The organism is Campylobacter sp. 19-13652, from assembly GCF_019702925.1.
GTDB lineage: Bacteria > Campylobacterota > Campylobacteria > Campylobacterales > Campylobacteraceae > Campylobacter_A.
On sequence record NZ_AP024713.1, the window covers coordinates 1090755 to 1148425 of the forward strand.

Below are 57671 nucleotides of genomic sequence, written 5' to 3' on the forward strand. Positions count from 1 at the left end.
CTATCTTTTGGCTTAGTATTTTTAGAGCTATCATCGGGTCTTAAATTTAAAGCCTTTTTTGGTTTTAAAGCTTGAGTTTTGTTTTGGATTTTTTGCGATTTTATTGGTGCTTTTTCGTGATTATTTATTCTAGCTAATATCTCCATGGCACTTTTGTCTAAATTTGGCTTTTTAATGCCACTTTTAGCCACTTTTTGCACATTGTTCATTTACTTTACCTTATTTTAAATACACGTAATTTTGCGCTCTTGCTTCGTGAGTTTAATCTAATCTCATCTTGGCTAGCAGTGAGCGGCTTTTTGGTTATTATCTCACCTAGACTGTGGTTTTTACCGCATTCGCACCGCATTAGCTCGCTAGGACATACGCAATCTCTAGCCCAGCTTTTAAAAGCCTCTTTTACCATTCTATCCTCAAGCGAGTGAAAGCTAATAATAGCCACCAAGCAATTGCTTAAAAGCCCATCTTTCGCGCGTTCTTGTATGGCTTTAAGGAGCCTTCTTAGCTCTCCTAGCTCGTCATTTACCTCTATTCTAAGCGCTTGAAACACTAAAGTAGGCACACTTACAGACCTGCCAAACACCCTAAACTCACTTAAAATATCCCTAAGCTGTTTTGCGCTTGTTATAGGGGATTTTAGCCGTTCTTGCACTATCTTTTGGGCGATTTTTGAAGCATTTGTAAGCTCGCCGTAATCCCTAAAAATTCGCTCAAGCTCCTCTTTTGAGTAATCCGCTACAATATCTGCTGCACTCACGCCATTACAAGCATCCATTCGCATATCCAAACTATCAGAATTTAGCGAAAATCCGCGCTCATTTTTATCAAGCTGAAGCGAACTCACCCCAATATCTGCCAAAATCCCCCTTATTTTGCGAGTTTCACCATCCAAAATATGCGAAAAAACCTCAGAAAATGGACTTTTTACAATCCTAGCTCTATCTTTAAATTTCAAAAGCCTCTGCGAACTAAAGCAAATAGCCTCATCATCTCTATCACAAGCAATTAAATCTACACTATCATTTTGCTCAAGCAAGGCAGACGAATGCCCAGCATAGCCCAAAGTACAATCAAGCAAAAGTCCTGTACTTTGTTCAAACACCGATAAAACTTCTTTGAGTAAGACTGGAATATGTGGCGAGTTCAACTACTATCCTGTAAATTTTTAAACCAATAGTATTATAAATTTGATAAAAGCTTAATAAAATACTTTTAAACCACGCTAACAAACTCACTAACAAAAATACATAAAATTTTTAGTAATTTTAAAAAATTCGCCATAAATTCGGCTATTTTTAACCTTGATTAAGCGTTATTAAGGTAAAATCGCAATACTGTTTTAAAATCTTTAAGGAAAAAGTATGATAACTTGGATGCAAAAGCATAAAAAATACCTTGTGGTTACGATATGGATAAGCACTATAGCCTTTGTTGGAGCTGGATTTGTCGGCTGGGGTGCGTATGATTTTAACAAAGGCAGAGCTACCTCGCTAGCAAGCGTAGGCAAGACAAACATAAGCATTCAAGATGTGCAAGAAAAATACTCACAAATTTATAGCTACTACAACGGCATTATGGGCGGTAAACTCGATAAAGAAACCGCTGATAAGATGAATTTGGAAAGCATAGCAATAAATGCAGCAATTGAAGATGCACTACTTATTAATTTTGCAAGCGATTTGGGCTTAGTGGCGAGTGATGAGGATGTGTTAAACCAGATTATAAATGATCAAAATTTTTCACAGAATGGAAAATTTAATAAAGAAATTTATCTAAACGCCCTAAAAAATGCCCACATAGAACCAAAAGAGTACGAAAATAGCCTAAAAAAGGCCATCCTAATAAACAAGCTAAGAAATGCCATATCACTTGGAACCAACGCTAAAGATTTGGAATTATTTAATGGTGCATTTTTCAGCAAAGATAAAGTGGCTCTAAAAATAATAAGTCTAAATAAAGACATGATAAAAATCGATGAAGCCGAATTAAAAGAGCTATGGCAAAAAAATAAAGACCTATACAAATCCCAAACATCATACACTTTAAATTTCATAGAAGTACCTGTGGTACAAGACAGTAGCGACGAAGCTGGCTTGAGACTATACTATGACGAACATATGTCAAATTATAAGTCATCTGATGATAAATTGCTCGATTTTGAAGCCGCAAAAGAAGCTGTAATAAAGGACTATAGCATAGACAAAACCCGCCAAGAGGCGCTAAAAAAATATCTCTCCATAAAAAAAGGGGAGATAACACCTGAAAAAACAATGACACTAACACAACAAAACGCTCCTTTTGAAATAAGTGAAATCACAAAAGCAAAGGTAGGAGAAAGTATAAAACCGATACTAAACGGCGATAAATTCATGGTTGCAAAAATAACAAAAATAACTCCGCCACAACCACTAAGCTATCAAGAAGCAAAGCCTGAGGTAGAAAAAATATACATAAAAGAAAAACTAGCAAGCGAGCTAAAAAAACAAGCAGAACAGGCGATAAATTCGATACCTAAAGACAATGCTATCTGGCTTAGCAGGGATTATGAAGCAAATATAAATGGACTAAGCAAGATAGAAATATCAAATTTTATAACAGAGCTTTTTAACTCAACTAACAAAAAAGGCTATGTAATATTAGGCGAAAAAGCTGTAGTTTATGATATTTTGGAACAAAAATTGCTTACTAACGTTAGCGAAAAGTACAAAACGTTAGTGGAGCAAAATGCCAAAACTCTTAAAAATAACGAGCTTTTCAAAGATCTTATAGCGCAGTTAAGAAAGCGTTATAAAGTAGAAGAATATTTACAAAGGTAACTCTCTTGAACGGTAGAATTTTAGGCATAGATATAGGCTCTTTTAAGATAACCGCCATAATAGCAGAGCGCACAGACTCAGGGCTAAATGTCATAGGCGTTGGCACACAAAAAGCACAGGGTGTAAAAAAGGGCGTAATTAACAACATAGAACTAGCTGCAAAATCTATAAAAGAGGCTCTAACAAGTGCGCAGAGAGTAGCTGGGACGGAATTTGAACAGGTTATAGTTTCGATATCTGGGGCATACACAAAAAGCATAGAAAGCAGTGGATATGTCAACATACCAGAGCATGATATAAATTTATCCGAGATTAGGCGTGCTATGCAAATGGCAGATGAAGCAGCAAATATCCCTGCAGGATATGAAAAAATCCACATATTGCCATATAGCTTTAAAGTCGACAATCAAGCAGACATAGAAGACCCACTTGGCATGAACGGAGCTAGACTTGAGGTGCTAACGCATATCATAATAGCTGAAAAATCCCCTATATTAAATTTAAGAAAAGCCGTAAGTCTAGCAGGCGTGGAGATAGATAATCTAGTGCTCTCAGGATACGCTTCAGCAATAGCCACACTAACAGACGATGAAAAAGAGCTAGGGGCTGCGGTAGTTGACATGGGTGGAGAGACTTGTAATGTGGTAATCCACTCTGGAAATTCGCTAAGATACAATGACTTTTTAGAAGTTGGCTCAAATACGATAACCTACGACCTATCTAGGATGCTACACACCCCGGTACCACAAGCTGAGGAGATAAAGCTAAATTATAGTAGCTACATATCAAAGTCCTTAGACGTAGTAGACGTAGCTAAAATAGGCGAGGATAAAATAGAGCAAATATCACTAAAAGTAATCCTAGATATAATCTATGCTAGGATTCATGAAACCGTAGCCGTACTAGCCAAAAGCCTAGCAAATAGCGGACGAGAGGAGCTAGCTGGTGCAGGCATCGTAATCACTGGCGGAATGACAAAACTAGACGGCATTAGACGCATAGCCTCAGCCATATTTGACAAGCCAGTAAGAATAGCCAGACCAAAACCCGTGGGCGGACTTTATGAGATGATAAACGACCCAGCCTATTCTTGCGCTGTTGGGCTTTGTATGTATGGAGCTGGTGGTTTTACGCAGTATGAGTTTGACTCAGAAAAAAACATGAGATACAAGGGTGAAGTACTAAAAACAAAGCAAAAAAGCTTTAAAAGCCTACTAGAGCCTGAAATTTCAAAAAACCAGACAGAACCTAGCTATACTGTAATAGAGGAGCTAACAGCAAATATAAGCAGCGAGCGAGACGATCTATCTGAAATAGCTACCATAAACAAAGAAAGCACAAGTTTTGGGCTTGGTGGCTGGTTTAAAAATATCTGGAATAAAATAACACAACTATTTTAAGGGGAGAAAATGAATGCGTATGAAGTAGAAGAAGCAAGAAGTGCTTATGGTGCAAAAATAAAAGTCATCGGCGTAGGTGGAGGTGGAGGCAACATGCTAAATCACATGATAGCTGAATATGCGCCCACAAATATAGATCTAATAGTAGCAAATACAGACTTGCAAGCTCTAGATAGATCTCTAGCTCACACAAAAATTCAAATCGGTGAAAAAAAGACAAAAGGGCTTGGTGCTGGTATGAAGCCAGAGACAGGTAGAGAAGCAGCACAAGAAAGCTATGAGGAGCTTAAAAGCGTACTGGAGGACTCGGATATAGTATTTATTGCCACTGGATTAGGTGGTGGTACTGGTACTGGAGCGTCTCCAGTGGTAGCTCAAGCAGCCAAAGAGATGGGTGCTATAACAGTCGCCGTAGTCACCATGCCTTTTAACTTTGAAGGCAATAAAAGGCGAAAGCTAGCAGATTTAGGTCTTAGCGAGCTACGCAAAGAAAGCGACTCCATAGTTGTCATACCAAACGAGAAGCTACTTGATATAATAGATAGAAAAGCTGGCATAAAAGAGAGCTTTAAGATGGTAGATAATGTCCTATCAAGAGCAGTAAATGGCATGTGTACTGTTATTCTTGACTCTGGAAAAAGCGACATAAATATAGACTTTGCTGACGTAAAAACTGTGATGGAGCATAGAGGCATGGCACTAATGGGAATGGGTGTGGCAACAGGCGATGAAAGCGCGCAAGAAGCGACAAAAAATGCCATACAATCCCCACTTTTAAACAACATATCAATAGATGGCGCACTTGGTATCATAATCCACTTTAAAATGCACCCAGACTGCCCACTAAGCGACATTGACGAGGCTCTTACCATGGTTAGAACCGCAGCTGATGAGGACGCAGACATCATCTTTGGTACAACCACAGATGAAAATATGACAGACAATAAAGTAGAGGTAACAATCATTGCAACTGGTTTTAAAACCCCAGATGATGCAAAAGAGCCAGCACCAGCACCTATTAACAACGCAAAGACAAACGATCCACTTGGAGATTGGATGAACAACATAAAACAACTAAAGGTAAGCGGATTAGATGACTACGCAGACCCAGATAAACACCCATATGAAAAAATGCGCCTAGACTAAATTATCTGTCTAGCCCATCCCCTTTTCAACTAGCCCAACTTTGGGCTAGTTGATTTAAATTTGTTTTTAATCTTAAATAAATTAGCCTTTTTAGACAATACTAGCACTTTACAAAGTTTTAATAAAAAGCCCTAGCCAGATATAAGTGACTTATTTATCACTCATATCACAAAGTAATATACTTACCAGCACCTAGTTACTTCGTTGCACCTAGACCAAACGGATTTGCGCCACTAAGTGGGACAGAAAGCTAAGCTTCTTTAAAAACTGTGGCTACGTATCATTTTAAAGAAGCTTCCCTTTCGCTTAGGGCGAACAAGTCTAGAAATAGGACTTGCCAAGACTGTATCCTAAGAACAATCCCTGGATTTTTACTCCGAGTTTTGCGAAACACCAAAATAATACCAACATTGAAGGATACTAACGGCAATGCTAAGAAGCCACTAGCAAGAATTAGCAGCGTTAAATTTTCGGTTTAAAATTTACAATTAAACACTGTCTTTAAAAGAGCCAAAAAATAAATTTGCTTTCATACCATTTATACTAGATAAAATAGCTTAACTAAAACACTTTATTTCAAAAAAGAAAATTTATAATATATAAATACTGGATTTTAATTCCTTAGCAGTATCGCCATAAAACTACAATAGCTATCAACTAAAATCATAAAACGCAATCATATAGAAAAAACAATACTTATAGCAAAAATCAGCAAATACAAACCTAAGCTAAAGATTAATTTTGCCGCATATGCTTATTATAAATTTATACTATTCATAAACGTAAAATCCGTCAATCATAAGCCACCCCCACCTCCTCAAACTCTATCGTTTACCGTATCAGCCTTGCAATCATCAAAATACCCAATTGCACAAAGCACGCCATTAGTGCATAATACCTTTAAGTAGCCATAATTGCTCCTATTTTTGCATTTTTCACATATTTTTTCACCTATTTTCCAAAGATTTAGCCATGCTAGAAGCGCAGCATTTATACTAACCTTAGGTCTTATGTCTATTTCATTTCACATAATTCGTGAGAATATTTTACCCAATAGCGCAGTAGTTGCCTTGCTTAGATCAATTTTTACTTCTATCCTTATAAAAATTAGCAAGCACCAACTAGCCTCATATCGTAGTATTTTTAGCAGTATCTTTTATCTAACTTGTCTGGGTAATAAACCCAGCGCTTTTAACAATGCAACCATATACCTCACTCTATCTAGTAGCCTTATCTTTAAATAAATGGTTAAAAAATAGCCAGTTTTATTTATAAAGCTATTTGGATTTTCTCTCGCACCACTTAGTCGGCATGCCTCAAAAATAGCAAGTAAAAGTGGCAATGCACACAAAAGGCGTAATCTTAAAGACGTTGTCTATAAAATTACAAAAGCATAAAGCTGCATTAGCGCAAAGCTCTATCTTAAAATTTCTTATATATAATCTTAAATGTATAAAATAGAACCAAATGGATAACCTTTAAGGATAATCTTACTTTCCATATTATCCTTAAGCTTAAATTCTAGACATTCAAAATTAAATAAAGTATGCTTATTGAGTATGTCTTTTAATAAAAATAAAAAGACCAAAAGACAGTAATTTGAGATAGATGTTTTTAAATTTGAAAATTTTAAAGCACAGATGATACTCTATGCTTTATTTTATTATTTTTTTGAAAAGAAACTACTAGCAACGTCCAAAATAGAGCTAGCCACACCGTTTTTTGATAAATTTTCTAAGCCAAGCATAGAGCTTATCGCATCTGCTCCACCTTGTTTATTTAAAAATCCACTAATAGCAGAGGCTATCATAGGCATCATATCATTGACGCTACTTTTTTCTACATCTGTCTCGCTGGCTACTTTGGAGACTATTTCATCTGCGTCATCGTGATCTAATAAGCTCAAAAGTTTATTACCGCTATCTTGATTTGATATAAGAGATATAATTTCACTTGCACCGCCATTCTTAAGGCTATCTGTAATTTTACCCAAAAATAAAGGTGCGACAAAAGAGACAATTTGGCTAATTTTAGATAGATCTAGCCCTGTCTTAGTAGATATTTGTTCTAACAAATTATTGCACAAATCTGATTTTAAAAACGCTTGTAAATCCATCGCGTCCTCTATATATTGAAGTAGTGGCGCAGCGGACGGGGCTCGAACCCGCGACCTCCGCCGTGACAGGGCGGCATTCTAACCAACTGAACTACCGCTGCACCTAAAAAATATAGCCCTGCTTATCTAAAAAGCAAGAAAGTTTTAGAAAATCAATAAACCCAGTTATAAGAACCGAGCGTAAAAAAGGCTTTATTTTTAAAAGCCAAATCTAATGGTGGTCGCTATAAGACTCGAACTTATGACATCCACCTTGTAAGGGTGGCGCTCTACCAACTGAGCTAAGCGACCATAGCTCTGGCGACCCCTAGAGGATTTGAACCTCTGTTACTTCGCAGAGAACGAAGTGTCCTGAGCCACTAGACGAAAGGGTCTAAACCCTACAAAAAATGGTGTCCTGTGTTGGATTCGAACCAACGGCCCCCTCATTAAAAGTGAGATGCTCTACCGGCTGAGCTAACAAGACGCAAAGTGGCGCAGCGGACGGGGCTCGAACCCGCGACCTCCGCCGTGACAGGGCGGCATTCTAACCAACTGAACTACCGCTGCACCTAAAAATAAAGAATTAAATTTAAAAAATAAGCTTAAATTTAATGGTGGTCGCTATAAGACTCGAACTTATGACATCCACCTTGTAAGGGTGGCGCTCTACCAACTGAGCTAAGCGACCTAGTGGTGTCCTGTGTTGGATTCGAACCAACGGCCCCCTCATTAAAAGTGAGATGCTCTACCGGCTGAGCTAACAAGACACTCAAAAAATGAAGTGTGATTATACAAAAAACGAAACCTTTTGTCAAGGCATTTTTGAAAATTTATTAAATTTTTAGAAAGCAGTGAATAAATTTAAAGTAAACTTATGATATTATTCTTAAATTATATTTTTTTAATTTATTTTAATATTATTTAAAGTAAAATGGCTAAGTTTTAAACCACACTGGGGATAAAAATGATAAATATAAAAGAAAAAAAGCCAGTTTTTATGTGGGGTAAAGAGTTTGAAACCGATATTTCTAGAATAGACACGGAGCATAGATATCTGATAGAGATAATAAATAAAATAGGAGATCTGCTCTCAAGCTCATCAATAGACACAGTAAAGATAAATGATATCTTTAAGGATCTACTTGATTATACAAAATATCACTTTAGCAACGAAGAGATGCTCGCAAAAGAATATGGTGTAGATCAAAGACACATGGCACTACACAAAAACGAGCATAGAAATTTTATACAGAAAATAACAGAGCTTTATAGCGCATTAAATCCTGAAAATATTAAATTTGAAGCAAAAGAACTGCTTGATTTTTTGGTGCATTGGCTTACATTTCATATACTCGGAATGGATAAAAACCTAGCCTCTCAAATGAAACTAATAAAATCTGGAAAAACACCTCAAGAAGCATTTGACGCGGTAAATAACAGCCAAAGTGAGCAAGTAGATACCCTTGTAAAATCTTTTAACAATATCTTTGACATACTTATAAAATATAACGAGGAGCTTTTAGGGCTTAAAACCTCGCTAGAACAAAAGGTAAAAGAGCGCACAGCGGAGCTTGAAGTAGCAAATGAAAAGCTAAGACAAATAGCTCTAAATGACGAACTTACAAAGCTTGCAAATAGGCGCAGCACTATGAATGAGCTTGATAGATACATAGACAAATTTAACAAAAATGGAGATATTTTTTCTATTATTATGCTTGATTTAAACGACTTTAAAAGAATAAACGACACACTAGGACATGATGCTGGAGATAGGCTTTTAATCAAGATAGCTCAAGCCATAAAAGATGGAGTACGCACAGATGATATAGCTTGCAGACTAGGAGGAGATGAGTTTATAATAATATGCCCAAACACAGATAAAGATGGCGCCAAAAACGTAGCCGGCAAAATACTACAGAGTATAAACGAGATAAAAGTACAGCTACCTAATCAAATCTGGCACGCAAACTCAAGCATAGGCATAGCAACAATAAGCAATGAATTAAGTGATAAAATGGAGATACTAAAAGCAGCAGACGCAAAAATGTATAAAAATAAGCAGTCTTAAAATATAATAATTATCAAATAATGTAATGTAAAGTTTAATTAAATATTTTATGCTAAAATTTACCAAAAATATGGACGGTAAATGAATAGCAAACAAATACAAGAATACAAGCAACTAGCACTTTTTCTAAGCAGTACTTTAGGTGATAGCTACGAGATAGTATTACACGATGTTATAGGACAAACATCAAACATAATAGCCATACATAACCCCTTATCAAAGCGTTCTGAATATTCAGCGCAGGCTGAATTTATAAAAGATATAATAGAAAAAAAAGAGTATAAAAACAACACCGATAAAAGCGGCTTTAAAATACAGGCAAAAGACGGAAAGACGCTATATGGGGCGACATTTTTTATAAAAGATGACGACAAACTCGTAGGGTTATTATGCATAAACCATGATAAAAGCGAATATGAAAATATAGCAAATGCCATAATAAAGCTAGGCGGGATAAACATGGCTTTACAAGACAATATAAGCCCTCAAATAACAAATGCAAAAACCACAAGTAGCAACATAGCCGATAATCTAACCAAAGAAATATCCGCCGTAGTATCGGAAATAGTCGGCATAGATATAATAAATTCAAACTTAATGCCTACCGTAGAACAGAAAAAAGAGATAATAGCTAAGCTTTATAAAAATGGAATTTTTAACATCAAAGGCGCAATAAGCGAGGTAGCAAAAATACTAAAAATAAGCGAGCCAAGCGTCTATCGATACATGAGTGAGATAAAAAATACCGGAAGGCAAGAGGGGCTAATGTACTACATATAAGCCCACACTTGCATTTAATTATTTAGAATAAAAGTAAAATGTCTAGTTTAAATTTAAACTGAGCATAAATTTAAATCCACCTATAAACTTGCAAAAATCTTAAATTTAAAACCTATCTGCCAAATAAGCAGATAGACTCAAACTATTTTAACTTTTTAAAAAATCTTAAAATCTTTGCCTGAAGCTTATAATACTCCTCAAAAGGCACAGCAGGTAAGCCTGCATATTTGCGCCCCCCTTCTAAGCTTTTACTCACCCCAGCCCTCGCAGCTATCTGCGCAAAATCCCCTATTTTCAGGTGTCCACCACTACCACTTTGTCCACCCATGACGACATTTCGCCCTAGCACGCTAGAACCAGCAAGCCCGACTTGCGACACGATGATACACCCCTGCCCTAGCTCGCAGTTATGCCCTATTTGCACGAGATTATCTATCTTTGTGTAGGCTTTTATAATGGTGCTTTCAAACACACCCCTATCAATAGTAGTGCAAGCTCCGACCTCCACAAAATCCTCAAGCACAACATTTCCATTATGATAAATTTTTACATGCTTACCGTCTGGAGTGTGAGCGTAGCCAAAGCCATCGCTACCGATGACACAGTTTGCTAGCAAATGGCAACCATCTCCTATAACGCAGTCGTTGTAAATCACGACATTTGGGTGTATGAGGCAGTCATTACCTATTTTGACATTATCTCCTATATAAGCACCAGCCATTACCACGCTACCCTCACCTATGCTGACATTTGAGCCTAAATGCACGTTTGGCATGATTTTTGCACTTTTTGCAATATCACAAGGCAAGGCAGGCTCAGCAAAGAGAGGTTTTGCGTATTTCTGGCTTAAAACAGCAAAGGCTAGATGCGGGCTTGGCACTATTAGCTTAACGCAGCCCTCTGGCACGCTTAGAGCTAAAGCCTCACTTACTAAAATAGCGCCTGCATTAGTCTGCCTTAAAAGCTCCTCGTTTTTTTCGCCATCACAGTAGCTTAGCTCACTTTTAGTGGCGTTTTTTAGGGAGTTAATAGAATCTATCCAAATATCACTTCCATTAAATTTAATGCCGAGTAGTTCGGCTATTTCGCTTAGTTTCATCATCACATATCCATAATTACAGAACCACCACGGACTATATCTATGGGGTTAAATTTTTTCACAGTTTTTAAAAAGCTATCTATGCGGCTTGCGTCATCTACAACCATTACGACTATAAATTCATCGCTTGAGTTTGCAACACTACCATTATAGCCCTTAAGTATCGCATCAAGCCCTGCAAAATCCTCACTAAGAGGAATTTTTACAAGCGCCATTTCCTTTTCTACGAAGCTAGCATCCTCTATTACCTTATAAGTAGGTATAAGCTTATGAAGCTGCTTTACTATCTGCTCAAGCACGCGTTCATCGCCATTTGTAACTATACTAAGCCTAGAAAAATCACTCTCTGGTATGGGTGCGACTGTAAGGCTATCAATATTATACCCTCGCCCAGCAAAAAGCCCAGAAATACGAGCTAAAACTCCGTGCTCGTTTAAAACTATTACAGATATTAGCCTTCTCATCTTTTACCCTTGTCATCAAGTATCATATTATATATAGCAGCCCCTGCTGGCACCATAGGCAAGACATTTTCAAAGCGGTCAATAACGACGTCAATAATAGCTGGCTTTTTACTATCAAGCGCTTCTTTTAAGGCTTTTTTAAACTCATCCTTTGTTTTTACCCTATAGCCAACCCCGCCAAAGCTAGCAGCAAGCATAGCAAAATCAGGCTGCAGGCTTAAATCCGTACTAGAAAATCTATGCTCATAAAAAAACGTCTGCCATTGCCTAACCATACCTAAGAAGTTGTTATTTAGCACGATATTTATAACAGGTATATCATCAGCCATAGCCGTCATCATCTCCTGTATATTCATAAGTATCGAGCCATCTCCTGTAAAATTTATCACCGCATTTGCAGACTTTGCCACCTTTGCACCAAGTGCAGCAGGTAGACCATACCCCATAGTACCCTGCCCTCCACTTGTAAGAAACTGCCTAGGGCTATTAAATGGATAAAACTGCGCCACCCACATCTGATGCTGCCCTACATCTGTACTGATTATAGCCTCATCACCTACTATTTGGGCAGTTTGCTTTATCACCCACTGAGGCTTTAAAACCCCCTCGCTATCATCAAAGTCTAGCGGATAAAGAGCCTTAAATTTATCAAGCGTATCTCGCCAAGGCGCATATAGGCTAGGATCTATACCAGCATCGCTATTTAACTCGTCCATGATTTGATTTACCACAGTGGCTAAATCTCCGACAATAGGATAATCGGCGTTTATGATTTTAGAAATGGAACTAGGGTCTATATCCACATGAATTATCTTTGCGCCTTTGGCAAACTCAGCAGTATTGCCAGTGATACGGTCATCAAAGCGCGCACCAAGCGAAATAAGAAGATCACACTCGCTAATAGCCATATTTGCAGCGTAGCTTCCGTGCATGCCAGCCATGCCTAAATTTAAGCTATCATCATCTCTTAAAACGCCAAGCGCCATAAGTGTCTGCACGGCTGGAATTCCACTCATAGCTAGGAGTTTTCGCACAGGCTCAGCGGCATTTGAGGATATAGCACCGCCGCCTATATAAGCAAGTGGGCGTTTGGCTGATTTTATCGCCGCAACTGCCTTTTTAATCTGCTTAGAATTTCCTTTGTAAGTTGGCTTATAAGTAGGCATACTCACCTCGTTTGGATACTCAAAAAGCCCTATCTCAGCGGTTATGTCCTTTGGTATGTCTATATGCACAGGACCTGGGCGTCCAGTACGTGCGATATAAAACGCCTCCTTTATTATCCTAGGCAGCTCCTCTATGCTACGTACTAGATAGTTGTGCTTCACACAGGCGCGCGAAATGCCTACCGCATCTATCTCCTGAAAGGCATCAGTACCTATTAAGGCACGCCCCACTTGTCCGCTTATAAGCACCAAAGGCACGCTATCAGAATAAGCTGTCGCAAGCCCAGTAATTGCATTTGTAAAGCCTGGACCACTAGTGGTAAAGGCCACTCCGACGCGACCGCTCGCCCTAGCATACCCATCTGCTGCATGCACAGCTGCTTGCTCATGGCGAGTGAGTATATGACGAAAATGATCTTGCTTGTATGTCTCATCGTAGATATTTAACGCTGCGCCACCAGGGTAGCCAAACACGACCTCAACGCCCTCAAGTCGCAATGCCTCGCTAATCATCTGCGAGCCGTTTAACTCTTTCATATCGCTGCCTTTGGTTAAATTTTGATTGATATTATACGATTATTTAATTTAAACTTAGATGATTTTTTACCTTTTACGCAAGCTTTAGTTAGAGTTTTGAGTACAAAATGTTACTAACGGTTACAAGAAAGTGCTTACATTATAAATTTGTAAGCACTTCATAACCATAAAATATAAATTTAATCTAAAGCCTTAAGCTTAAAACGGCCAGATAGCCTCCATGAGCTTTGTGCCCCACGGTTTTCTAGTGGCTCTGTCTATGTCGCCCTCTGTTTTATAGCTAATCTTAGCATCGGCTATATATTTACTATCTATTTGATTATTTTGACTGATATCATACGGGCGGATAACTCCAGTAACTTGCATTATCTGCTTTTCGCCATTTATAAGTATTTCTTTATTTCCCTCGATGAAATAGTTACCATTTTCAAGAACCTTTATTATTCGCGCCGTAAGTGTGGTGGTAAACTTTTCAGTCCGAGAACTTGAGCCAGTACCGTTAAATTCATTTGAGTTACCAGCGCTAAAGTTTATGTTTGCATATTTGTTTAGCTGTTTTGCCACCGTACTAAGAGGAGCTGCTGCTGCGCCAAATACGCCAGCGCCTAAGCTTGTTGTACTATCTTTGCTTGTACTGTGGCTTCCACTTGAGGTTTGCGAGGCATTTTCAGAGATTAATATCGTTACTAAATCATTTACATTCATGGCCTTTCTATCGGCAAAAAGTGGGTTTTGTCCGCGCCCATAAAGGCTACCTGGATTTGGAATATTTGCATGCCTTTCTTTGCTTGGTAGCTGTTCTACATAAGCTGGCGGCTTCATATCTATATGCGGATCAGCCGAAGGTGTACATCCAGCCAAAGAAAGCCCCAAAAATGCAAAAAAAGTAAATTTAGTAAAATTTTTTTTAAAATTCATAACTAATTTATCCTAAAATTAAATTTATATGTGATAAAATTCAAAGCAATTTCAGTTCCATACATAAGGAGTTTTTCTGTGAAAAATCTGTATATTATATCAGATTTGAATTTAGAAGAGGCAAAATCGGCTTTAAATTCTAAATTCAAAAACGTAGGAGTGTATAAAGTCGAGCTAACAGACGTGGACAAAAAGCACTTAAAACAAGGTAAAGAAAAAGAGGTGATGACTAGGCTCATCGATGAATTTGACGCATTTTCAACTAAATTCGAAGCAACGATAGTGGTTGGGGTTGCTGGCTTTAGCGTATTTGAGCCGTTAACATTAAACTTAAAAATAGCAAAAAATTTAAACACCCCTATTTATGATAAAGATGCGGCTGATTTAAATATCATAAATAAAAACTCAAAACTTCTAATCTCAGCCGAGATTGATGAAATACTAAACACAACTCAGGAAATTCTAACCCCAGCTCGCTTTGAGAACATGCTTTTAAAACGCGCAATAGAGGCAAACTCGAGCGTAGTACTACCTGAAAGCGAAGACCCTAGGGTGATAAAAGCGGCTGCAATACTGCTAGAAAAGGGTATAAAAATAGTCCTGCTAGGCGAGCGTGTAGCGATAGATACTCTGGCAAATGAGCTTGGTGTAGATGTCAGCAAAGCAGAAATTATAAATCCGCTAACAAGCGAACATACAGCTAAATTTGGCGAGAAAATTTATGAGCTAAGAAAGCACAAAGGCATGGAGCTAGACAAGGCTTTAGCTCTGGCTAAAGATCGCACATACTTTGCCACCATGCTAGTTCAAGAAGGATTAGTAGGAGCCATGGTAAGCGGGGCAAACACCACAACGGCTGACACGATTCGCCCAGCACTTCAAATCATAAAAACCGATCCAAAAAGCCCATTAGTATCTGGAATGTTCTTTATGGCGCTTGAGGAGGAGGTGCTAATCTACGCAGACTGTGCTATCACGCCAAATCCAGACCCAGATGCGCTAGCTGGCATAGCAATTAGCAGCTACAATACAGCAAAATCATTTGGCATAAATCCTCGCGTAGCCATGCTAAGCTACTCTACTGGCGAAAGCGGCACAGGCGCTAGCGTAGACGCAGTAAAAGCAGCAGCCGCAAAGGTACGAGAGCTAGCCCCTGATATGGCACTAGCTGCGCCTATTCAGTATGACGCAGCCGTCGATATGGCCGTAGCTAGTAAAAAAATGCCAAACGACCCAGTCGCAGGCAAGGCAAATGTATTTATATTCCCGGATCTAAACTGTGGCAATATCACATATAAAGCCGTCCAGCGTAGCGCAAATGCCCTAGCCATAGGTCCGATTTTGCAAGGCTTACGTAAGCCAGTAAATGATCTAAGCCGTGGCGCACTCGTGGAGGATATAGTAAATACAGTAATAATAAGCGCAATTCAAGCAAAACAGTAAGGAGATAAATTTATGAAAATATTAGTTTTAAACTCAGGCTCTAGCTCTATTAAATTTCAGCTATTTTTAATGGATAAAAATGAGAGCATAGCTAGCGGTCTAGTAGAAAAAATTGGTGAAAAAGAGAGCTATGCTGTACTAAAAGCAAATGGACAAAAGTATGAGCGAAACCAGCCTATCGCAAACCACCAACAAGGGCTTGAGATAGTAAGCGAGCTAATGAAAGAAGCAGGCGTACTACATGATCTAAGTGAACTTGACGGCATCGGACACCGCGTCGTACACGGTGGCGAGACGTTTAAAGATGCAGCCTTAGTAGATAGCACCGTAACAAAAGAGATAGAGGATCTAATAAGCCTAGCTCCACTACACAATCCAGCCAACCTAGACGGCATACTAACTGCCATAAAAAGCACAGAGGGCAAGGTGCCAAATGTAGTCGTTTTTGATACTGTATTTCATCAAAGCATGCCAGAATATGCATATCGCTACGCCATACCACTAGATACGGCTAAAAAATATGGCGTGAGAAAATATGGCTTTCATGGTACTTCACACAAATACATCACAGAAAGAGCAGCTAAATTCATAGGTAAGCCTTTAAATGAATTTAACGCAATCACCCTACACCTAGGTAACGGCGCGTCCATGTCTGCTATAAAAGGTGGCAAAAGCATAGATACCACCATGGGGCTAAGTCCGCTTGAGGGTCTAGTAATGGGCACAAGAAGTGGCGACATAGATCCAGCTGTGCTATTTTATCTAGTAAGACAAGGCGAGCTAAAAGCAGACATAAACGAGCTTGATACATTCTTAAACAAAAAAAGCGGTATGCTAGGAATTTATGGCTCAAATGATATGCGTGATGTGGAAAACAATATGGACAAAGACGCAAATGCAAAGCTTGCGTTTGATATGTTCTGTTATCGCATTAAAAAATATCTAGGCTCATACTATGCAGTCCTTGGCGGCAACGTAGACGCTATCATATTTACAGGTGGTATCGGTGAGAACTCAAACTTAGTGCGTGCTGGCGTAACAGACGGACTTGAGCTGCTTGGCATAGGCATAGACCACAAAGAAAACGACGACTTTAGCAAGCGTGGCACAGAGCGTAGCATAAGCAAGGCTGGAATGCGCGTAAATACGCTAATCATACCTACAAACGAAGAGCTAGAAATCGCTCTAGAGACAAAGCGCCTAATCTCAAAATAAGGCGATTTTGAAGCGAGATTATGCTCGCTTCAAGCCTTTATAAATTTATTTAGGTTTAAATTTTTAAAAGCCCTAGGTAGTGCAAATTTAATGCATACCATAATCTGCAATTGCGTAAAAAACGCATTTAATTTAAGTGCCACCACAAAACATAAAATAAAGACAAGTTTCCTAAGCCAGCTTATCCACTCTACCCTCTGCCACTTTTTTTAAGATTTCAAAGACGTTTTTGCCACTGTTAAACTCACGTGCGATAAGGGCGTAAAACTGCCGATACTCGCTACTTGCTTCATCTTTGTAAGTCTTTGTTTTACTCACTGCTTGGATAGGTTTAAATTTAGCATTTTTAATGTGCTCTACTTTCTCATCTGCTCTTTTTTCCTGAGCTAGTAGTCCATTTTTTAGCTCTGCTTTTATCTTTTCTTGATTTTTACTCCAAAGCTTTTTAAACTCATCAATGCTTATATCAGCCCTATCAAGCAAAGCAAAAGAGTCTTTATTCACAACTGGCTTTGGCAAATCAGCAAAGCTTTGAGATAGCATAAAACTTGAGAGTTCATTTATCTGTGCTTTGCTAAAGCTCTCATCAAGCCCCATAAGCTTGCCAGCTATGGTTATTTTACCATTTGCGTCTATGCCAGACCCTGGTACGCCATTTAGACTTATATTTAAAAGATTTGAGCTTTTTAACTCTTGTCTGGTTTGCGCCTGTAGGTCTTTTAGACTTTTTTCGCTAAGGTTACCCTTTTTCTCAAGGGCTTCTTTAGCGTCGTGATGTCTTGTAGCAATACTGGCAAATTTTAAAAGATTGCTCGTGTTTACAGCTGATATTTGGCTCATTTGTTTGCCACAAAATCTAGCAAAACCCTAATAATATTGCGCTATAAATTCATTTATAGCGTCTTCGGTACCCACCATAACCAAAGTATCGCCACTTGTCAAAGCCACGCTAAAATCTAGCTGCATATTCCAGTGTTCGTGCTTATGAGCGACGATTTTTGCGTCTTTTAGCTTTTTATCAAGTTCACCAAGGCTTACGCCATTTAGCTCACCGCCTATAACAAAGCGTGCGGATTTTATGGTGTTTGTGATATCTATTATCTCAAAGGCTGGATTTTGCAAAAAGTCCCCCACAAGCCTCTTTGCGCTGTCTCTTTCTGGGTATATGACGCGGTTTGCGCCGATTTTGCTTAAAATTTTACCGTGTATTATGTTATAAGCTTTTGCAATTACCATAGGTACGCCAGCTTCCTTAAGCGCCATAACTGTAAGAATGCTAGCCTCGACGTTTTCGCCAATACTTACGACTGCTACGTCAGCGTCGCTTATGCCGCTTTCTTTAAGCGCTGTTATATCAGAGCCATCTAGTTTAAAGACATTCTCGCACACGCTTTTAAATTCTTTTACTGCCTCATATGATTTATCAACCGCTATTACGTTTATGTTGTGATCCATTAGTCCTTTAGCCACATATGAGCCAAATTTACCAAGCCCTATAACAGCGTAAGTTTTCATAAATTTACCTCCTCAGTAGGATATTCTATTTTGCTTTTTTTGTTTTTGCCAAGCAGCATAAAGCTAAATGCAAGCACGCCAATACGTCCCATAAACATAAGCACAACGATATAAAGCTTGCCAAAGGTATCAAAATCGCCCACCAAAGATGAGCTACCATCGCTACTGCCTAGGCTCATACCAGTAGTGCTAAAAGCCGAGCTAACCTCAAATAAAATGGGTAGGAATTTTTCATTATTTTTATCCTCAAGAGTTCCTATAACCATCACAGAAACAACAACATAGATCATAGAAGCAACAAAAATCACAAAAGCTTTTCGTATCGTTTCTGACGGGACTTTGCGCTTAAAAATTACTGGGTCTCTATCCTTAAGTACGCTATATGTAAAGAGCAAAAGCACCGCTAGAGTAGTTACTTTCATGCCTCCACCAGTACCACCAGGGGCTGCACCTATAATCATCATAAGGGTTGAGAAAAATATAGTCTGATCGTGAAGCTGACTAACATCTATGCTATTAAAGCCTGAGGTGCGTAAATTTACAGTCAAAAAGAAAAACGATAAAAGCTTCTCATATACATCAAATCCAGCAAACGCCTCATCATGATGAAACTCAAGAATAGTGATAACAAAAAAACTACCCAAAAACAAAACCGCACTCATAATAAGGACTATGCGAGTATGGATAGAAAGGCGCTTTTGCTGCTTTTTGTAAAAGGCGTAGCACTCGCTAAGCACCAAATATCCAAGCCCACCAAGTATGACAAGCGATGATATGGTGAGTTTTAGGATTAGATTATCATGATAGCTCATAAAGCTATTTTCAAATATCGAAAATCCTGCATTATTAAAAGCCGAAATAGAGTGAAAGACCCCAGCCCAAAGTGCGTCATAAAATGGCATATCAAGCATAAAAACCAAAGTAAGCACCACTGCACCAGCTAGCTCAATGACTATAATAACACTAAAAATCTTTTTTATAAATTTAATAATACCACGAAAGTTTGGATAGACTAGATCCTCTTTTAGCATGCTGCGCTCGCCAAAATCGAGCTTTTTGCCGATTATTAAAAAAATAAGGCTAGCCATAGACATATAACCAAAACCACCGATTTGAACAAGCAGCAGTATCACGGCTTGTCCGTATATGGTGTAGTCATTTGCGACATTTAGCGTAGTAAGCCCAGTAATAGAAATAGCCGAAGCCGCGGTAAAAATTTGATCTATAAACGGTATATGCCTAGTGCGCATTATGTCTATTTCAAGTATACTAGCTCCAACAAGAGCAAACACAACATAACCTACAAATAGGTATCTAAATACCTTCGTTTCCATCTCTTAAAGCCCCATCTTATCGGGGTTTAGTATGCCGTTTGGATCAAATGCGCTCTTTATACGGCGAAAAAGCTGCATCTCTGCTTTGCTAAATGCAAGTGGCATAAAGGCTGCCTTTGATATACCTATGCCATGCTCGCCGCTTAAAGTACCCCCAAGCGAGATTGCTAGCTTAAAAATCTCCGTTATAGCCTCATGTCCTTTTTCTACCTGAGCCTTGTCGTTTTTATCTGGCACCATTACATTTACATGTACGTTTCCGTCTCCAGTATGCCCAAAACAAGGCACCTTAAAGCCAAATTCCTTTGAAATTTTATCTATCCCACTAAGTAGATGAGGAAGCGCCGAGCGCGGCACGGTAACATCCTCGTTTAGCTTTAAACTTCCGTAGCAAGTAATCGCCTGAGAGCAATTTCTCCTAGCAAACCAAATATCAGCCGCTTGCGCCTCATCTTTTGCTATTAAAAATTCGCTAGCTCCATTTTGATTAAAACATTCCCTAATAATATTAAGCTCATAATCAAGCACGTTTTCTACATTTGCGTCAACATCTGTTATTAAAATAGCGCCAGCATCACGAGGCAAGCCTTTGTTAAATTTATCCTCGACCGCATTTATACAAAGTGCGTCTAAAAACTCCATAGCAACAGGGGTTACACCACTAGCTAAGGTTTTATAAACTGCGTTCATAGCGGCATTTACACTGGGAAAAACCCCATACGCAGTACGCCTAAACTTTGGCTTTGGAATTAGCTTTAAAGTAATTTCAGTAATAACTGCTAGTGCACCCTCGCTAGCAACTAATATGCCAGCTATGTTAAAGCCAGCAACGTCTTTTATGGTGCGCTTACCAGCCCTTATTATTTCGCCATTTGGCAATACAGCACGAAGCGCCATTACGTAATCTTTTGTAATGCCATATTTTGCCGCACGCATTCCGCCTGCATTTTCAGCCACGTTACCCCCAAGCGTACTATACTCCTGGCTAGCTGGGTCTGGAGGATAAAAAAGCCCCACCTCAGCCACCGCACGCTGAAGCTGCATGTTTATCACCCCAGGCTGGACTACTGCGACTAGATTTTTAGTATCAATTTCTAGGATTTTATTCATATGCCGCTCAAGGGCGAGTATCAGCCCTCCACCAGCTGCTAAAGCCCCTCCAGTAAAGCCGCTCCCTGCGCCACGTGGTACTACTTTTATGCGCTTTTGGTTACAGTAGCTTAAGATTTTACTAATATCGCTCTCATCTTTTGGAAAAAGCACCCCATCAGGCAAACATCTAGCCTTTGTAGCGTCGTAGCAGTAGGCATTTAGGTGTGCCGCGTCAAAGTAAGCACCCTCATCGCCTAATAAATTTTTAAAAAATTTAATATCGTCGTTAGTTATCATTTTGTTCTAATAGGTAGTCATAATAAGCGTCGTAGTTATTTATATGCTCCGCATCAAGCTTCCAAAATACAGTATCTATGTCCCTTACCCTAGTATAAAATGGAAGCTGATAATACTCCACCTCTCCTGTTTTAAATTCTTTTAAAATTTTAAAACTCTGACAATCAGCAAACACGCCCCTACCGTCAAGCCCTATAAATATAAGCCCAGCACCGCTTGCAGCGCACATCTTTCTAAAATCATCCCTGCTAGGATTTGGCTTATATTCATAGCTCAGATATGCTCCAACAATGTCTGGATGGATAAATGTCATCCTAGGGAAGGCTTTTACGACTTCTTCATATATGTCTTTATTTGGCACAACTATAAGCGAGCGATCATAAAGGTAGTTTAAAAGCACTATATCGCCCACCTTTGGGGCTACGCCAGGTAGAGGGAATGCGCGCTGAGCTAGCATATCAAATACCTCAAACCTAACAGTAGCATTTACACCGTCTTTTGCTATGACGCTAGCCCTAGCTATAATAGACTCATCAGCGCCAAAGGCATGCACTACGACCCCACTGCTTCCTATTATAATATCTTTACTATCTTTTATAGTAGCGGTAGCCCCATCAATCCCATCTATCTGTGCTGCATATTCGCTCATGCTAAAGCTAGCTCCATGCGCACTCGCAAAAGATAGAAAAATGGCAAATAATATCCTTTTCAAAACAACTCCTAGAAAAGTTTTTCGCAGATTATAGCTATTCCTTGCTTTTTTTTCAAATTTTCTAAGCAAATTTATTATAAAATCTGAAAATTATTTTTATTTTAAGGAATACCAAATGAGATTTGCCGCGCTTTTATTATTACTATGCCTAAAAGTGTTTGCTATCTCCCCCACAGTCTCAGAAATGAGCTGGGAAAACGGTGTTTCGTTCTTGCGTTTTTTAGAGAAAAATAAAATTCCACTATCACTTTTTTACTCACTTTCAGCAGAGGACAAAGAGTCAGTTGCAGACATAACAGCTGGTACTAGATATGACATACTAAGAGCTGATGACGGTTCCGCAGAGCAAATACTAATCCCTATCACAGATGAGCTTCAAGCACATATATATAAATGGGAAAATGGCGAGTATAAGATAGACTTCATACCTATTATATACGAGACAAAAGATCAAATTCTAAACCTAAAGCTAGACCGCACCGTATCTCAAGACATCTACGACTATACAGGCTCAGGGCAGCTTGCCGCGGCTTTTAATAGAGCTTTTAGAGGGCAAGGCGTAGACTTTAGAAAGGTAAATAAAGGCGACAGGATAATCATAAGCTATTCGCAAAAGTTTCGTCTAGGGCGAGCTTTTGGCACGCCTAGTATAAATTTTGCCATGCTAAAGACAAAATCAAAAACATACACAGCATACTATTTTAATGACAAATTCTACGATAGAGACGGAAAAGAGCAGGAGAAGTTTCTCCTCATAAGACCCCTTGGCAATGCCCCTATTACAAGCCCATTTTCGCTAAAGCGCTACCATCCTGTACTTAAGCGTTACAGAGCACACCTAGGCGTAGACTACGGAGCACCTCGAGGCACGCCTATAAAAGCGGCAGGGGATGGCACGATAAAATTTGTCGGAGTAAAAAATGGCTACGGAAAGACGATAATCATAAAGCACGCTGGAGATTATGAAACCCTATATGCTCATTTAAACAACTTCGCAAAAGGGATAAAATCTGGACAAAAAGTAAAACAAGGCAAGGTAGTAGGATATGTAGGCTCTAGCGGTATAGCCACTGGGCCACACCTACACCTTGGGCTTTATCTAAATAAAAAGCCGATAAATCCAGAAAGCGTGTTAAAGGTAGTAAAAAGCAAGCTTGATAAGGCTAGATCTGATAAATTTAAAGCCATCGTGGCAAAAAGCGATAGAGTGCTAAACGAAACACTTCAAAGCGCTCCACTTAGCACAAAAATTTCAAATGCATCTGATATAGTAGAGTATCATCAATGAATGAAGAGCTAGTAAACGGCGCCAAAGAGCAGCTTGACGCCCATCTCGCTGGAGATGAGATAAGCGCCTATGACCTCACTCAGCACCTAAAAACACTTAAAAAAACCGACGATGAAGCATACCTAGACTACCTAGAAAAACTAGACCCTCAAAGCCTGGGCGACGCAGCCATTGAGATGCCTGATTATATGCTAAAAGACGTCATCGAGACCGTTCCGCATGAAAAAATGCTAGAAGCCCTTGAGGAGCTAGAAAGCGATGACGCCACAGACTTACTTCAATACATCGAGGATATAGACGAGGATAAGGCAAAGGAGCTATTTGACGGACTTGATAAAGAGGATCAAGACGAAATATTAAGGCTTCGTAGCTATGATGATTACGAGGCTGGAGCTTATATGCAGACAGAGGTTTTCTCCGCGCGACTTGATGAGCGGCTTCAGACTGCGGTTGAGCGACTTAGACGGCTAAAATCAGAAGGTGAACTAGAAAACGTCTCGCAGCTTTTTTTGGTTGATGCATGTGGAGTGCTTCAGTATGCAGTGCCGCTTGAGGATCTTATACTGTTTGATTTTAGCATGTTTTTAGGGGATATTATCCTAAGAAGCGGAGACAAATATCGTGCTACAAGCGCACTTGATAGCGATGATATCAGTGTCGTTGTCGGACTTGTGGAGGATTTTGACCTCACATCTATAGGCGTAACTGATAGTAAAGGTGTGCTACTAGGACGTATCACAACAGACGATATACACGATATCATTCAAGAACGAGCCACCGAGCAGCTTTATAACCTAGCTGGCGTAAACGACGAGGCCGAGGAGGAAGAGAGTCTGGCAAGTGCTGGTAAGGCGAGGGCGATATGGCTTGGGATAAATTTATGCACAGCTATTATAAGCTCGCTTATAATAGGGCTTTTTGACGCGACGATTGCCTCATATGTCGCACTTGCCGTACTCATGCCTATCGTGGCATCCATGGGGGGAAATGCTGGCACGCAATCGCTTACCGTTACAGTGCGGCGCCTTGCACTTGGTGAGATAGAATTTAAAGACGCAAAGGACGTAGTAAGGCGCGAAGTACTGCTATCGCTTAGTAACGGAGTATTATTTGGCGTAATAGCTGGCGTGATAGCATGGGCGTGGTTTGACCGTCCGATGCTAGGTGCGGTTATTACAAGCAGTATGATTATAAATTTATTCAGTGCTGGCTTTTTTGGCACGGTTATACCGCTTGGGCTAAAGAAATTTAACATAGACCCAGCCGTTGGATCGTCCGTCATTCTTACGACCTTTACAGATTGTATAGGATTTTTTAGCTTTTTAGGACTTGCAAAGTGGATATTACTATAACTGGCAAAGAACCGCTAATCAATCCTAAATTTATCCGCCCATACAGGCTTAATTTTATACAAAACGGCAAGCCTCGCACATGGGAATGTATAAGTGCTATGCCCTCCGTATCTGCACTTTTATACCATAAAAGCAAGGATAGCTTTGTCTTTGTAAGACAGTTTCGCCCAGCAGTTTGGCACGCTACGGCTGACGATAGTGCTATTAGCAAGGATGAGCGCGGCTACACGTATGAACTTTGTGCAGGGCTGCTTGATAAGGGGCTAAGCGAAGAACAAACCATAATCGAGGAAATAGCCGAGGAGACTGGCTACGCAGTATCTTCGCTAATACGCATTACTCGCACTAGAAGTGGCTTTGGCTTTAGCGGCAACGCACAGACTATGTTTTATGCCCAGATTGATGATGATATGCTAATAGGCGAAGGCGGCGGCGTGGAGGATGAGTACATAGAGCTTTTTTACCTGCCTAGGACTATGGCGCATGAGTTTATATTTGATGAGCGATACGTCAAGGGGTTTGGGCTTGGCTTTGCGCTATTTTGGTGGAAGGATAAATTTAATCTAGCGCTTAAATAAGCTTAAAATCACCCCCTCCTCCCTAACGCAGAATAGTTTTATCCAAAGCAAAAATAAAGATAAATTTACACTCCATGATAGTGCGAATTTAAAGGCTTCTTTAAGCTTAAACTCAAGCCCTATATTGTGCATGAGTAGCTTATTAATCGCGATATGCTAGCCTAGCAAAGTAACCTAAATGCTAAAAGCCAAAAGCTTTGGCGAACTCAAAAAATTTAAGGTATCACAATATTTTCTAATTAAGCAAAAAGAATTTAAAAATATGATAACTTACCCTTATAAGCCAAAAAATGTCACAGACCTAGGAAAACTTTCTACAAACAACACAAAGACTATTTACTCAAGAGTCATGGACCTAAAAATAAACATAAATAATTTTATTAAGTTTTATACAATTAAAGTTTCAGGCTAAAAATTTAGCTCATTTTTTAGCCTCTTAAAAGTTTTAAACATCAAGCGATTAAAAGCATTAAAATACCGTTTAAATGCGAATAGTCCTCAACTCCATACCATACCACCACTATCTTACATTTTTAAAAATTTAAATTTATAACATCTTTTTAAATAAGCCTTGCTTTCTATGTCACTTTGTAGCACAAACTCGCACAGTCTAGACAAAGCCTAGCAAAAATGGACGCTAGCAAAACATCAAGCCGTAAAAAGTAGTCGGTTTACTAGGTTTTGCTAAGAGTGTTTTTAGGCTTACACTAAAGCTTTGCGAATGGCTAAAATCATGCCGCTACTGCATAAGTAATGGCGAATACTAAAAGCCAGTGGCTCAAATTAGGAGCGTTAGGCTTGTAAAGTGGCTTAAATTTGTGATTAAAAATAATATCCATACTTTAAAAATAAGCACTCTACAAACCAAATGTGCAAATTTTAAAAATATCCACGTCTTAATCCAGGGAAAATAGCATTACAAAGATAAAGCCTTAATTTTACCAAATATGCGTAAGAATTTAAATTAAAGGCTCTTTTAAACAATAGTGTTATTTTACAAAATTGCAAAAGTAAGCTACCCACGTATGTGAGTAACTTAGCCCCGATTTTATAGTGTACAAAAGCCACTCAGCCAAAAATCGTGCAACCACCTGTTAGCAGTTATGTCTTACACACTACCGCCACAAGAGTTTGGGCGATTCTGAAGGAATTAGGATAATAACTACTAAGTAGGGCGTGCCTTATTAAGTTAGTAGGCAAGCATATCGCTTTACTATGTAAGCAGTAATGTTTTGATTTTATTGTGGCTTAAAATTTGTAAATAAAATAATGCTATTTTAAAAGAGCCCAATTAAAATAGTCAAGCCCTATTTATACAGCCTAGCAAAGCCCTCTGGGTCTTTAGTCTGCATAGGCTCGCTTAGTAAAGCAACCCCACAAGCACCACTTTTTATGCAAAGGGGCGCATTTTGAGGATTTATCCCACCTAGAGCGATTATTTTTACGCCGCCAAACTCATTAAAAATCTGCCCTATTAAACTAACGCCAGCTGGCTTAGCATTTGGCTTGCAGCTAGCGCCAAATATAGGCGATACAACGAGCAAAGAAGCTCCGAGGCTAAGCGCCGCCATAGCCTCTAAAAGGCTATGCGCTGGAGCATAAAAACCGCTTTTAATACCACATTTTAGATCACGAAAAGCACTAAAATCACCGTAGCAAAGCCCAAGACTATCAAGCCTATCCCTAATCCACTCCCCACTAGCCCAAAAATCGAGGTTTAAATTTATAGCAACCTCATAAAAGTGATTTATCACAAGTCTTGTTTTGCTACTTTGGCACAGTTTTTTAAGCCTAAGTGCCAAAGTAAAATACTCATCCTCGCTTAGCCATTTAGCGCGCAGTACAATAGCATCAACGCCTCCTTTGCAAAGCCTTTGCACTCTATCCTCAAAATCTCCAACGCAAATATCAGGCGAAGCAATAGCATAAACTAAGCTCAAATTTATACTCCAAATTTAAAGTTTTACAAATTTAAAGCTAGTATAAAAAGCCGATAAATTCATATTTTTAGTAAAATTTTATGTATTATTTTATGAAAAATTATAACTAAAATTAATCATAAATTTATACATACACATACTCACTCATCAATGGCATTAGTCCAGCAGATCTAATAGCCGCGCAAACCTCAGCCACGCTTCTAGTATCATCTATCTCAAACTGTCCATCGCCCTGCTTTTCTTGCTCGCTATGCTCTCCCACAGCCACGCTTACACCTGCACTCATTTTATTTGCTACAAGCCCTATGACATTATCTCTAAAATGCGCACGCTCTCTAGTTGATATGGTAATACTTGAAAGCGGCATCAAAAGCCTATAGGCCATAACAGCCTGCAGTAACTCGCGCTCGCTCACGCCAAGGCGTGCTAGCTTGGCATTGCCTAATATAGGGCGTAGTCTAGGGCAGGAAAAGCCTATCTCTGCGTGGGGGTATTTTTGCTGGATTAAATAAGCATGAACCCCAGTGGCATAGGCATCCTTACGCCAGTTATCAATACCCAAAAGCGCAGCAAAGCTAACCCCGCGCATGCCACCTAATATCGCTCGCTCTTGTGCTGCAAAGCGGTAGGGGAAAATACGCTTATTACCAGCTAGGTGAAGGCGCTCGTATTTGTCGGTACTATAAGTCTCTTGATACACGCTGACAAAGTCCGCCCCAGCCTCTTTAAGCTTCGCATATCCATCCACATTTAACGGATAAATTTCAACTCCCACGACTTTAAATTTTTCACGAGCTAATCGCACAGCATTTGCGATATATTCGACACTCGTGTGATTTGGAGCTTCGCCAGTTAGTAGCAATATCTCCTGTAAACCAGTAGCAGATATCACCTCAAGCTCTGAACGTATCGCCTCATCGCTAAGCTGATGGCGACGTATGTTATTATGCTCGCTAAAGCCACAATAAACGCAGTGATTTTCACAAAAATTTGAAATGTAAAGCGGCGTAAAAAGGGTGATATTTTCTCCAAAGGCACTTCTTGTTAGCCTTTTTGAAGTAGCAGCAATCTGCTCTAAAAACTCATCAGCAGCAGGGCTTAGCAACGCTCCAAAATCAGCTAAGCTACGATACGGCTTTTTAAGCGCTAAAACCACATCATCGGCACTATATGAGTCTGGGTCGTACTTATCGCGCGCAGCTAAAACCTCGTCCATCATCTGCGTACCCACATCCTGCTGCCCAGCCAAAAAGCTCATATGGTCAGTTCGTTTAAACTTCATCTCATTCACCCAAAAATCCAGTCAGCGGACTGCTCGCCTCTCCTCCACTTGCCACTTCTCGCACTCTACCAAGCCCAGCTAGATATCCAGCCCTGCCAGCCCTAACCGCCTCGCCAAAGGCTCTTGCCATTAGCCGCACATCACGAGCCGTGGCTATGGCGGTGTTTGCCATTACTGCAGCCGCACCCATTTGCATAGCCTCGCACGCCTGAGCTGGAGTGCCTATGCCTGCGTCAATGATGACTGGGGCGTCTAGCTCGTTTATCATTATCTCAATCGCCGCACGAAAGGCAAGACCCGCGTTTGAGCCAATGGGCGCAGCTAGGGGCATAACGCAGGCTGCCCCTGCACAGAGCATAGCTCTAGCGGCGGCTAGCTCTGGATACATATATGGCATCACGACAAAGCCCTCGCTGGCTAAAATCTCAGTCGCTTTTATTGTTTCAGCGTTATCAGGAAAGAGATATTTGCTATCTCTTATGACTTCGATTTTGACAAAGTCCCCACAGCCTAGCTCCCTGCCCAGCCTAGCTATACGCACCGCTTCATCGGCCGTCCTAGCTCCGCTTGTATTTGGCAAAAGCGTAACGTGCTTTGGGATAAAATCGAGTATATTTCGCTCGCTGCTCTCTCCCACTCGCCGCATAGCTAGCGTTATTATCTCCGCTCCAGCCTCATTTACGGCAGCGTCTATTAGCTCGTGGGCGTATTTGCCTGAGCCTAGGATAAAGCGGCTGTTAAACTCAAATTTACCTAATTTTAAAGTGTCATTCATAATCCACCCTTTTTAAATTTTGCATAAATTTTATCAAAATGCAGCTTAAAACTTATCTTTTAGCCTTGCCCTTATCTCATCTTTTATCTCTTTAGAATTTAAACAAAACTCACCAACTGCATCCTCAATCTGCATTAAAATAGCATAAATTTCACTCTCCCATTTACCTTTATCTTTTGTGTTTACATTTATACTCTGCACGTAGGCTAGCTTGCGACTTATCTCACTTAACCTTTGTAAAAATGGCTCTTTTGCACCCTGCTTTAAAGCGTCCCCATCAAGCCCCCTAAGTAATCTAATCTCGCCATCAATACTATCACAAAAAAGCGTATATTTATTAGCTATTGCAGGTAGATTTTCGCTAGTATTTTTAAAATTTTCACCATTTTCATAAGCCTCCCTATCAAGTCTATCAGTTATCTTTTTTAACTGCGTAATCATCAGCACAATAACTCCAGCAGTAACTAAAAAAGCGAGCAAATAAGCGTCCATAAATTCTCCTAATTTTTGATTTTATTATAGCACACTTATGAATTTTTAATTCATTTTTGGCTAAAATCTACCATTTTTAAATTTAAAAGGCGAGAAAATGGCTGATTTTTACAACCCAAAAGAAGTGGAAGAGAAGTATTATAAAATCTGCGAAGAGCGTGGATATTTCGAAACAGACGGCAACAAAAACATACAAAACGGCAAGAGCTTTTGCATTATGATGCCCCCACCAAACGTAACTGGCGTGCTACACATCGGACACGCCCTGACCTTTACCCTGCAAGACATCATCACCCGCTATAAGCGAATGGACGGCTTTACTACGCTGTGGCAGCCTGGGCTTGACCACGCAGGAATCGCCACGCAAAACGTCGTCGAAAAACAGCTTTTAAGCCAGGGACTTAGCAAGGAAGAGCTTGGGCGAAGCGAGTTTTTAAACCGCGTGTGGCAGTGGAAGGAAAAAAGCGGCGGCACGATCAACGCTCAGATGCGCCGCCTAGGCGTAACTCCAGCGTGGAGCAGAGAGCGATTTACCATGGATGAGGGGCTAAAAAACGCCGTTAAAAAGGCCTTTGTAAATTTATATGAAAAGGGGCTTATTTACAGGGGCGATTATATGATAAACTGGTGCACCCACGACGGCGCCTTAAGTGATGTCGAAGTGGAGCATAAGGAAAACAGGGGCAAGCTTTACCACCTGCGCTACCCCCTAGCTAGCGGCAGCGGCGAAGTCATAGTCGCCACCACTCGCCCTGAGACCTACTTTGGTGATACGGCGGTAATGGTAAATCCAAACGACGAGCGTTACGCCCATTTAGTAGGGGCTAGCGTGCGACTACCTATCATAAACCGAGAGATAAAAATCATCGCCGATAGCCACGTCGATATGGACTTTGGCACAGGCGTGGTAAAGGTAACGCCAGCGCACGACGTTAATGACTATGAAGTGGGCAAGCGGCACGATTTGGAATTTTTAACAATCTTTGATGAAAAGGGTATTTTAAACGAGCATTGCGGGCAGTTTGCTGGGCTTGAGCGGCTTGCGGCTCGTGATGTGGTGGTGGCTGAGCTTGAAAGGCTTGGCTTTGTAGAAAAAATAGAAGAGCATATAAATCAAGTCGGACACTGCTACCGCTGCAAAAACGTCGTCGAGCCATATATCTCAAAGCAGTGGTTCGTTAGCCCAAAAATCGCCGATGAAGCCATAAAAATGACAAACGAAGGGCAGGCGAAATTCTACCCAGCCCATTACATTAATAGCTTTAATGCCTGGATGCGAGAGCTGCGTCCTTGGTGCATTAGCCGCCAGCTGTGGTGGGGACATCAGATACCTGTGTTTTACTGCGATGAGTGCGGATATGAGTGGGCGGATGAAGGCGAGCCAGCTAAATGCCCAAAATGCGGTAGTGATAAATTTAAACAAGACCCAGACGTGCTTGATACGTGGTTTAGCTCTGGGCTGTGGCCTATCTCTACGCTTGGCTGGGGCAACGGCGAGGCGTATAAAAATGAAAAGTGGTTTGATGGCGATTTGGAGCAGTTTTACCCAAATACTATGCTAATCACTGGCTTTGATATTTTGTTTTTCTGGGTGGCTAGGATGATGTTTCAGTGCGAAAATGCCACTAAAAAGCTGCCTTTTAGCGACATCTACCTGCACTCTTTGGTTAAAACCAGCGACGGCAAAAAGATGAGCAAAAGCAGCGGCAATATCATAGATCCGCTTGACGTGATAGATGAGTATAGTGCGGACGTGTTGCGTTTTACGCTCACCACCCTAGCTGCGGCTGGCAGGGACATACGCCTAGGCGATGAGGCGCTGACTTTGGCTAGAAATTTTACCAATAAAATTTACAACGCCAGCAAATACTTGCTTTTAAACGCCCCTAAATTTGAGGATTTTGACGCAGATAAAATCAGCTCAGGCGTGGGAAAATATATGCTAGCTCGCTTTTATAACTGCGTAAGGATTACTAGAGAGCATTTAGAAAACTACCGATTTAACGACGCAGCGGATGCGGTGCAGAAGTTTTTATGGGATGATTTTTGCGACTGGGGCATTGAGCTTAGCAAGGCAGATAAGGGCGCGATAGCCGAGCTAGGTAGTATTTTTAAACAGAGCCTTAAGCTACTTAGCCCATTTATGCCATTTATCAGCGAGCACCTTTACCACGAGCTAAGCGGCACGAGCTTGGAAGCTGGAGCGGATAGTATAATGATAGCACGCTACCCAGTCTCGGGCATTGCAGATAGCGAGAATGAAGCTAAATTTAACGCCCTAATTGAAGCGGTCGTTAGCATACGCAGGGCAAAGGCGAGCATAGATCTAGGCAACGCTAAAATCCCGCTAGCCTACGTGCTAAGCGAGCTTGATTTAAGCGAGCAAGCAGAGCTAATCGCAACGCTAGCGAAGTGCGAAAAGGTGGAGTTTGTAAGCCAAAAGGTCGCTAACGCCGTGGCTGATGTGAGCCAAAGCCTAAGCACCTTTGTGCCACTTGCTGGCGTGGATACGAGCGAGATAATAAAGCGCCTTAACGCCCAAAAATCAAAGCTAGAAAAAGAGATTGCAAAGCTAGAAAATATGCTAGGCAATGAAAAATTTATCGCAAACGCCCCAGAAAATGTCGTGGCCGAGAACAAAGCCGCCCTAGATAACGCCAAAGAGCGCTTAGAAAAGGTAGTGGGAGAGCTGAGGAGATTTAAGTGACATATGAAAATTTTAAGAATAGCTTAAATGAGCGTATTTTTAAAGCCGACTTAAGTCTTGAAATTTTGCAGACAGTTATAGAAAACCCTCAGAGATACACTGGAATTTTTCGAATAACAAATGCAAAAACAAAACTTATTCAAAATATCACACAAAGTCATGAAATTAAATTTGGCGATTTTTTGGAAGATGTTTTTACGGAGTATATTCGTGAAATGGGGTTTGATTTATTGGACAAGAATATAAATAGCGACCTTAATGCGGATCAACTTTTTACAGATAAGAAAGAGATTTTTTTGATAGAGCAAAAAGTAATAGATGATCACGATAGCACAAAAAAACGCGGTCAATTTGATAATCTAATCAGAAAAATAATGGCATTAAAAGAAAAATATCCTAATAAAAAAATAAATGCTTGTATGTGGTTTTGTGATGACGCTCTCAAGAAAAACAAAAAATACTACCTAGAACGCATAGACTCAAACACCGATACTCTAGTAACAACCAAATTATATTACGGTGCCGAAATTTTTGCAGAGCTATTTAAAAGAATGGATGTGTGGCAGGAGATAGTTTCACATTTAAGTAAAAATAAAAATGAGCGAAGCAAAGAAATTTTAGAAGTACCAGATTTTGATAATAGTTTAGAGATTAAAGAAAGTTTAAAAAAACTAAAAGAGCAAAAACCAACTTTAATCAAAAAACTACTATCAGACAAAGATAAATACAAGCAATTAAGAGCAGAGTTATTTCCTAGCGGGGAGACTTTAAAAGGACTATGATAGAAAAAATTATTCAAGGCGATTGCATATCTGAATTAAAAAAATTAGATAATGAGTCTATAGATTTGATTTTTGCAGATCCGCCATATTTTATGCAAACAAGTGGCAAACTACTGCGTCCTGAAGGAGCAGAATTTAAAGGCTGTGATGACGAGTGGGATAAGTTTAATAATTTGACAGAATATAGAAATTTTACACTTCAATGGCTAAAAGAGTGCCAAAGGGTATTGAAAAAAGATGGCAGTATTTGGGTGATTGGCTCAATGCAGTGTATTTATTTAATTGGTGCTACGATGCAAGAGCTTGGCTTTTGGCTTATTAATGATGTGATTTGGCAAAAAAGTAACCCTACGCCAAATTTTTTGGGCACTAGACTAAACAACTCGCACGAGACACTGATTTGGGCAGCGAAATCAAAAAGTAGCAAATTTGCATTTAACTATAAAACCGCAAAAGAGCTAAATAGTGATGTTTTAGAGCCAAATCTATTTAAAAAAGGCGAACGACGTCAGCTTGGTTCTGTGTGGAAAATACCCGTATGTAGCGGAAATGAACGCTTAAAAGACAAACTTGGAAACAAGCTTCACAACACCCAAAAACCAGAAATTTTATTATATAGAATAATAGCAATTAGCTCAAAAATGGGCGATGTCGTCCTAGATCCATTTGGCGGAACTATGACAACTGCTGCTATGGCAAAAAAGCTAGGCAGGGGATATATCAGCATAGAAAAAGATGAGAGATATATACATTACGGAAAAAAAAGAATTAGCCAAATAGAATTTGAAAATAGTGATATAGCTAATGCAAAATGGGACAAAAAACCACCAAAAGCTGATATGAAAGATATGATCAAGGCTGGTTTTTTTATATCAGGAGAAACCTTTTATCTAAATGGCAGCAAAGCCACGCTCTTAGATGATGGAAAACTCGAGTTTAATACAGAAAAATACGATATGCACTCTTTAGCTGCTAAAATAAAAAAAACTAAAACAACAAGATTAAATGGTTTTAAGTATTGGAAAGTATTAAGAAATAATGAGCTAATAGGCATAGATTTAATTCGCCAAAAATACAGGGACGTACAATGATAAAGGTAGAAAATTTAATCAAAAACTACGGCGAGCTTAGGGTCATTGACGATGTGAGCTTTAGCGTGGCTAGGGGCGAGATTTTTGCCCTAGTCGGACACAGCGGCGCTGGCAAAAGCACCCTGCTTCGCTGCTTAAATGCGCTAGAAAGCTATAGCGGCGGCAGCGTGAAAGTGGGCGATAAGGAAGTGGCAAGCCTAAGCGGTGGCGAGCTAAGGGAGTTTCGCAAAGATATAGGTATGATATTTCAGCATTTTGCGCTGATGAGCCGCAAGAGTGCTTTTGAAAATATCGCTATGCCGCTTCGAATTTGGGGCTTTAAGGATAGCGAGATACGCACCAGAGTGGGCGAGCTGCTAGAAATCGTGGGGCTAAGCGAGCGAGCAAACGCCTACCCAAAAGAGCTAAGCGGCGGGCAGAAGCAGCGTGTAGCAATCGCCAGAGCCCTAGCCCTAAAGCCAAAGATCCTGCTAAGCGATGAAGCCACGTCTGCGCTTGATCCAAACACAACTGGCGGCGTGCTGGAGCTGCTTGCACGCATAAACGCAGACCTTGGCATTAGCATAGTGCTAGTAACGCACGAGATGGACGTTGTTAAAAAAATCGCCCACAAAGCCGTCCTGCTAGAACACGGCAAAGTCATCGGCAGCGGCAGCGTGGAGGAGCTATTTTTAAAGCCAAATTTAAAGATGAAAGAGTTTTTGGCTGAAGATGAAGTCCTGCCAAGCACAGGCGTAAATATCCGCCTATTTTTCCCAAAAGAGGTCGCTCAAAACAGCGTCATAACGCATATGGCAAGGACGCTAAACATAGACTTTAACATAGTCTGGGGCAAGCTAGAACAGCTCGGAGAGCAGGTGCTGGGAAATCTCGTAATAAACGTAGATAACGCCGATGTCGCGTCCGTGCTAGAGTATCTGGGACAAAGCGGCGTGCTTTATGAGGTGGCATCGGATTAAAGACTTAGGCTCTATTTTTAATAAAAGCCAAAAATAGAGCCTTTTATAAACTTATGGCAATATTTAAAAAACGGTATTTTATAAATTTACTTTATACCGGTTAAATTCATAAAACAATATTTATTATTTATTACTGCCAAACTAAACTTTTGCTATATCATTTCCAGTTTAAGCATATTTTAAACCATAGTATAATCTCAATACTACTAATTTATGTCAATAGAATAAAATATTACCGACATTGCAAAACAATAATATCGGTACGATTTTTAGCATTTAGCAAAGCTTGACATAAAATATGGGGAGCGTCGATAAGTTATTAGGCTTAGCAAGCACGCTACTGAGTTTGTGTATCACAAATGAACATATTTAAGCTACTTATGCACGTAGCATAGGGCTTTCCTTGAAATTTTTAAAAAATGGTGTTGTTTGAATAGCCAAAATTCAATTTATTCAAATATCAAAATAGCCCTTAACGCGCATTAGGTTCTTGCTAGAATTAAAACATAGCAATTATTAAATTTAAAGACAATTTAAAAAACCAAAACCAAATCACCACAGGAAATGTCTAAGCTATATTATTTTTAAGGTTTTAAATTTAAAGACGCTTTCAATTAGCAATAGATAAATCAGATTAAAATCGGTTGCGTAAGCTGCTCTTTACTCAATCACAAGGCGCATTAGATACATATCCTCGCCGTCTTTTACCTCAAGCTCAGTGCTTTTGCACTTCGGGCAGCTAAACTCATGCTTTTTAAGCTCCTCAACACCCCCACACTCAAGGCACTTAACAACCACAGGCTGAGTTATTATACTAAGCTCCGCCTCATCACACACAGTGCCTATTTTATACACGTCGTACGCACTTTGCAAATAGTGCGGCTCCACTCCGCTTAAAACGCCTATTTTAACCACGACTTCACGGATTTTAGGAGGGGTTATACTATCAAATTTATTAGCCCTTGATTTTAAATTTTCCTCGCAAAGTGCCACTAGGCTTTGGACTATGCTTAGCTCATGCATGTACGCCTCCTTAGCAAATTCTAGGTAGCAGCTCGCCTTTTGGTGGTTCCAAAAACCGCTGCGTACCGTACCTGCTTTGCAGTATCACGCCACTTCTGCGCACGCTAAGCTCTCCGATATAGGCGGCGAATGGGTTAAATTTACGTAGCACCTCAAGTGCCTTTTGCTCGTCATCTGGCGATACTGCAAGCACAAACGTCCCCTCATTTGCCAGCTCAAATGGCTCAAAGCCAAATATCTCACAAATCCCAAGCACCTCATCGCTAATAGCAATATCCGCCTCTCGCACCACTACGCCAAGCCCACTCGCCCTGCTTAGCTCATTTAGTACAGCAGATAGTCCTCCTCTAGTCGCATCTCGCATGCAAAGCGGCTTCACGCCAGCCTCTATAAGAGCCATAACAACGCCAAGTAGGCTCTTACAATCGCTTTTTAAATCAGCGCTTATTTCAAATTCCTCTCTAGCAGATAGCACCACAGCACCATGCCTGCCTATGTCGCCACTTAATAAAAGCTTAGCACCATCTTTTAAAGACTGCACCCCAACACCCTCACAAAGCACCTCAGCTACACCAGATGTGTTTATAAACATACTGTCGCATTTACCACGTGGTAGGACTTTGGTATCACCGCAGACGACTTTTACACCAGCCTTAGCGCACTCGCTAGCTAGCGAAGCAAGCACAGCTTTTAAAGTGCCAAGCAAAAGCCCCTCCTCTAAAATAAGTGCACAGCTTAAATACTTTGCCCTAGCACCCACCATAGCAAGGTCGTTTATAGTCCCACAGGCGGCTATCTTGCCTATATCTCCGCCTGCAAAAAACAGCGGACTAACGACAAAGCTATCTGTGCTAAACGCCAAAGGAGAGCTTAAATTTAAAATCGCAGAGTCATTTGCCTGCTTTAAAATTTCTCCGCCAACCTCACTAAATGCCTCAAAAATAACGCTATTTATAAGCGCTTCCATCTCCTCGCCGCCACCTCCGTGTGCTAGGCTTATCCTATCGCTCAAGCTCCCCTCCTTTGGTACTTATAATACGCTGCACAAGCTCCCTCAGAACTTACCATACAAGCTCCTACTGGGGAGTTTGGCGTGCAGGCTTTGGCAAATAGCGCACACTCTGGCGGCTTTGACACACCACGCAGTATCTGTCCACATATACATGCTTTTGCCTCTTTTGTGGCTTGCTCTTTTTGCAAGGCAAATACTCGCCTAGCATCGATACTTACATACTCATCTTTTAAGCAAAGTCCGCTATCATCTATCTCGCCTAGCCCCCTCCACTCAAAAGTGCAAGGGCGCATATATTTTGCCACGAGCTCTTTTGCCTTTACGTTTCCTTGCGCACTCACAGCTCTTTTGTATTCGTTAAACACCTCAAAGCTTGCGCGCTTGTGCTGGCGGATTAAATTTAAAACACTAGCCATCACATCAACTGGCTCAAAGCCACTTATGGCAATCGGACGTTTAAACTCAAGAGCTAGTTCTTTATAAGCATTGCTTCCTACTATCACGCTTACATGGCTTGGCCCTAAAAAGCCGTCAATATTTACGTTTTTATCAGCCATTATCGCACGAAGTGGGGCTGGGACTGTAACGTGATTTATGTGAAAGTAAAGATTTTTAACGCCCTCATCTAAGGCTTTTTGGATAATAACTGCACTCATGGGCGTAGTCGTCTCAAAGCCTATGGCAAAAAATATCACATTTTTATCTGGGTTTTGCCTAGCTATTTTTAGTGCATCAAGCGGAGTATAAAGCGCTCTTATATCATGCCCTAGCCCACGAAGCTTTAAAAGGCTAGTATGGCTTCCTGGCACCCTAAGCATATCAGCTAGTGTGCAAAATATCACACCCTGCATACTCGCTAGCTCGCACGCCTCATCTATGCGAGAAACAGGCATAATGCAAACTGGACATCCTGGCCCATGGATGAAATTTACCACACCCTCCACAAGCTCGCCTAGGGCAAATTTCATAATAGAGTGCGTATGTCCGCCGCAGATTTCCATGATATTTATAGGGCGCGATAAAGTGGCAGCTTCGGCTTTTATCTGCTTAGCAAGGGCTAGGATAAGCTCGCTATTGCGATAATCATTAATCAAATCCATCACTCGCCTTTTTGCGTACTTAGCCTGTCGCTAAGGCTAGCTAGCCCCATATCTCCTTCACGCTCATCTATCACTCCACTTTCCATATCCTCGGCTATTTGGCGGTATAGCTCAAGGCTTTCTAAAGCGATTTTAGTGTCGATTTTTTCCATGGCAAAACCAACGTGTATAAGCACATAATCCCCCACGCTAACTGGCTCAGCGATAAGATCAAGTGTAACCTGACGCTTCACGCCCAAAGTCTCGACTGTGGCGTAATTATTCTCATCTATTTCTATCACTTTTGACGGTATTGAAAGGCACATTATCTAGCCGCCTTTTTGGCTTTTATATAAGCTATTAAAGCCTCAAGCCCCTCGCCAGTTTTGCTATCTATAGCTATTATATCCACCTTTGGATTTAGCGCACGGGCGTCTTTTTTAACCCGTTCAAGACTAAACTCAAAATGCTTAAGCAATGACACCTTGCTTACCACAAGCAAATCTGCGCTCCTAAACATCACTGGGTATTTGCTGACTTTATCATCTCCTTCTGGCACTGAAAGCAGGACTATATTTAAATGCGTCCCAACATCATACGCAGCTGGGCAGACGAGATTTCCGACATTTTCTACCACAGCTACGTCTATTTCATCTAAATTTATATAATGAAGCCCCTCATGCACCATAAATGCGTCTAAATGACAGGTCTGCCCTGTGGCTATTTGATGAGCCTGTGCACCAGCTTTTATGATGCGGTCTGCGTCTTGATTAGTCTCTAAATCGCCCTCCACTACGCCTATTTTAAAGGCTTTGCTTTTTATCAGCGCCTCTAGCATAGTAGTTTTTCCAGCACCTGGGCTTGACATTAAATTTATCCCCAAAATACCCTTTGCATCAAGATGTGCGCGGTTATGCTCGGCTTCGTGGTCGTTTGCTGAGAGTATTTTGCTTATAACCTCAACCGTGTGAGGCTCGTTTAGCGTGGGATGGGAGTGAAACTGCATGCTTAAAGCACTATTGCCGCCCAGGCTACATCCACAGTCTTTGCACATCTTGGCTCCTTTGATTAAATTTATTAATTATATCTTTTAATTATTAAATTTAAGCTTATTATTAAGACTCTGGTACTGCTGCGCGTGTTAATTCAGCAAATTTAACGCCCTTTAAACCAGCGATTTTATCGCTAAAAGCACGTATGTATGAGGCATCGCCTTTTAAGACTATAATTTCAAGGCAGTTGTGATGATCCATATGTACGTGCATAGAGCAGCTTACCTCTACCTCCGCTTCATGCTGGAGCTTTAACATTTTGTTTAAAAGCTCACTTTGATGATGATCATAAATTATACTTAAAACTCCTATTAGCCCTGATTCTCCGCTATCCCAGCTATCCCTGACTATCTTATCTCTTATTAAATCGCGAGTAAATTCACTGCGTGAAGCGTAGCCCTGAGTTGATACCTTATTATCAAGTTCAACCAAAAGTTGTTTTGGTAGCGATACGCTAAATCTGATAATATCTTCCATTGTTAAACCCTCCTTTTTAACATTGAATATTATATCTAAAAATTTATCAAAATATAATATAACTGCCCTGCAGCTACGCCAGAATCGTTGGCACAAAGCAACTTTGGTGCATAGTATTTTATGCCATTTTTATCAAAATCAGACAAAACTCGCCTTAAAAGAGTAGCATTTTGAAAAACACCTCCACTTAAAACCACCTCAAGATTGTGCCTTTTTGCGATATTTACCATCATGGCAGATAGCCCATTTATTAGCCCGCTAGCCACAGTTTTTGGGCTATCTTTAAGCGCAGCTAAAATCACAGGCAAAAAGTCAATCTCGCCATTTTTATTCACATTAAATTCATAACAACTCGCCTCATCTGCGTCATAAAAAGCCTCAAGCATCATACCGCTTTGAGCCTCAAAACTTATGCTATTAAGCCCAAAAACAAGGCTCGCAACCGCATCAAAAATTCGCCCCAAAGAGCTAGTTAGCGGACTATTTATACGCTTAGAGTAGGCAATATCTAGCATTTTTTGGCTTTGTTGGCTTATGTTTTTGCTTACCCACTCACTAGCTAGCTCAAGCACCCCATAGCTTTTTAAAATGCTATAAGCAATGTGAGAAATATTTTTAATGCTAGCTTCGCCGCCAAGGAGCAAAAATGGCTTAAAATGATAAGCTCTCTCATACTCACCATCTTTTAAAAACATCACCTCTCCACCCCAAACAGTACCATCATCTCCTAGCCCAGTCCCGTCAAAACTAAAGCCAAGACGCCGAATTTTGGGGTCTAGCTCATACTCAAAAAGCACACTTAAAAGATGGGCGTGATGGTGCTGTATGTTTATGATATTTTTATCACTCACGGCACTTTTGCTTAAAAAATGTGGGTGCAAATCCCCAGCCACCGCATCAAACTCTAGCCCATAAGTCTGCCTAAAAAGCTCTAAAATATCCTTATATCTATTAAAGGTAGCGACGTTTTTTAAATCCCCTATGTAAGGTGAGAGAATAGCTTGTCCGTCCTTGTAAATCGCAAACGTACTCTTTAGCTCAGCACCTAAGGCTAAAAATGTCCCTTTTTTATCAAATTTAGTACTTATAAATTTAGGACAAAGTCCGCGCGAAGTACGGATAAACCTAGCTTCGCCGTGGGCTACAAAGGCTATGCTATCATCGCTTGGAGATAATATATCTCTATCATAATCAAGCACGTAATCAACCACCCCACAAAGCCTATCAAGTACAGCTTTGCTATTTGTAAGTATAGGCTCGCCGCTTACATTTGCACTTGTGGCGACTATAGGTGTATGCAAGTACTCAAAAAGCAGTAGATGAAGCCCCGTATAAGCTAGCATAACTCCTACTGTATTAAGCCCGCATTCTATCAAATTTGAAAGCGGCACTACATCCGATTTTAGCGTGCTTTGAGGCTTTTTAGCTAGTAGTACAATGGGTTTTAAATTTGAGGTTAAAAGGCTAGCTTCAACCTCATCTATGCTAGCGTAATTTTGCGCCATGGCTAGGTCTTTTGCCATTATGGCAAACGGCTTATGGGGGCGATTTTTGCGCTCTCTAAGCGTGGCTAAGGCATTATCATTTGTCGCATCACACACTAGATGAAAGCCCCCTAGCCCCTTTATGGCAATGATACGCCCTTGTTTTATAAGCTTAGCCACACGACTTACCGCCTCGTCTTCACTAGCAATAAAGTCGCCATTTTTATCAAGCAAGCTTAGCCTTGGTCCACAGTTTGGACAGGATACGGGCTGAGCGTGGTAGCGGCGATTTGTCGGGTCTGTGTACTCGCTTTTGCAAGTAGGACACATTTTAAATTTATCCATGCTTGTATTTGCCCTATCATATGGTAGCGCTCGGATAATGCTAAATCTAGGGCCACAGTTTGTGCAGTTAATAAATGGGTAGTGATAGCGCAGATTTGTGGGGTCATAAAACTCACGTTCGCAATCAGCACAAAGCGCATAATCAGGCAAAATCGGCGCCTCTTTTTTAGCTGATTTTGAGCCTACTATGCTAAACTCGCTAAACTCGCGCTCGCTTTTAGTCTTTTTAACGCTATCAATTCGAGCTAGTGGTGGCAGGCTATCTTTCATGCTAGCTTCAAATTTATCCACCGCACAAGGCTCGCCAAACACCCAGAGTTTCACACCCTCATCATCATTAAAAACCTCTCCAAAAATGCCATGCCTAAGCGCTAGAGTATAAAGCCATGGACGAAACCCCACGCCTTGAACAAGCCCAGAAATTTCATACTTATACCCCACTTTCAAGAGCGTACTCCCTACTAAACTTAACCCCAGCATGCTTTGCACAAAGGCTTAAAAGCGCCTTATTTGCAAAAAGCGAGCCAGAGCCTATGGCTAGCTTTATGGAGCATTCATTTTTTACATTTGCAATAAATTCATCTAAAAAATGAGCCAAACTCTCCGCCAGACCATAAGCTATATTTTTCTCCCCAGCCCCAGCAAGCCTAAAGCTCATCACAGAGCGAATAGCGCGTGCAATGTCAAACTCAGTGGCTGATTGCATTTTAAACTCAATCCTAACGCCCCTATTAGCATTAAACTCACTTGAAAGCTCAAGCATAGCCTCGCCTGCGCTGCGCATATCATCGCTAAGCCCTAAAAGCAGTCCAGCCATGGCAAAAATAGCAAAAAAGCCCTCTTTTAAATTTAATCCGCCACTAGGCAAGCTAAACTCTTTTTTATAATTCTCAAGTAATCTCTCGCCACCCTCAAGCCTTGAAATCTCAGAAAAAATCTCCTCCCAGCTAGAAATAGTACCAAATCGCAAAACGCGCGTACTCTCGCCATTTTTTACAATTTCTACCTCATCAGCCCTAGTCTTTGATAAAAATACCCTAAGGCTCGATTCTTGCTTTAAAAGCCCAAACTCATAAGCGCTAAGTGCGTAAAGTGCGAAGTTTTTATCGTCTGAGTTTTTTACAAAATCAGCCTCCACATTGCTTAAATACCCCTCTCCACTACATACTACGCTGCCGTTTTCGCATGGCATTGCGATAAATGGTTCGCTAAAATACTCGCTAGCTTTGATGCTTAAAAAATCCACCCCAGTCTCACTAAGGCGCACACAGAGTGCGTACATAAAAATATCCCTAGCAAGCCCCACGTGAAAGTACTTTGGCGAGCCTTCATGTGCGTTTTTATAAATTGCGCTTAGCCTAAGCTTTACAAGCGGCTTTTCAAAGCTAGCTAGACAAACCCCAGCCGCCTCATCAGCTATAAAAAGCCTTGAAATGTGCTTTAAATTTGTTGGCATTATGTAGCAAGAATCGCTAAAGATTACTCCAGCCGCAACGCTAAAAGAGTGAAATTTATCGCTTAAGCTTACACTTTTTTTATCTAACAACGCATTTAAGCATGAGGTAAGCAAGGAGTTAAAATTTGCGCTATTTACCGCCTCGCCGTTTACCCTCATATCGCTTAATATGCCAAATTCATTGCAATTTAGCTCTTTTTGGTTTAAAAAGCTTTGAATTTGCACTGGGGTTATGTTTGATATTTCTGGAATTTGTAGGCTTAGCGCACCCTCATTAAACAAAAACTTCCCCTCATTAAGTGCACTGACATTAGTATCAAGCAAAAATAAAGAGTGTGGCAAACGACGAGATAGAACGTCCGAGAGGACGCTAAGCCCAGCCTCATCGCTAGATATATAAAGCTTTATTTTGTTATGCTCTTTTACTATTTGGTGTTTAAATTTAACCCCAACGCACTCATCGCTTTTAAGCACGCAGTGTATCAAAGGGACAAATAAGTCATTATTACTAGCATAGCTAAACTCAAACAAAAGTATCACGCAAGCCCCCTTTTAGCATATCTATCAGCCATATCTTGCACACTCACCTCTCCTCTTAGCTTGTAATTAAAGCCGAGGGTTTGTAGATGTTTTAAGAGTGCGCGCTTTGCTAAATTTACGCCATTTTTAACCTCATCTGAGAGCATAAAGCTCATGGGTGCTACCCTGGTTGGGACTATGCCTAAGATATGCGTAGGCGGCAAATCCCCAGCAAGCTCAAGTAAAGAGAGCGTCTGAAGCATCTCTATCTCATGTGCACTACCGTCCCAGCGAATGGATTTTGGCATAGCAGCATAGTCAAAAAAGTAAACGTCTCCAGCCTCGCCCCCATCTGCGCTAATGCAATCAATCACGACAAGCTTATCAAAGCTGGCTAAAATCGGCGTGAGGGCGATAGCTAAAGTACCGCCATCTATAAACTCAACGCTGTCGCCAGTAAGGGGATTTGCGTCAAATTTATCATCCGTGTAAAACTCATAGCTCTCGCTCATAGCCATAGCTAGATGTACACCCACGCCCTCATCGCCAAACATCACATTGCCTATACCAACTACGCCAACACGCATTAATGCTCTTCTTTTACGTATTTATAGCCACTTACTATGGCGTCCATTGCGCCGTTGCGCCCCTTAACAGCGTTAAATACCGCCATATAAACATGCACCACGACAAAAAACATAATAATCCACATGCATACCCTATGCACCGTACGGACGTTTGCTAGTCCGCCCATATACGCCTCCACAGCTCGCATAGGCTCATAAATAAGCCCACCAAGCCCCTCATGATAGACATGAACGTATAGCACAAGCCCTGTAAGGCAAATTAGCGCAAGCACAACGTAAAAGAAAAAATACGATGCAAACTGCAAAGGATTATAAACACCCTTTAAATGTGGGTGCTTGCCCATAAACAGATAGTATTTTATCTGCTTTATCCAGACAAATGGATTTAAAAAATCAACTATACTTATCCACTCTTTGCGGCTTAATTTATCAAAGAAAAATAGATAAAATTTATACGCAAAGCAAGCTATTAGCACAAAACCTATAATCTGGTGCCACATACGTATTTTTGCCTGCAAAAATAGCGTCGGCGTACTTGAGACTTCAGGTTGCGCAAAGACATAGGATAGGTAGTACCCACTAAGGACTAAAAGCGCAATAGCCACCGCACGTATCCAGTGAGTTAGCCTAAGCCCTATGGAAAATTCATACTCGCTAATGCGATCTGGCTTATGATTTGCCATTACTTCCTCCTTAAACTAAGCTTGCGTCTAGCTTATACTCGCCGAGCTTTGCACCCTTTGCGTCCATTACGTGTACAGCACAGGCGATACAAGGGTCATATGAGTGTATCTTTCTAATTATCTCAAGCGGCTTTGTAACATCTGAAAGCTTAGTGCCTATTAAGCAAGCCTCATATGCACCCATCTGCCCAATTGCGTCTTTTGGACTGGCATTCCACGTACTTGGCACGACGGCTTGCCAGTTTGAGATGACACCATCTTTTATGCGGCACCAGTGGCTTAGCGCACCACGAGGCACATGCCCCATATAATAGCCCTTATACTCTTTGTCGTTATCGATTTCGTATTTAGCGCATGTTTCTTGGTCTACTTTTAAATTCTCAACCAGCGCATTAAAAGCTAGCATGGTATTATCAGCTACTATTTTTGCCTCTAGCATACGAGCAGCGGTTCTACCAAGGGTTGAAAATACAGCGCTTAGCGGTAGTCCTGTGCGAGATAAAAACTCATCCACAACAGGCACGACATATTTATTACCTAGCGCATAATTTACCACGATATTTGCAAGTGGCCCAACCTGCAAAGGCTTGCCACCATAGCGTGGGGCTTTTATCCACGTGTATTTGCCTGATGTATTTAGCACCTTTGTATGCACCATCTCGCCGTCGCTTCCTATACTCTCGCCGTCAACTAGCCCTGTGTAGTGTGGGTTTGTCTTGCCATCATATGGCTTTAACGGCTCATCATCAGCATACCACGCATGAGTTGCCTCTTCGGTTATTAATTCAGCATCAACTGGCAATACTTTGCTTATATCGCCGTCCATTATGATGCCGCTATCAAAAAGCCACTCGTTTTTGCCGATTTGAAACTCTTTGAAGGTATATAAATTTGAAACGCCTATATCGCCTAAAACGCTAGGCTCATCTTTATACATAGCAGCTGCCATTAATACATCTGGATAGTATGCGCGGTTTACAAACTCCCTAATCTCAGCAAGCTTGCTCATATACTCCCCTAAGCGGCTTGGATCAAGCAAATCCATAACGCAGGTAACTCCGCCAACTGTAAGGCTTTGAGGATGAGGCTGCTTTGCGCCAAAAATAGCCATAAGCTGCGCAGCTATACGCTGTATGCGCAAGCACTCAAGATAGTGGCTTAGTACGATTAAGTTCTGCTCAGGGGTAAATTTATAGCTAGAGTGTCCCCAGTAAGCATTTGCAAATGGTCCCAGATTTCCCTTAGCAGCAAACTCAGCAACCTTTGCTTGCACCTCTTTTAGCTTATCCTCGCCAGCCACTAAAGGATAATCACACCACTTAAACGCCTCCTCGCTCGCCTTTTTTGGGTCTGCTTTTAAAGCGCTTGTAATATCCGCCCAATCAAGCCCATGAAGCTGGTAAAAATGCACGATGTGATCGTGTAAAAATAGAGCAGAGTTCATAAGCGTACGGGTTAAATTTGCATTTAGTGGAGGCTTTATGCCTAAAGCATTTTCTACGGCTATTATGCCCGCTTTATAATGCGAAAATGTACACACGCCACACACACGCTGGGTGAAAAATCCAGCGTCTCTTGGATCGCGATTTTTTACCACTTGCTCTATTCCACGCCATAAAGTCGAAGCGCTATACGCCTCTTGCACGACGTTATTATCGTCAACTACCACCTCTATGCGCAAATGCCCCTCTATTCTAGTTATGGGGTCTATTACTATCCTTTTGCCACTCATTTACTACTCCTCGTTTTTTCTAGTAGACGCTATGGCTGCGTGCGCTGCTATGCCTATACCAGTAAGCGCTAGCACGCCTATACCCACCTTATCACTCACGCTATCAGCCCCAAGCCCTAGCACTGTATCATATAATCTATCAGCCATAGGCTCCTCAAATGGTCCCATCGTATCCCAAAAATCAGGCTCAGAACAGCCTATGCAGCCGTGTCCTGCTTGTACTGGCCAGCTAGTGTGCTGATTAAATCGCTCTCTGGAGCAGTTATTAAAGGTATATGGACCTTTACAGCCTACTTTGTAAAGACAATACCCCTGCTTTGCTCCCTCATCGCCAAAATGCTGGACAAACTCCCCAGCGTCAAATCGCCCACGACGCTCGCATAGATCATGAATTCGCAAGCCATAAGCCCATTTTGGACGGTTAAATATATCAAGCGCAGGAAGCGTGCCAAATAGCAAGAAATTTAAAACATTACCGACTATATTTTTCTCACTTGGTGGACACCCTGGGACGTTTATGACTGGCTTTGATGTGATTTTAGAAAGTCCAACTGAATTTGATGGATTTGGCGCAGCCGCTTGGATACCGCCAAAGCTAGAACAGGTGCCTATGGCAAAGATTGCTGCGGCATTTTCGCTCGCTTTTACAGCGTGGGTTTTGCCACTAGTGCCATGAGGTCCAACCGTGAGGTAGTATTCGCTCTCACCAGTTGGTATACCGCCTTCAACCAGCAAAATATACCTGCCCTTATACTCCTCTATAGCATGCTCTAGGTTATGCTCGGCCTGCCAGCCAGCCGCTGCCATAATAGTCTCGTGATACTCAAGGCTAATATAATCAAAAATAAGGCTATCAATGCTAGGGGCGTCCGTGCGCAGCAAGCTCTCGCTACACCCTGTACACTCAGCCATGTGAAGCCATATCACAGGTAGCCTATCTGCTAGCTCAGCCGCACGAGCCACCATAGGCGTCATAGACGCAGGTAGCGCCATAAAAGCAGTCATCGCCCCAGCCCATTTCATAAAGTCCCTACGACTAAACCCATGCTCACTAAGAGTCTGCATAATGCCACTTTTGCCACTTTTTAACGTAGAGAGTTTAGAAAGCTCGTCTAGTCTTTTACTGGCTAGTTCTAGCGCATTTTGTATAGCCATACTATACTCCTTTTTTTGAGTTTTCACACCTTATTTCTTAAATTTAGCAGAAATAAAATATTTAACTTCATAATATAATAATTTAATTTAATGTTTTCTTAATGATAGTATGAAAATGCAAAATATAAAATATGATGTTTCATATTGAAAAAACGTGGTTTTATGATAATTTTTCACGCTTTTTCAAATTTAAAGATAAGGTAAATGCTTGCTTAAATTTAATCCCATATTAGCCCCCACCAACAAAATGCACCACCTCAAAATTCTCTCCGTCTTTGACAATCTCATCATTCCATGTAGAACGAGGCAGCACCTCTTTTTCACGCTCAATCGCAACCAATTCTGGCGTAAAACCCAAAAACGTAAGTAGATAAGTCACACTAATCCCCTCTTTTACCTCGACTTCGTCGCCATTTACTGTTATTTTTATCACGATATTTCCCTATTAAAAATTTTGAATCTAAAATTAGCCATTATACCTAAATTTAAAGTAAACAAAAAATATCAGGCGCATTTAAATTTATAAAAGCTATAATTAAGCCTTTTTAAAAGGGGCGATATTATGGTAGAAAATATTTTTAATAAATTTATCCAGCATTTTCCACAGGCGATACTTGAGACATTTTACATGGCGATAGTCTCTACAACAGTGGCCTTTATCATAGGGCTTGGGCTTGCTGTGGTGCTTTTTATGACTTCAAAAAACGGCTTAAAACCGCACCCAAAAATTTATCAAATCCTAGACATAGCCACAAACACCCTAAGAAGCTTTCCTTTTATCATTTTAATAGTGGCAATTGACCCATTTACTAGGCTAATAGCTGGCTCAAGCATCGGCACAACCGCTATCATCGTCCCCCTAACCATAGGCACTGCGCCATTTTTAGCGCGCCTTATTGAAGCTAGCTTTAACGAGGTCGATAAAGGGCTAATCGAGGCCGCTAGAAGCTATGGGGCTACGGATTTGCAGATAGTTTTTAGAGTTGTTTTTATTGAAGCGTTGCCTAGCATTGTCTCAAATTTAACCCTAACCTTAATCGTAGTCGTTGGCTTTAGCGCGATGGCTGGAGTTGTAGGCGGTGGCGGTGTGGGCGCTGTAGCGATAAACCGCGGATACAACGGCTTTGATGATGAGATACTCTACATTGCTGTTGTTGTGCTTCTTATCATAGTTCAAATTTTTCAAAGTGGCGGCAATTTCTTATACAAGCTTACCAAAAAATAAAGGAGAAAATATGAAACTCACTCACATTGCCCTTGCTGGGCTACTTGCCATTAGCGCAAATGCTCTTGAAAAGTTAAAAGTAGGTGCTACGCCAGTACCACACGCAGAAATTCTAGAGCTCATAAAGCCTGATTTGACCGAGGCTGGATATGAACTTGAGATATTTGTATTTAACGATGGAATTTTGCCAAATAAAAAGACAGATGAAGGCGAGCTTGACGCAAATTACTTTCAGCACCTTCAGTACCTTAATGAGTTTAACAAACAAAAAGGCACACATCTAGTCCCTACAGTAGGCGTACATCTGGAGCCTATGGGGCTATATAGCAAAAAGATTAAGAGCGTTTCGGAGTTTAAAAAGGGCGATAAAATCACAATTCCAAATGATCCAACAAACGAAACTCGCTCATTGCTACTTTTGCAAAAAGCTGGCTTAATCAAGCTAAACGACAACCCACTAGCCAAAATCCAAGACATAGTAGAAAATCCTCTAAGCCTGCAAATATTGGAGCTTGAGCCAGCTCAGCTACCACGTACGCTTCGTGATACGACAGCCAGTGTGATTAATACAAACCATGCGCTAAATGCAAAACTAAATCCGGAAAATGACACCATATATATGGAAAAAGTAGAAAACAACCCGTATGTAAACTATGTCGTAGTGCGTGATGGAAGCCAGGATAAGCCAAAAATAAAAGCGCTTGATAAGGCTATCACTAGCGAAAAAGTGAAAAATTTCATCAAGCAAAAATATCAAAACGTAGTAATCCCAAACTTTTAATACACCAAATTTAAAGGAGAAAATATGAAACTTACTCACATTGCCCTTGCTGGGCTACTTGCCATTAGCGCAAATGCTCTTGAAAAGTTAAAAGTAGGTGCTACGCCAGTACCACACGCAGAAATTCTAGAGCTTATAAAGCCTGATTTGGCCGAGGCTGGATATGATCTAGATGTTATCGTTTTTAACGATTACATACTACCAAATAAAAACCTAGAAGAGGGGCAGCTTGATGCAAATTACTTTCAGACTGTGCCTTATTTAGATGAATTTAATAAGCTAAAAGGCACTCACCTAAAGACAACTGTGGGCGTACATTTAGAGCCTATGGGTATATATAGCAAGAAATTTAAAAGCTTAGACGAGCTAAAGCAAGGCAATAAAATCGCTATACCAAACGACCCATCAAACAACACTCGCGCTCTAAAACTACTGCAAAAAGCAGGCGTAATTAAACTAAACGATAATCCGCTAGCAAAGGTAGAGGATATAGTGGAAAATCCAAAAAATATCCAGTTTGTTGAGATAGAATCAGCTCAGCTACCTCGCACACTTCGCGATACAGCAGCAAGCGTGATAAATACAAACTATGCACTAAACGCTGGATTAAACCCAGTAAGGGATTCTATATTTATAGAAGAAGGTGCAAATAACCCATATGTAAACTACGTCGTGGTTAAAGTAGGCAATGAAAATGAGCCAAAAATAAAGGCGCTTGATAAGGCTATCACTAGCGAAAAAGTGAAAAAATTTATAGAGGAAAAATATAAAGGCTCAATACTTCCAGCCTTTTAAAACTTAGGGGAGAAGCCTCCCCTAACCTTACTAAAACGCAAAATCTTTTGCCACAAAAAGTACCCACGGAAGCCCAACTACTAGATAAATAATCATATAAATCGTACCAAATATAGCCCCAAGCCTCCAAAAATCACTCGTCGGTATATATCCGCTTGCAAACCAAAGTGGACTATGTCCTGTACCATAAGGCGTAAGCACGCCCATAAAGCCCATAGGAAGCAGAATAAGCAGAGTAATAACTGAAGCATCATATCCAGAAATACCGCTTGCAATGGCTATAAACACACCAAGAAGTGCAGTGACGTGAGCTGTGCCAGATGCAAAGAAATAGTGAATATAATAAAAGATTAAAATAAGCCCTACAATAGCATATAAAGGCTCTATGCTGCCAAGTGCGCCAGAGAAAACCCCTCCTAGATATTTTAAAAATCCAGTATTATTTAACCCACCTGCTAATGTTACAAGAGTACCAAACCAGACTAAAACATTCCATGCTGGCTTATTTGACAAAATATCATCCCATTTGAGTATGCCTGTAAGTATCATAGCTATTATTACCATTATGGCTGTTGTTGTTGCATTTACTCCAAACTGCTTTGCGCCAACCCAAAGCACCAAGCCACCAAGAGAAATAAGTCCCATAGCTATCTCTTTTTTGGTTATTCCGCCTAATTTACTAAGCTCACTTGCGGCCCAAGTAGCCACATCTTCAGCCTTTTTTATTTCAGGCGGATAAATTTTATAAGCCAAATAAGGGGTAAGTAAAAATGTAATAACACTAACTGGCAAAAGCGCAATAAACCATCCACCCCAGCTAGGAGCATGTACACCAGATTGAGCTGCTACGTTTACAGCTAGGGCGTTTGGAGCTTGCCCTGTTAAAAATATTGAACTAGACACGCAGGTAGTAGCAAGCGCAGTCCATGCTAGATATGCACCTATTTTGCGAGTACTAGGGTCATTTGGCTTTGAACCAAACATTTCAGGTATACTTGAGATAATAGGATATAGCGTGCCACCGCTTCTTGCGGCGTTACTAGGGATAAACGGAGCCAAAATACCATCTACGATAGCAATAGCATATCCAAGTCCTAAGGTGGTCTTACCAAGACGGCTAACCAAAATAAGCGCTATACGTTTACCAAGCCCACTTTTTGAGTAGCCTATACCTATCATAAATGCGGCAAAAATAAGCCAAATTATGGTATTAGAAAATCCTTCAAGCCCCCATTTTATCGCTGCCGCTGACGTTATTTTGGCATCAAGCGCACCACTTCCTTTTGGACCCACCTTGCAAAGCACGGCCACAACTATACCCATAAGTCCAATAAGAGCTGCCGGAATAGGCTCTAAAATAAGCCCCACTATAACGCCCATAAATATTGAAAAGTAAAGCCACTGATTTGGAGTTATCCCATCAGGTAAGCCAACCACAAACTGCAAACCATACACAATAAGCCCTATGATAATGGGCAACACACATTTAAATGTATGAGACATTTAAAAATCCTTTAGTTTTAAATAATTTCAGTAATAATTATATTTAAACATTTTTTAAAACTTACTAAAATAAGGCGATATTGTCATAATTAAACTAATTTTATAAATTTATATTTTTACGCTAAGTTTTATTTAATAAAATGGCACTTCCACGTCTCCACTCTTTTTAAAAAATTCAATATTTCATCAAAATCTCAAATTTGCAGAGCTCATACTTAACCTATTTTATTAAATTTATTTAAGTTACCATATGTATTTATCTCTTTTTACTTAGCTGAATTATTTTGTTATGCCTTATTTAAATCAAATACAGTATGTCTATCATTAAAAAGCACCCAGTTTTACAACGCTTATTTTACTAAAATTAAAAAACTCTCCAAATTTATTAAATAAGCTTGACTTACACTTAGCAATCACAGCAAGTCTGCGCCCTAAGAACACTATATAAGATTTTTAGGCTTATATAAAAGTTTCTTGATACAGGCAATGGCTTTAAAGTAAAGATAAAAAATTTAAAACAACTCTTTTAAAAAATTATTATTTTTAATTACAAATTTAAGCCACTTTATACCAAATTCACACAAGTAGCTTTTAGTGATAATAACATTATAAAATAATGGTATCAACAATATTTCTAGCACATATAAAAACTAAGCATAAAATCCAGAAAATCCCCTTTAAAGCCCATAGCTTTTCGTGGCTTGTATCGCAAACAATATGCTCTCCTACACCCAGTCTAGGCAAAAAATCAAAACTTCGCACTATACGCTCGAGTAATTAAAAGCCACCCATACATGACGCAGGGCTTACTTTTGAAATTTGAAAAACAATGCCATTGTTTAAAAGAGCGTAATTTTTAGTATGGATATTTAAGATAGATTAAATGAATTTAAAAGGCACAGCGATAAGCCGAGTTCTGTCGTGAGCGATCATTTATCTATGCGGGCATTTGCATACCGCGCTAAAGCAAAGGGTCAAGATGCAGGATTAAACCACCCCTTCTTGCTGCGAGTTGGGTTTATAAAGCTACGAAAATCTCTAATCGTACTGGTGGGCTCTTACCCCACCGTTTCACCTTTGCCATAAACGGCTGTTTACTTTCTGTTACACTTTCCCTTGGGTTTCCCCAGCTATCCGTTAGATAGAACCCTATCCTGCTGCAGCTCGGACTTTCCTCTTTTTCAAGCGATCGCTTGCTGTGCCACACAAATTATAGCTAAGTTTTTCTTACAATGATGTTATTTTTGGGTAAAATTTAATATAAGAAAAGCGCAGAAAAGCCAGCTCTCCGCTACCTGCGCTTTATCTTGAAAATTAAAGCAATACTTTAAGCTTATGTTTAACTAGCTCTGGCGCCTCCCAGTCGCCATCAAGTGCCAAAAGCTCGCTTACTCTTAGGACGTAAAAATTCTCTATTTTTCTATTAGTATGCTTCTCGCATTCACGCGATAGGGTATCAAACATATAAAAATCTCTGTCATTATCCACGAGCAAAAAATCAGCTCCGCTGTCAAACGCATCAAACAAAATACGACTAGCAAGCCCTATAGCAAGCTCATCATTAAGCCCTAAATAATCAAAGCCACTTGGCAAATTTGCACTTTTTATTTCAAACAGGCTAAGTCCGCTCACACTATGCTCCCTGCCATAATAAACAGCGTCAAATTCATTAAATCTCTCGCTTAATTTCACATCTTTTGGCAGGGCATTTTCTGTATCAAAGTGCGGTATACTGCGCGTTAAATGCGGCTTTTGCAAATTAGCCTTTGCCCACTCTAAAGCCTCATTTGCCACTTCGGAGCCACTTAGCATAAACTCATCTAAACTAATCGCGCACCACACGCCATTTCGCCCAGATATTACGCGCAAAAACTCCCTTTTTCGCTCTGGATATTTCTCAGCCATTTTTTTAGCAAAAATTACCGAACTATCGCCCACAAAATCACTCACAAATTCCCTAACCGGCGAAGCATAAAAATAAGGCTCAAGCAAAGCATAACTAGCCTTATCAGCCTCATCACAAAGCGCACTAAAATGCTCATCATACACGCTCCAAAAAGCATTTGGAGTGTACTCAAGGTCATTTTTAGCTTCAAATTCACTAAGCGGAGTAATGTGTAAGTCATTGTGAAATTTATTAACCAAAAGAGCCAAAGGGGCATTTATGTCGCAAACTACACCATTTACCTTTACGTATTTAACCTCGCCTAGCCCAAGATACGGGTCTGAATCTTGCATATCATTAAGTAGCTCGCCAAGCGTAGCAAAGTCATAATTCAGGTAAAAATGCGGCTTTAAATAGCCTAGCACGTCATTTTTTGCATTAAATTTAAAAACTCTAACTTCTAGCATATCAATATCCTTAATAAAAGTTTTATTGTATATAAATTTGGCTTAAATTTTAGCTATAATCTTGACAAAAAATCTCAAGGACAACCAAATGCAACAAGAAAATTTTAAGCCTCTACATGCACTATCACATGCCCCTATAAATGTGCATTTTAGCAAAAACTCAGATGATTTTGTAGTGCGAGAAATCCCGCTATATGAGCCAAGTGGTAATGGAGAGTGGCTAGTGCTAAATGTGCAAAAAAAGGGGCTTAGCACACAGGAGGCACTGAGAATTTTTAGCGAGGTAAGTGGGGCTAAGATTAAAGATTTTGGGGTAGCTGGACTAAAAGATAAACAGGGGCTAACCACCCAACAAATAAGCGTACATAAAAAATTTCAAAACGAGCTTTTAGACTTTAGCACGCCTGAGCTAAAAATACTAAGCGCAAGTTATCATGACAACAAACTAAAGGTAGGGCATTTAAAAGGCAATAGCTTTTTTATCAGGTTAAAAAAAGTACTGCCAGCTGATGCCGTGAGACTAGAACAGGCGATAAATGCGATAAATTTAAATGGATTTGCCAACTATTTTGGCTATCAGAGATTTGGCAAATATGGGGATAATGCCGCAAGCGGACTCGAGGTGTTGCGTGGTAAAAAGATGAAGAATAAAAAGATGAGTGAGTTTTTAATCTCTGCGTTTCAAAGTGAGCTTTTTAACCGATGGCTAAGCAAAAGGGTCGAGATAAGCAGATTTGCAGATAGTTTTAGCATAAATGAACTTTGTGAAATTTATCCCATAGATAAGCAAATAGCGCATGAGCTAAAGGCTCAGCAGACGCTATTTCGACTTTTAGGCGGGGAAATTATGGGGCATTATCCACATGGCAAATGCTTTGTGCTTGAGAATGAGCGGCTAAGCGAGGAGACGCAGAGATTTATACGCAGGGACATCACTAGCTGCGGAATGCTGCTTGGCGCAAGGAGGCTTGAGAGCGCTGGATTTGCACGGTGGGTAGAGGATAGCGTGTTTAGCGAGTACTATGAGCTAGCCTCCAAGATGAGTGGGGTGTATAGATTTGCGTGGGCATTTTTGAAAAATTTAAAATATGAGTACATTGAGGAGAAGGCGCATTTTACGCTATCTTTTGAGCTGGATAAAGGAAGTTACGCCACTACTGTGCTAAGAGAGCTACTACATAGCGAGGAGTAGCTCTCACCCCCCCCCCCCCTTTTTTTTTAGATAAATTCACAACCTATCACACATAAGCCACAAGCAGACTCTAGTAAATATTTTATGCTTTTTTAGTTTACCCAAACTCAAAAAAACAACAAAGTAAAAGCCTAAAATTATACATAAAACCAAACCTTGCTAATTTTATTTTATGCTTAGCTTTGTTTCATTAAATACCCATATAATTTTATATCTTTTACACTCTAATAAGTTAGCTAGAAAGTTTTGTGCAAGGTACTTTAATCCAAACACCCATTCAACAATCAATTAGTAACCGCCTCTAACCGCCTACCAAACCAAGAGTTTATAAAATAAGATCTCTTGCCATCTAATACATTAATTTTATCCACTCTCTACCTACTCCTTAAGCCCAAACACCTATCACCAAAACTAAGTCTCTAATGCTTAGCAATAATAAATAAAGCCTTTATATAAAGCAAGAAAGATTATAAAAGACTTTAGAGCCTTAGTAAAACATCACAAATCCAAACTAAAGCAATCCCTATATCCATTCATCTACCCAACAAAGAGCCCCCATAAAACACCATTAGCTCCACTCTTTTACTCTTCTTTACTTTTATCGCCCTATAATTTAATTTATAATACAGGCTCTTTAAAAACATATTATTGTTTTTAAATTACAAATTTAATCCCCCTCCTCATTTTACAAACCAAACATTATTAATTCATACTGGTAGCATAAAGCATTACTAACGCTATAAAAGCAATAATGTCAGTACTATTTTAGCTCTTAGCAAAGCTTGGTATAAAATCTGGAGAGCATGGATAAGAGTGAGTATGTAAAGTAAAATACTTTTATATGTCTTACATCATAAGCAATAATACTCCCCTATATCAAGTTTGTTGTATTTGGGTGTGCTATAAATTGATGCGGGAAGCAAAGTTCTTTAAAGCTGTGCATATGCCGACCACATACGCAGCTTTAAAGAAACTGCGGCTTTGCCTTGTTTTGATAGAAACTGCGGCTTTGCCTTGTTTTAAATAAGCTTTGCTTTACTAGATAAGCTTAACACACGCACAGTAAGCAGTTGCTCTGCTAAGCCACTATGTGGCCTACCATGTTCTTGTACTTTAGCCAGTATATTATTTTGCGATATAATAGCTATTAATAAACAATCCATATACGTTGTATAAAGATTGTCTTTTAAATTTATAAAGCAGTAATATTTGCTTAGAAGGCCTATAACTAAACAACTAGCTTTTTAATAAGCTTTCTATGCTTTTAAAAGATGCGTGAAGTACCAAACAGTAGTTTAATTTATAAGATACTTAAATAAATGGGCTTTAGTTTTTAAATTTATATATTTTTAGTTATTGCTGATTTTTATCAAAGCTATACACATGTAGTAGCATTATGGTATAGATTATGGGTAGATATTTACACTCTGTTTTTGTTTTACAATAAGTAAAGGCTAGATAAAAAGGTGATTAATGAATTAGCAGAGCAATATATAACTTAATCATAATATTATACTTATAACCAATATTTTATAAGATTTAAATTCTAAACATATTTTTACACCGACTCTTTTTATTTAGTTATATATTTTTGTATGTTATGACTAGATAACTTTTATAATCAATAGATTATATTACTTATTTAATCAATGTATCAATGTATCAATTCTTTAATGAATGTTAAGTTATAAGTTTTATTAAGACTATAAACACATAGGAATAACCTGCTACTAAATAAAGAATATTAACACTAATAGCAATTAATAGGCAATAACTAATCCATTACATTTAATCTATTAAACATAAATTAATTTTATAAGTAGATTTTAGAAAGTAGATAGTGAATAATTAACGAGTCCGCAGCGACTTACTT

The 57671-nt window shown here is 40.1% G+C and carries 49 protein-coding genes, 7 tRNA genes, 1 rRNA gene and 1 other RNA gene (2 of these 58 cut by a window edge); 18 read left to right on the plus strand and 40 right to left on the minus strand.

Annotated elements, in window-relative coordinates:
* Both LBC_RS05300 and rsmH read right to left on the minus strand, forming a co-directional pair.
* Positions 1–209, minus strand: partial view of a hypothetical protein gene (locus tag LBC_RS05300; protein ID WP_221253234.1) — the start only. It extends 277 nt beyond the left edge of the window; only the first 209 of its 486 coding nucleotides appear in the window; the start codon lies at positions 207–209; its stop codon lies off the left edge, out of view.
* 5 nt (positions 210–214) lie between these two features.
* Positions 215–1147: a 16S rRNA (cytosine(1402)-N(4))-methyltransferase RsmH gene (gene rsmH, locus LBC_RS05305; RefSeq protein WP_221253244.1), complete on the minus strand. Its 933-nt coding sequence runs from the start codon at positions 1145–1147 to the stop codon at positions 215–217.
* 214 nt (positions 1148–1361) lie between these two features.
* Between rsmH and LBC_RS05310 the strand changes: the two genes are divergently transcribed.
* Genes LBC_RS05310 through ftsZ form a run of 3 tightly spaced genes read left to right on the plus strand, consistent with a single transcriptional unit; the run spans position 1362 to position 5362 of the window.
* Positions 1362–2816, plus strand: coding sequence for a peptidylprolyl isomerase (locus LBC_RS05310; protein WP_221253245.1), 1455 nt, complete (start codon positions 1362–1364; stop codon positions 2814–2816).
* A 5-nt stretch (positions 2817–2821) separates the two neighbouring features.
* Positions 2822–4216 (plus strand): cell division protein FtsA, encoded by a 1395-nt coding sequence (ftsA, locus tag LBC_RS05315; protein WP_221253247.1) that lies wholly within the window; start codon positions 2822–2824, stop codon positions 4214–4216.
* A 9-nt stretch (positions 4217–4225) separates the two neighbouring features.
* The gene (gene ftsZ, locus LBC_RS05320; RefSeq protein ID WP_221253250.1) at positions 4226–5362 is read left to right on the plus strand and encodes a cell division protein FtsZ; all 1137 of its coding nucleotides are present in this window, start codon (positions 4226–4228) and stop codon (positions 5360–5362) included.
* Between the two features lie 1663 nt (positions 5363–7025).
* On the opposite strand, the gene LBC_RS05325 is transcribed toward ftsZ, so the two are convergent.
* The 8 genes from LBC_RS05325 to LBC_RS05360 all read right to left on the minus strand — a co-directional run bounded on the left by LBC_RS05325 (position 7026) and on the right by LBC_RS05360 (position 8227).
* Entirely contained in the window at positions 7026–7478 is a 453-nt protein-coding gene (locus LBC_RS05325; RefSeq protein WP_221253252.1) for a DUF937 domain-containing protein, read from the minus strand.
* Between the two features lie 24 nt (positions 7479–7502).
* Positions 7503–7579, minus strand: a tRNA-Asp gene (locus LBC_RS05330).
* Positions 7580–7693: 114 nt separating this feature from the next.
* A tRNA-Val gene (locus tag LBC_RS05335) sits at positions 7694–7769 on the minus strand.
* A gap of 7 nt (positions 7770–7776) precedes the next feature.
* Positions 7777–7852: transfer RNA gene (locus LBC_RS05340), tRNA-Glu, on the minus strand.
* A 16-nt stretch (positions 7853–7868) separates the two neighbouring features.
* Positions 7869–7944 (minus strand) — tRNA-Lys (locus LBC_RS05345).
* A 6-nt stretch (positions 7945–7950) separates the two neighbouring features.
* Positions 7951–8027 (minus strand) — tRNA-Asp (locus LBC_RS05350).
* A gap of 45 nt (positions 8028–8072) precedes the next feature.
* Positions 8073–8148: transfer RNA gene (locus LBC_RS05355), tRNA-Val, on the minus strand.
* Positions 8149–8151: 3 nt separating this feature from the next.
* Positions 8152–8227 (minus strand) — tRNA-Lys (locus LBC_RS05360).
* A gap of 197 nt (positions 8228–8424) precedes the next feature.
* On the opposite strand from LBC_RS05360, the gene LBC_RS05365 reads away from it, so the two are divergent.
* Positions 8425–9528 (plus strand): GGDEF domain-containing protein, encoded by a 1104-nt coding sequence (locus LBC_RS05365; RefSeq protein WP_221253271.1) that lies wholly within the window; start codon positions 8425–8427, stop codon positions 9526–9528.
* 81 nt (positions 9529–9609) lie between these two features.
* Complete coding sequence (locus tag LBC_RS05370; protein WP_221253272.1) at positions 9610–10308, plus strand: transcriptional regulator; 699 nt, start codon at positions 9610–9612, stop codon at positions 10306–10308.
* Positions 10309–10450: 142 nt separating this feature from the next.
* Here LBC_RS05370 and lpxD read toward each other — a convergent pair whose 3' ends face one another.
* From lpxD to flgH, 4 genes are all read right to left on the minus strand, one after another.
* Positions 10451–11407 (minus strand): UDP-3-O-(3-hydroxymyristoyl)glucosamine N-acyltransferase, encoded by a 957-nt coding sequence (gene lpxD / locus LBC_RS05375; RefSeq protein ID WP_221254969.1) that lies wholly within the window; start codon positions 11405–11407, stop codon positions 10451–10453.
* A 2-nt stretch (positions 11408–11409) separates the two neighbouring features.
* The gene (ilvN, locus tag LBC_RS05380) at positions 11410–11871 is read right to left on the minus strand and encodes an acetolactate synthase small subunit (protein WP_221253274.1); all 462 of its coding nucleotides are present in this window, start codon (positions 11869–11871) and stop codon (positions 11410–11412) included.
* Positions 11868–13574 (minus strand): acetolactate synthase large subunit, encoded by a 1707-nt coding sequence (locus LBC_RS05385; protein WP_221253275.1) that lies wholly within the window; start codon positions 13572–13574, stop codon positions 11868–11870. The genes ilvN and LBC_RS05385 overlap by 4 nt, the downstream gene beginning before the upstream one ends.
* Before the next feature lie 198 nt (positions 13575–13772).
* The gene (gene flgH, locus LBC_RS05390; protein ID WP_221253278.1) at positions 13773–14492 is read right to left on the minus strand and encodes a flagellar basal body L-ring protein FlgH; all 720 of its coding nucleotides are present in this window, start codon (positions 14490–14492) and stop codon (positions 13773–13775) included.
* Between the two features lie 78 nt (positions 14493–14570).
* Between flgH and pta the strand changes: the two genes are divergently transcribed.
* Both pta and LBC_RS05400 read left to right on the plus strand, forming a co-directional pair.
* Positions 14571–15935 carry a phosphate acetyltransferase gene (pta, locus tag LBC_RS05395; RefSeq protein WP_221253279.1) on the plus strand — a complete coding sequence of 455 codons (1365 nt, stop codon included), beginning with the start codon at positions 14571–14573 and terminating at the stop codon, positions 15933–15935.
* Between the two features lie 12 nt (positions 15936–15947).
* Entirely contained in the window at positions 15948–17150 is a 1203-nt protein-coding gene (locus tag LBC_RS05400; RefSeq protein WP_221253281.1) for an acetate kinase, read from the plus strand.
* A gap of 171 nt (positions 17151–17321) precedes the next feature.
* Here the strand turns inward: LBC_RS05400 and LBC_RS05405 are convergent, their stop codons facing one another.
* Genes LBC_RS05405 through LBC_RS05425 form a run of 5 tightly spaced genes read right to left on the minus strand, consistent with a single transcriptional unit; the run spans position 17322 to position 22100 of the window.
* Positions 17322–17990, minus strand: a complete 669-nt coding sequence (locus LBC_RS05405; protein ID WP_221253282.1) for a hypothetical protein — start codon at positions 17988–17990, stop codon at positions 17322–17324.
* 27 nt (positions 17991–18017) lie between these two features.
* Positions 18018–18665 carry a TrkA family potassium uptake protein gene (locus LBC_RS05410; protein WP_221253283.1) on the minus strand — a complete coding sequence of 216 codons (648 nt, stop codon included), beginning with the start codon at positions 18663–18665 and terminating at the stop codon, positions 18018–18020.
* Positions 18662–19957 carry a TrkH family potassium uptake protein gene (locus LBC_RS05415; protein ID WP_260173309.1) on the minus strand — a complete coding sequence of 432 codons (1296 nt, stop codon included), beginning with the start codon at positions 19955–19957 and terminating at the stop codon, positions 18662–18664. The genes LBC_RS05410 and LBC_RS05415 overlap by 4 nt, the downstream gene beginning before the upstream one ends.
* Before the next feature lie 45 nt (positions 19958–20002).
* Positions 20003–21388, minus strand: coding sequence for an FAD-linked oxidase C-terminal domain-containing protein (locus LBC_RS05420; RefSeq protein WP_221253287.1), 1386 nt, complete (start codon positions 21386–21388; stop codon positions 20003–20005).
* Positions 21378–22100, minus strand: a complete 723-nt coding sequence (locus tag LBC_RS05425; protein WP_260173311.1) for a plasminogen-binding N-terminal domain-containing protein — start codon at positions 22098–22100, stop codon at positions 21378–21380. Before LBC_RS05425 ends, LBC_RS05420 begins: the two co-directional genes overlap by 11 nt.
* Before the next feature lie 115 nt (positions 22101–22215).
* Between LBC_RS05425 and LBC_RS05430 the strand changes: the two genes are divergently transcribed.
* Genes LBC_RS05430 through LBC_RS05440 form a run of 3 tightly spaced genes read left to right on the plus strand, consistent with a single transcriptional unit; the run spans position 22216 to position 25318 of the window.
* On the plus strand, positions 22216–23388 hold the full coding sequence (locus tag LBC_RS05430) for a peptidoglycan DD-metalloendopeptidase family protein (RefSeq protein WP_260173314.1): 1173 nt from the start codon (positions 22216–22218) through the stop codon (positions 23386–23388).
* Entirely contained in the window at positions 23385–24740 is a 1356-nt protein-coding gene (mgtE, locus tag LBC_RS05435; protein WP_221253289.1) for a magnesium transporter, read from the plus strand. Before LBC_RS05430 ends, mgtE begins: the two co-directional genes overlap by 4 nt.
* A complete protein-coding gene (locus LBC_RS05440; RefSeq protein WP_221253292.1) occupies positions 24725–25318 on the plus strand; it encodes an NUDIX hydrolase in 594 nt (197 codons plus the stop codon). The genes mgtE and LBC_RS05440 overlap by 16 nt, the downstream gene beginning before the upstream one ends.
* A 1307-nt stretch (positions 25319–26625) precedes the next feature.
* Here the strand turns inward: LBC_RS05440 and LBC_RS05445 are convergent.
* The 4 genes from LBC_RS05445 to LBC_RS05460 form a co-directional block, all read right to left on the minus strand.
* On the minus strand, positions 26626–27258 hold the full coding sequence (locus tag LBC_RS05445) for a thiamine phosphate synthase (protein ID WP_221253294.1): 633 nt from the start codon (positions 27256–27258) through the stop codon (positions 26626–26628).
* 124 nt (positions 27259–27382) lie between these two features.
* Positions 27383–28540: a 2-iminoacetate synthase ThiH gene (gene thiH / locus LBC_RS05450; RefSeq protein WP_221253296.1), complete on the minus strand. Its 1158-nt coding sequence runs from the start codon at positions 28538–28540 to the stop codon at positions 27383–27385.
* Position 28541: 1 nt separating this feature from the next.
* Complete coding sequence (locus tag LBC_RS05455; protein ID WP_221253298.1) at positions 28542–29315, minus strand: thiazole synthase; 774 nt, start codon at positions 29313–29315, stop codon at positions 28542–28544.
* A gap of 45 nt (positions 29316–29360) precedes the next feature.
* Positions 29361–29807 carry a hypothetical protein gene (locus tag LBC_RS05460; protein ID WP_221253303.1) on the minus strand — a complete coding sequence of 149 codons (447 nt, stop codon included), beginning with the start codon at positions 29805–29807 and terminating at the stop codon, positions 29361–29363.
* Positions 29808–29904: 97 nt separating this feature from the next.
* Here LBC_RS05460 and LBC_RS05465 point away from each other — a divergent pair, with 97 nt between their 5' ends.
* The 4 genes from LBC_RS05465 to LBC_RS05480 are packed head-to-tail and all read left to right on the plus strand — an operon-like array spanning position 29905 to position 35346.
* The gene (locus LBC_RS05465) at positions 29905–32514 is read left to right on the plus strand and encodes a valine--tRNA ligase (protein WP_221253311.1); all 2610 of its coding nucleotides are present in this window, start codon (positions 29905–29907) and stop codon (positions 32512–32514) included.
* Complete coding sequence (locus tag LBC_RS05470; protein ID WP_221253313.1) at positions 32511–33296, plus strand: HpyAIV family type II restriction enzyme; 786 nt, start codon at positions 32511–32513, stop codon at positions 33294–33296. The genes LBC_RS05465 and LBC_RS05470 overlap by 4 nt, the downstream gene beginning before the upstream one ends.
* The gene (locus tag LBC_RS05475; protein ID WP_260173324.1) at positions 33293–34387 is read left to right on the plus strand and encodes a DNA methyltransferase; all 1095 of its coding nucleotides are present in this window, start codon (positions 33293–33295) and stop codon (positions 34385–34387) included. The genes LBC_RS05470 and LBC_RS05475 overlap by 4 nt, the downstream gene beginning before the upstream one ends.
* A complete protein-coding gene (locus LBC_RS05480) occupies positions 34384–35346 on the plus strand; it encodes a methionine ABC transporter ATP-binding protein (RefSeq protein ID WP_221253315.1) in 963 nt (320 codons plus the stop codon). The genes LBC_RS05475 and LBC_RS05480 overlap by 4 nt, the downstream gene beginning before the upstream one ends.
* A gap of 660 nt (positions 35347–36006) precedes the next feature.
* Here the strand turns inward: LBC_RS05480 and LBC_RS05485 are convergent.
* The 13 genes from LBC_RS05485 to thiS form a co-directional block, all read right to left on the minus strand.
* Positions 36007–36369 (minus strand): hydrogenase maturation nickel metallochaperone HypA, encoded by a 363-nt coding sequence (locus tag LBC_RS05485; RefSeq protein ID WP_221253317.1) that lies wholly within the window; start codon positions 36367–36369, stop codon positions 36007–36009.
* 10 nt (positions 36370–36379) lie between these two features.
* Positions 36380–37336 (minus strand): hydrogenase expression/formation protein HypE, encoded by a 957-nt coding sequence (hypE, locus tag LBC_RS05490; protein WP_260173464.1) that lies wholly within the window; start codon positions 37334–37336, stop codon positions 36380–36382.
* Between the two features lie 41 nt (positions 37337–37377).
* The gene (hypD, locus tag LBC_RS05495; RefSeq protein ID WP_221253321.1) at positions 37378–38481 is read right to left on the minus strand and encodes a hydrogenase formation protein HypD; all 1104 of its coding nucleotides are present in this window, start codon (positions 38479–38481) and stop codon (positions 37378–37380) included.
* Entirely contained in the window at positions 38481–38786 is a 306-nt protein-coding gene (locus LBC_RS05500; protein ID WP_221253324.1) for a HypC/HybG/HupF family hydrogenase formation chaperone, read from the minus strand. Before LBC_RS05500 ends, hypD begins: the two co-directional genes overlap by 1 nt.
* A complete protein-coding gene (gene hypB / locus LBC_RS05505; RefSeq protein WP_221253325.1) occupies positions 38786–39514 on the minus strand; it encodes a hydrogenase nickel incorporation protein HypB in 729 nt (242 codons plus the stop codon). Before hypB ends, LBC_RS05500 begins: the two co-directional genes overlap by 1 nt.
* Before the next feature lie 61 nt (positions 39515–39575).
* On the minus strand, positions 39576–39989 hold the full coding sequence (gene nikR, locus LBC_RS05510; RefSeq protein WP_221253326.1) for a nickel-responsive transcriptional regulator NikR: 414 nt from the start codon (positions 39987–39989) through the stop codon (positions 39576–39578).
* A gap of 35 nt (positions 39990–40024) precedes the next feature.
* Positions 40025–42265 carry a carbamoyltransferase HypF gene (gene hypF / locus LBC_RS05515; RefSeq protein ID WP_221253331.1) on the minus strand — a complete coding sequence of 747 codons (2241 nt, stop codon included), beginning with the start codon at positions 42263–42265 and terminating at the stop codon, positions 40025–40027.
* Positions 42249–43814 carry a hypothetical protein gene (locus LBC_RS05520; RefSeq protein ID WP_221253333.1) on the minus strand — a complete coding sequence of 522 codons (1566 nt, stop codon included), beginning with the start codon at positions 43812–43814 and terminating at the stop codon, positions 42249–42251. The genes hypF and LBC_RS05520 overlap by 17 nt, the downstream gene beginning before the upstream one ends.
* Positions 43811–44380, minus strand: coding sequence for a HyaD/HybD family hydrogenase maturation endopeptidase (locus LBC_RS05525; protein WP_221253335.1), 570 nt, complete (start codon positions 44378–44380; stop codon positions 43811–43813). Before LBC_RS05525 ends, LBC_RS05520 begins: the two co-directional genes overlap by 4 nt.
* Positions 44380–45063 carry a Ni/Fe-hydrogenase, b-type cytochrome subunit gene (gene cybH, locus LBC_RS05530; protein ID WP_221253337.1) on the minus strand — a complete coding sequence of 228 codons (684 nt, stop codon included), beginning with the start codon at positions 45061–45063 and terminating at the stop codon, positions 44380–44382. The genes LBC_RS05525 and cybH overlap by 1 nt, the downstream gene beginning before the upstream one ends.
* A gap of 10 nt (positions 45064–45073) precedes the next feature.
* Positions 45074–46795: a nickel-dependent hydrogenase large subunit gene (locus tag LBC_RS05535; protein ID WP_221253339.1), complete on the minus strand. Its 1722-nt coding sequence runs from the start codon at positions 46793–46795 to the stop codon at positions 45074–45076.
* A 3-nt stretch (positions 46796–46798) separates the two neighbouring features.
* A complete protein-coding gene (locus tag LBC_RS05540) occupies positions 46799–47950 on the minus strand; it encodes a hydrogenase small subunit (RefSeq protein ID WP_221253341.1) in 1152 nt (383 codons plus the stop codon).
* 229 nt (positions 47951–48179) lie between these two features.
* The gene (thiS, locus tag LBC_RS05545) at positions 48180–48383 is read right to left on the minus strand and encodes a sulfur carrier protein ThiS (protein ID WP_221253342.1); all 204 of its coding nucleotides are present in this window, start codon (positions 48381–48383) and stop codon (positions 48180–48182) included.
* A gap of 129 nt (positions 48384–48512) precedes the next feature.
* Here thiS and LBC_RS05550 point away from each other — a divergent pair, with 129 nt between their 5' ends.
* The 3 genes from LBC_RS05550 to LBC_RS05560 are packed head-to-tail and all read left to right on the plus strand — an operon-like array spanning position 48513 to position 50751.
* Positions 48513–49175: a methionine ABC transporter permease gene (locus LBC_RS05550; protein WP_221253343.1), complete on the plus strand. Its 663-nt coding sequence runs from the start codon at positions 48513–48515 to the stop codon at positions 49173–49175.
* A 10-nt stretch (positions 49176–49185) separates the two neighbouring features.
* Positions 49186–49956 (plus strand): MetQ/NlpA family ABC transporter substrate-binding protein, encoded by a 771-nt coding sequence (locus LBC_RS05555; RefSeq protein WP_221253348.1) that lies wholly within the window; start codon positions 49186–49188, stop codon positions 49954–49956.
* Positions 49957–49980: 24 nt separating this feature from the next.
* A complete protein-coding gene (locus LBC_RS05560; RefSeq protein WP_221253349.1) occupies positions 49981–50751 on the plus strand; it encodes a MetQ/NlpA family ABC transporter substrate-binding protein in 771 nt (256 codons plus the stop codon).
* Positions 50752–50781: 30 nt separating this feature from the next.
* Here the strand turns inward: LBC_RS05560 and LBC_RS05565 are convergent, their stop codons facing one another.
* From LBC_RS05565 to LBC_RS05575, 3 genes are all read right to left on the minus strand, one after another.
* Positions 50782–52254 carry a DASS family sodium-coupled anion symporter gene (locus LBC_RS05565; RefSeq protein ID WP_221253350.1) on the minus strand — a complete coding sequence of 491 codons (1473 nt, stop codon included), beginning with the start codon at positions 52252–52254 and terminating at the stop codon, positions 50782–50784.
* Between the two features lie 889 nt (positions 52255–53143).
* An RNA gene (gene rnpB / locus LBC_RS05570) (RNase P RNA component class A) lies at positions 53144–53459 on the minus strand.
* A gap of 109 nt (positions 53460–53568) precedes the next feature.
* Complete coding sequence (locus tag LBC_RS05575; protein ID WP_221253353.1) at positions 53569–54606, minus strand: hypothetical protein; 1038 nt, start codon at positions 54604–54606, stop codon at positions 53569–53571.
* Positions 54607–54694: 88 nt separating this feature from the next.
* On the opposite strand from LBC_RS05575, the gene truD reads away from it, so the two are divergent.
* A complete protein-coding gene (gene truD, locus LBC_RS05580) occupies positions 54695–55798 on the plus strand; it encodes a tRNA pseudouridine(13) synthase TruD (RefSeq protein WP_221253354.1) in 1104 nt (367 codons plus the stop codon).
* 1854 nt (positions 55799–57652) lie between these two features.
* On the opposite strand, the gene rrf is transcribed toward truD, so the two are convergent.
* A 5S ribosomal RNA gene (gene rrf, locus LBC_RS05585) occupies positions 57653–57671 on the minus strand; it runs 100 nt beyond the window's last position.

Coding starts and splice junctions, on each gene's coding strand:
- LBC_RS05310 (WP_221253245.1), top strand. CDS start 1,362: ATGATAACTTGGATGCAAAAGCATAAAAAATACCTTGTGGTTACGATA.
- ftsZ (WP_221253250.1), top strand. CDS start 4,226: ATGAATGCGTATGAAGTAGAAGAAGCAAGAAGTGCTTATGGTGCAAAA.
- LBC_RS05325 (WP_221253252.1), bottom strand. CDS start 7,478: ATGGATTTACAAGCGTTTTTAAAATCAGATTTGTGCAATAATTTGTTA.
- LBC_RS05365 (WP_221253271.1), top strand. CDS start 8,425: ATGATAAATATAAAAGAAAAAAAGCCAGTTTTTATGTGGGGTAAAGAG.
- LBC_RS05370 (WP_221253272.1), top strand. CDS start 9,610: ATGAATAGCAAACAAATACAAGAATACAAGCAACTAGCACTTTTTCTA.
- lpxD (WP_221254969.1), bottom strand. CDS start 11,407: ATGAAACTAAGCGAAATAGCCGAACTACTCGGCATTAAATTTAATGGA.
- ilvN (WP_221253274.1), bottom strand. CDS start 11,871: ATGAGAAGGCTAATATCTGTAATAGTTTTAAACGAGCACGGAGTTTTA.
- LBC_RS05385 (WP_221253275.1), bottom strand. CDS start 13,574: ATGAAAGAGTTAAACGGCTCGCAGATGATTAGCGAGGCATTGCGACTT.
- flgH (WP_221253278.1), bottom strand. CDS start 14,492: ATGAATTTTAAAAAAAATTTTACTAAATTTACTTTTTTTGCATTTTTG.
- LBC_RS05400 (WP_221253281.1), top strand. CDS start 15,948: ATGAAAATATTAGTTTTAAACTCAGGCTCTAGCTCTATTAAATTTCAG.
- LBC_RS05405 (WP_221253282.1), bottom strand. CDS start 17,990: ATGAGCCAAATATCAGCTGTAAACACGAGCAATCTTTTAAAATTTGCC.
- LBC_RS05410 (WP_221253283.1), bottom strand. CDS start 18,665: ATGAAAACTTACGCTGTTATAGGGCTTGGTAAATTTGGCTCATATGTG.
- LBC_RS05420 (WP_221253287.1), bottom strand. CDS start 21,388: ATGATAACTAACGACGATATTAAATTTTTTAAAAATTTATTAGGCGAT.
- LBC_RS05430 (WP_260173314.1), top strand. CDS start 22,216: ATGAGATTTGCCGCGCTTTTATTATTACTATGCCTAAAAGTGTTTGCT.
- mgtE (WP_221253289.1), top strand. CDS start 23,385: ATGAATGAAGAGCTAGTAAACGGCGCCAAAGAGCAGCTTGACGCCCAT.
- thiH (WP_221253296.1), bottom strand. CDS start 28,540: ATGAAGTTTAAACGAACTGACCATATGAGCTTTTTGGCTGGGCAGCAG.
- LBC_RS05455 (WP_221253298.1), bottom strand. CDS start 29,315: ATGAATGACACTTTAAAATTAGGTAAATTTGAGTTTAACAGCCGCTTT.
- LBC_RS05460 (WP_221253303.1), bottom strand. CDS start 29,807: ATGGACGCTTATTTGCTCGCTTTTTTAGTTACTGCTGGAGTTATTGTG.
- LBC_RS05465 (WP_221253311.1), top strand. CDS start 29,905: ATGGCTGATTTTTACAACCCAAAAGAAGTGGAAGAGAAGTATTATAAA.
- LBC_RS05475 (WP_260173324.1), top strand. CDS start 33,293: ATGATAGAAAAAATTATTCAAGGCGATTGCATATCTGAATTAAAAAAA.
- LBC_RS05480 (WP_221253315.1), top strand. CDS start 34,384: ATGATAAAGGTAGAAAATTTAATCAAAAACTACGGCGAGCTTAGGGTC.
- LBC_RS05485 (WP_221253317.1), bottom strand. CDS start 36,369: ATGCATGAGCTAAGCATAGTCCAAAGCCTAGTGGCACTTTGCGAGGAA.
- hypE (WP_260173464.1), bottom strand. CDS start 37,336: ATGGAAGCGCTTATAAATAGCGTTATTTTTGAGGCATTTAGTGAGGTT.
- hypD (WP_221253321.1), bottom strand. CDS start 38,481: ATGGATTTGATTAATGATTATCGCAATAGCGAGCTTATCCTAGCCCTT.
- LBC_RS05500 (WP_221253324.1), bottom strand. CDS start 38,786: ATGTGCCTTTCAATACCGTCAAAAGTGATAGAAATAGATGAGAATAAT.
- hypB (WP_221253325.1), bottom strand. CDS start 39,514: ATGTGCAAAGACTGTGGATGTAGCCTGGGCGGCAATAGTGCTTTAAGC.
- nikR (WP_221253326.1), bottom strand. CDS start 39,989: ATGGAAGATATTATCAGATTTAGCGTATCGCTACCAAAACAACTTTTG.
- LBC_RS05525 (WP_221253335.1), bottom strand. CDS start 44,380: ATGCGTGTTGGCGTAGTTGGTATAGGCAATGTGATGTTTGGCGATGAG.
- cybH (WP_221253337.1), bottom strand. CDS start 45,063: ATGGCAAATCATAAGCCAGATCGCATTAGCGAGTATGAATTTTCCATA.
- LBC_RS05535 (WP_221253339.1), bottom strand. CDS start 46,795: ATGAGTGGCAAAAGGATAGTAATAGACCCCATAACTAGAATAGAGGGG.
- LBC_RS05540 (WP_221253341.1), bottom strand. CDS start 47,950: ATGGCTATACAAAATGCGCTAGAACTAGCCAGTAAAAGACTAGACGAG.
- LBC_RS05550 (WP_221253343.1), top strand. CDS start 48,513: ATGGTAGAAAATATTTTTAATAAATTTATCCAGCATTTTCCACAGGCG.
- LBC_RS05555 (WP_221253348.1), top strand. CDS start 49,186: ATGAAACTCACTCACATTGCCCTTGCTGGGCTACTTGCCATTAGCGCA.
- LBC_RS05560 (WP_221253349.1), top strand. CDS start 49,981: ATGAAACTTACTCACATTGCCCTTGCTGGGCTACTTGCCATTAGCGCA.
- LBC_RS05565 (WP_221253350.1), bottom strand. CDS start 52,254: ATGTCTCATACATTTAAATGTGTGTTGCCCATTATCATAGGGCTTATT.
- LBC_RS05575 (WP_221253353.1), bottom strand. CDS start 54,606: ATGCTAGAAGTTAGAGTTTTTAAATTTAATGCAAAAAATGACGTGCTA.
- truD (WP_221253354.1), top strand. CDS start 54,695: ATGCAACAAGAAAATTTTAAGCCTCTACATGCACTATCACATGCCCCT.